50 protein-coding genes and 1 riboswitch are annotated in these 47,622 nt (G+C 67.5%); of the genes, 24 read left to right on the top strand and 26 right to left on the bottom strand.

Annotation, left to right across the window (positions count from 1 at the left end):
- A partial coding sequence (locus AC5RWT_RS16535) for a hypothetical protein (RefSeq protein ID WP_494081088.1) occupies positions 1–290 on the top strand: 290 nt, incomplete at its 5' end.
- Between the two features lie 129 nt (positions 291–419).
- Here the strand turns inward: AC5RWT_RS16535 and AC5RWT_RS16530 are convergent.
- Positions 420–557 carry a hypothetical protein gene (locus tag AC5RWT_RS16530; RefSeq protein ID WP_494081087.1) on the bottom strand — a complete coding sequence of 46 codons (138 nt, stop codon included), beginning with the start codon at positions 555–557 and terminating at the stop codon, positions 420–422.
- A gap of 27 nt (positions 558–584) precedes the next feature.
- On the opposite strand from AC5RWT_RS16530, the gene AC5RWT_RS16525 reads away from it, so the two are divergent.
- The gene (locus AC5RWT_RS16525) at positions 585–1,610 is read left to right on the top strand and encodes an LLM class flavin-dependent oxidoreductase (protein ID WP_494081086.1); all 1,026 of its coding nucleotides are present in this window, start codon (positions 585–587) and stop codon (positions 1,608–1,610) included.
- Between the two features lie 58 nt (positions 1,611–1,668).
- Here AC5RWT_RS16525 and AC5RWT_RS16520 read toward each other — a convergent pair whose 3' ends face one another.
- The 4 genes from AC5RWT_RS16520 to AC5RWT_RS16505 all read right to left on the bottom strand — a co-directional run bounded on the left by AC5RWT_RS16520 (position 1,669) and on the right by AC5RWT_RS16505 (position 6,179).
- The gene (locus AC5RWT_RS16520; RefSeq protein ID WP_494081091.1) at positions 1,669–2,733 is read right to left on the bottom strand and encodes an ATP-dependent DNA ligase; all 1,065 of its coding nucleotides are present in this window, start codon (positions 2,731–2,733) and stop codon (positions 1,669–1,671) included.
- 125 nt (positions 2,734–2,858) lie between these two features.
- Positions 2,859–3,989: a fatty acid desaturase family protein gene (locus tag AC5RWT_RS16515; protein ID WP_494081085.1), complete on the bottom strand. Its 1,131-nt coding sequence runs from the start codon at positions 3,987–3,989 to the stop codon at positions 2,859–2,861.
- 264 nt (positions 3,990–4,253) lie between these two features.
- Positions 4,254–5,660, bottom strand: coding sequence for an NAD-dependent succinate-semialdehyde dehydrogenase (locus AC5RWT_RS16510; RefSeq protein WP_494081084.1), 1,407 nt, complete (start codon positions 5,658–5,660; stop codon positions 4,254–4,256).
- Positions 5,661–5,795: 135 nt separating this feature from the next.
- Positions 5,796–6,179 (bottom strand): RNA-binding S4 domain-containing protein, encoded by a 384-nt coding sequence (locus AC5RWT_RS16505; RefSeq protein ID WP_494081083.1) that lies wholly within the window; start codon positions 6,177–6,179, stop codon positions 5,796–5,798.
- 199 nt (positions 6,180–6,378) lie between these two features.
- On the opposite strand from AC5RWT_RS16505, the gene AC5RWT_RS16500 reads away from it, so the two are divergent.
- The 6 genes from AC5RWT_RS16500 (at position 6,379) to AC5RWT_RS16475 (ending at position 12,582) form a co-directional block, all read left to right on the top strand.
- Positions 6,379–7,593 (top strand): glycerophosphodiester phosphodiesterase family protein, encoded by a 1,215-nt coding sequence (locus AC5RWT_RS16500; protein WP_494081082.1) that lies wholly within the window; start codon positions 6,379–6,381, stop codon positions 7,591–7,593.
- Between the two features lie 190 nt (positions 7,594–7,783).
- Entirely contained in the window at positions 7,784–9,127 is a 1,344-nt protein-coding gene (locus AC5RWT_RS16495) for an MFS transporter (protein ID WP_494081081.1), read from the top strand.
- Positions 9,124–9,843 carry a FadR/GntR family transcriptional regulator gene (locus AC5RWT_RS16490; protein WP_494081080.1) on the top strand — a complete coding sequence of 240 codons (720 nt, stop codon included), beginning with the start codon at positions 9,124–9,126 and terminating at the stop codon, positions 9,841–9,843. The genes AC5RWT_RS16495 and AC5RWT_RS16490 overlap by 4 nt, the downstream gene beginning before the upstream one ends.
- Before the next feature lie 177 nt (positions 9,844–10,020).
- Positions 10,021–10,953: a cytochrome b/b6 domain-containing protein gene (locus AC5RWT_RS16485; protein WP_494081079.1), complete on the top strand. Its 933-nt coding sequence runs from the start codon at positions 10,021–10,023 to the stop codon at positions 10,951–10,953.
- A 133-nt stretch (positions 10,954–11,086) separates the two neighbouring features.
- On the top strand, positions 11,087–11,464 hold the full coding sequence (locus tag AC5RWT_RS16480) for a hypothetical protein (RefSeq protein ID WP_494081078.1): 378 nt from the start codon (positions 11,087–11,089) through the stop codon (positions 11,462–11,464).
- Between the two features lie 101 nt (positions 11,465–11,565).
- Complete coding sequence (locus AC5RWT_RS16475; protein WP_494081077.1) at positions 11,566–12,582, top strand: alpha/beta hydrolase; 1,017 nt, start codon at positions 11,566–11,568, stop codon at positions 12,580–12,582.
- A gap of 98 nt (positions 12,583–12,680) precedes the next feature.
- Here the strand turns inward: AC5RWT_RS16475 and AC5RWT_RS16470 are convergent, their stop codons facing one another.
- On the bottom strand, positions 12,681–14,321 hold the full coding sequence (locus AC5RWT_RS16470; RefSeq protein WP_494081076.1) for an MDR family MFS transporter: 1,641 nt from the start codon (positions 14,319–14,321) through the stop codon (positions 12,681–12,683).
- A gap of 169 nt (positions 14,322–14,490) precedes the next feature.
- Between AC5RWT_RS16470 and AC5RWT_RS16465 the strand changes: the two genes are divergently transcribed.
- A complete protein-coding gene (locus tag AC5RWT_RS16465) occupies positions 14,491–15,480 on the top strand; it encodes an aldo/keto reductase (RefSeq protein WP_494081075.1) in 990 nt (329 codons plus the stop codon).
- Here the strand turns inward: AC5RWT_RS16465 and AC5RWT_RS16460 are convergent.
- From AC5RWT_RS16460 to AC5RWT_RS16445, 4 genes are all read right to left on the bottom strand, one after another.
- On the bottom strand, positions 15,477–15,983 hold the full coding sequence (locus AC5RWT_RS16460; protein WP_494081074.1) for a flavin reductase family protein: 507 nt from the start codon (positions 15,981–15,983) through the stop codon (positions 15,477–15,479). The genes AC5RWT_RS16465 and AC5RWT_RS16460 overlap by 4 nt on opposite strands.
- A gap of 42 nt (positions 15,984–16,025) precedes the next feature.
- Positions 16,026–16,140: riboswitch (SAM riboswitch) on the bottom strand.
- A 97-nt stretch (positions 16,141–16,237) separates the two neighbouring features.
- Positions 16,238–17,107, bottom strand: a complete 870-nt coding sequence (locus AC5RWT_RS16455) for a prephenate dehydratase (RefSeq protein ID WP_494081073.1) — start codon at positions 17,105–17,107, stop codon at positions 16,238–16,240.
- 58 nt (positions 17,108–17,165) lie between these two features.
- The gene (locus AC5RWT_RS16450; protein ID WP_494081072.1) at positions 17,166–17,996 is read right to left on the bottom strand and encodes an NADPH-dependent F420 reductase; all 831 of its coding nucleotides are present in this window, start codon (positions 17,994–17,996) and stop codon (positions 17,166–17,168) included.
- 121 nt (positions 17,997–18,117) lie between these two features.
- Positions 18,118–18,330, bottom strand: coding sequence for a hypothetical protein (locus tag AC5RWT_RS16445; protein ID WP_494042878.1), 213 nt, complete (start codon positions 18,328–18,330; stop codon positions 18,118–18,120).
- Positions 18,331–18,605: 275 nt separating this feature from the next.
- Here AC5RWT_RS16445 and AC5RWT_RS16440 point away from each other — a divergent pair, with 275 nt between their 5' ends.
- Positions 18,606–19,055 (top strand): hypothetical protein, encoded by a 450-nt coding sequence (locus AC5RWT_RS16440; protein ID WP_494081071.1) that lies wholly within the window; start codon positions 18,606–18,608, stop codon positions 19,053–19,055.
- A 25-nt stretch (positions 19,056–19,080) separates the two neighbouring features.
- On the opposite strand, the gene AC5RWT_RS16435 is transcribed toward AC5RWT_RS16440, so the two are convergent.
- From AC5RWT_RS16435 to AC5RWT_RS16420, 4 genes are all read right to left on the bottom strand, one after another.
- Complete coding sequence (locus AC5RWT_RS16435) at positions 19,081–19,881, bottom strand: amino acid ABC transporter ATP-binding protein (RefSeq protein ID WP_494081070.1); 801 nt, start codon at positions 19,879–19,881, stop codon at positions 19,081–19,083.
- Complete coding sequence (locus AC5RWT_RS16430; protein WP_494042875.1) at positions 19,868–20,533, bottom strand: amino acid ABC transporter permease; 666 nt, start codon at positions 20,531–20,533, stop codon at positions 19,868–19,870. The genes AC5RWT_RS16435 and AC5RWT_RS16430 overlap by 14 nt, the downstream gene beginning before the upstream one ends.
- A 27-nt stretch (positions 20,534–20,560) precedes the next feature.
- Positions 20,561–21,379, bottom strand: coding sequence for an amino acid ABC transporter substrate-binding protein (locus AC5RWT_RS16425; RefSeq protein WP_494081069.1), 819 nt, complete (start codon positions 21,377–21,379; stop codon positions 20,561–20,563).
- Between the two features lie 199 nt (positions 21,380–21,578).
- Entirely contained in the window at positions 21,579–22,505 is a 927-nt protein-coding gene (locus AC5RWT_RS16420; protein WP_494042873.1) for a diacylglycerol/lipid kinase family protein, read from the bottom strand.
- 150 nt (positions 22,506–22,655) lie between these two features.
- Between AC5RWT_RS16420 and AC5RWT_RS16415 the strand changes: the two genes are divergently transcribed.
- Complete coding sequence (locus AC5RWT_RS16415; protein WP_494081068.1) at positions 22,656–24,563, top strand: penicillin-binding transpeptidase domain-containing protein; 1,908 nt, start codon at positions 22,656–22,658, stop codon at positions 24,561–24,563.
- A 112-nt stretch (positions 24,564–24,675) separates the two neighbouring features.
- On the opposite strand, the gene AC5RWT_RS16410 is transcribed toward AC5RWT_RS16415, so the two are convergent.
- The 5 genes from AC5RWT_RS16410 to AC5RWT_RS16390 form a co-directional block, all read right to left on the bottom strand.
- Positions 24,676–25,218 carry an AMIN-like domain-containing (lipo)protein gene (locus tag AC5RWT_RS16410; RefSeq protein WP_494081067.1) on the bottom strand — a complete coding sequence of 181 codons (543 nt, stop codon included), beginning with the start codon at positions 25,216–25,218 and terminating at the stop codon, positions 24,676–24,678.
- Between the two features lie 383 nt (positions 25,219–25,601).
- On the bottom strand, positions 25,602–26,072 hold the full coding sequence (locus AC5RWT_RS16405; protein WP_494081066.1) for a YbaK/EbsC family protein: 471 nt from the start codon (positions 26,070–26,072) through the stop codon (positions 25,602–25,604).
- A gap of 29 nt (positions 26,073–26,101) precedes the next feature.
- The gene (locus tag AC5RWT_RS16400; protein ID WP_494081065.1) at positions 26,102–26,398 is read right to left on the bottom strand and encodes an acylphosphatase; all 297 of its coding nucleotides are present in this window, start codon (positions 26,396–26,398) and stop codon (positions 26,102–26,104) included.
- Positions 26,399–26,448: 50 nt separating this feature from the next.
- Entirely contained in the window at positions 26,449–26,838 is a 390-nt protein-coding gene (locus AC5RWT_RS16395) for a VOC family protein (RefSeq protein ID WP_494042868.1), read from the bottom strand.
- Positions 26,839–27,026: 188 nt separating this feature from the next.
- The gene (locus AC5RWT_RS16390) at positions 27,027–27,275 is read right to left on the bottom strand and encodes a hypothetical protein (protein WP_494081064.1); all 249 of its coding nucleotides are present in this window, start codon (positions 27,273–27,275) and stop codon (positions 27,027–27,029) included.
- Between the two features lie 678 nt (positions 27,276–27,953).
- Here AC5RWT_RS16390 and AC5RWT_RS16385 point away from each other — a divergent pair.
- Positions 27,954–30,116, top strand: a complete 2,163-nt coding sequence (locus AC5RWT_RS16385) for a copper-translocating P-type ATPase (protein WP_494081063.1) — start codon at positions 27,954–27,956, stop codon at positions 30,114–30,116.
- Between the two features lie 54 nt (positions 30,117–30,170).
- Here the strand turns inward: AC5RWT_RS16385 and AC5RWT_RS16380 are convergent, their stop codons facing one another.
- From AC5RWT_RS16380 to AC5RWT_RS16365, 4 genes are all read right to left on the bottom strand, one after another.
- A complete protein-coding gene (locus AC5RWT_RS16380) occupies positions 30,171–30,542 on the bottom strand; it encodes a glyoxalase superfamily protein (RefSeq protein WP_494081062.1) in 372 nt (123 codons plus the stop codon).
- A gap of 57 nt (positions 30,543–30,599) precedes the next feature.
- Positions 30,600–30,809 (bottom strand): hypothetical protein, encoded by a 210-nt coding sequence (locus AC5RWT_RS16375; RefSeq protein ID WP_494081061.1) that lies wholly within the window; start codon positions 30,807–30,809, stop codon positions 30,600–30,602.
- A 100-nt stretch (positions 30,810–30,909) separates the two neighbouring features.
- Entirely contained in the window at positions 30,910–31,404 is a 495-nt protein-coding gene (locus AC5RWT_RS16370; RefSeq protein WP_494081060.1) for a septum formation family protein, read from the bottom strand.
- Positions 31,405–31,724: 320 nt separating this feature from the next.
- The gene (locus AC5RWT_RS16365) at positions 31,725–32,972 is read right to left on the bottom strand and encodes a pyridoxal phosphate-dependent aminotransferase (RefSeq protein WP_494081059.1); all 1,248 of its coding nucleotides are present in this window, start codon (positions 32,970–32,972) and stop codon (positions 31,725–31,727) included.
- Positions 32,973–33,136: 164 nt separating this feature from the next.
- Between AC5RWT_RS16365 and AC5RWT_RS16360 the strand changes: the two genes are divergently transcribed.
- Both AC5RWT_RS16360 and AC5RWT_RS16355 read left to right on the top strand, forming a co-directional pair.
- A complete protein-coding gene (locus AC5RWT_RS16360) occupies positions 33,137–33,532 on the top strand; it encodes a RidA family protein (RefSeq protein WP_494081058.1) in 396 nt (131 codons plus the stop codon).
- A gap of 98 nt (positions 33,533–33,630) precedes the next feature.
- Entirely contained in the window at positions 33,631–34,734 is a 1,104-nt protein-coding gene (locus AC5RWT_RS16355) for an NADH:flavin oxidoreductase/NADH oxidase (protein WP_494081057.1), read from the top strand.
- Positions 34,735–34,795: 61 nt separating this feature from the next.
- Here the strand turns inward: AC5RWT_RS16355 and AC5RWT_RS16350 are convergent, their stop codons facing one another.
- Positions 34,796–35,269, bottom strand: a complete 474-nt coding sequence (locus AC5RWT_RS16350; RefSeq protein WP_494081056.1) for a carboxymuconolactone decarboxylase family protein — start codon at positions 35,267–35,269, stop codon at positions 34,796–34,798.
- A 78-nt stretch (positions 35,270–35,347) separates the two neighbouring features.
- Between AC5RWT_RS16350 and AC5RWT_RS16345 the strand changes: the two genes are divergently transcribed.
- Together AC5RWT_RS16345 and AC5RWT_RS16340 are read left to right on the top strand one after the other, a co-directional pair.
- Positions 35,348–36,088, top strand: a complete 741-nt coding sequence (locus AC5RWT_RS16345; RefSeq protein ID WP_494042859.1) for a DUF427 domain-containing protein — start codon at positions 35,348–35,350, stop codon at positions 36,086–36,088.
- A 248-nt stretch (positions 36,089–36,336) separates the two neighbouring features.
- Complete coding sequence (locus AC5RWT_RS16340; RefSeq protein WP_494081055.1) at positions 36,337–37,092, top strand: sigma-70 family RNA polymerase sigma factor; 756 nt, start codon at positions 36,337–36,339, stop codon at positions 37,090–37,092.
- On the opposite strand, the gene AC5RWT_RS16335 is transcribed toward AC5RWT_RS16340, so the two are convergent.
- The gene (locus AC5RWT_RS16335; protein ID WP_494081090.1) at positions 37,025–38,074 is read right to left on the bottom strand and encodes a glycosyltransferase family 9 protein; all 1,050 of its coding nucleotides are present in this window, start codon (positions 38,072–38,074) and stop codon (positions 37,025–37,027) included. The two genes, AC5RWT_RS16340 and AC5RWT_RS16335, sit on opposite strands and share 68 nt — an antisense overlap.
- 119 nt (positions 38,075–38,193) lie before the next feature.
- On the opposite strand from AC5RWT_RS16335, the gene AC5RWT_RS16330 reads away from it, so the two are divergent.
- The 7 genes from AC5RWT_RS16330 (at position 38,194) to AC5RWT_RS16300 (ending at position 45,028) form a co-directional block, all read left to right on the top strand.
- A complete protein-coding gene (locus AC5RWT_RS16330) occupies positions 38,194–38,733 on the top strand; it encodes a D-glycero-alpha-D-manno-heptose-1,7-bisphosphate 7-phosphatase (RefSeq protein ID WP_494081054.1) in 540 nt (179 codons plus the stop codon).
- A complete protein-coding gene (locus AC5RWT_RS16325) occupies positions 38,730–39,797 on the top strand; it encodes a glycosyltransferase family 9 protein (protein WP_494081053.1) in 1,068 nt (355 codons plus the stop codon). The genes AC5RWT_RS16330 and AC5RWT_RS16325 overlap by 4 nt, the downstream gene beginning before the upstream one ends.
- Positions 39,794–40,798: a glycosyltransferase family 4 protein gene (locus tag AC5RWT_RS16320; RefSeq protein WP_494081052.1), complete on the top strand. Its 1,005-nt coding sequence runs from the start codon at positions 39,794–39,796 to the stop codon at positions 40,796–40,798. The genes AC5RWT_RS16325 and AC5RWT_RS16320 overlap by 4 nt, the downstream gene beginning before the upstream one ends.
- Positions 40,795–42,057, top strand: a complete 1,263-nt coding sequence (locus AC5RWT_RS16315; RefSeq protein WP_494081051.1) for a glycosyltransferase — start codon at positions 40,795–40,797, stop codon at positions 42,055–42,057. The genes AC5RWT_RS16320 and AC5RWT_RS16315 overlap by 4 nt, the downstream gene beginning before the upstream one ends.
- 134 nt (positions 42,058–42,191) lie before the next feature.
- The gene (locus AC5RWT_RS16310; protein WP_494081089.1) at positions 42,192–42,848 is read left to right on the top strand and encodes a D-sedoheptulose-7-phosphate isomerase; all 657 of its coding nucleotides are present in this window, start codon (positions 42,192–42,194) and stop codon (positions 42,846–42,848) included.
- The gene (locus AC5RWT_RS16305) at positions 42,845–44,206 is read left to right on the top strand and encodes a PfkB family carbohydrate kinase (RefSeq protein WP_494081050.1); all 1,362 of its coding nucleotides are present in this window, start codon (positions 42,845–42,847) and stop codon (positions 44,204–44,206) included. The genes AC5RWT_RS16310 and AC5RWT_RS16305 overlap by 4 nt, the downstream gene beginning before the upstream one ends.
- Positions 44,207–44,326: 120 nt before the next feature.
- On the top strand, positions 44,327–45,028 hold the full coding sequence (locus tag AC5RWT_RS16300; protein ID WP_494081049.1) for an SDR family oxidoreductase: 702 nt from the start codon (positions 44,327–44,329) through the stop codon (positions 45,026–45,028).
- Here AC5RWT_RS16300 and AC5RWT_RS16295 read toward each other — a convergent pair.
- Positions 44,994–46,184, bottom strand: a complete 1,191-nt coding sequence (locus AC5RWT_RS16295; protein WP_494081048.1) for a glycosyltransferase family 9 protein — start codon at positions 46,182–46,184, stop codon at positions 44,994–44,996. The genes AC5RWT_RS16300 and AC5RWT_RS16295 overlap by 35 nt on opposite strands.
- A 429-nt stretch (positions 46,185–46,613) precedes the next feature.
- On the opposite strand from AC5RWT_RS16295, the gene AC5RWT_RS16290 reads away from it, so the two are divergent.
- The coding region (locus tag AC5RWT_RS16290; protein ID WP_494081047.1) for an aldehyde dehydrogenase family protein at positions 46,614–47,622 on the top strand (1,009 nt) is incomplete at its 3' end.

Raw genomic sequence — 47,622 nt, 5'->3', positions numbered from 1 at the left:
AGGATCTGCCTACCCCGACGGCGGAGGGAACCGTTTCGGCGCACTTCTGCGACGTAATGGCCAGCATGAATGCGTCGGAGCAGACGCCCGAGGACATGCTGAGCTCATACAAGCGCCTTGGAGAGGTCGTTAGCCCGAACCAGCAGGTCTACGCCGAGTTCTACACCTTTGTTACCGATTCGCAGGAGACCACGCCCGATCCGGCCGAGCTACAGACGATCATGGATAAGGTTCAGGTCGCTTCTGTCTCAGATTCCCATGCATGTGCGGCGCTTAGCGGCGGCAAGTAGGCACAGCACGTCACCCTGGCGACCAGCATGTGATTGCCAGGACGGAAGAAACACCCCGTGGGCTCAAGGAGCGCACGGGGTGTTTTGATTGGTGAAGTGGAATGGCTGAGGCCGGCTTAGGCATCAACCTCACAGCGGCAGGGGGCTGGAATCGTCGTCCACACCAGAGACGCCGAGGGCACCGTGCGCGCCCGGCTCCTGGATCTGGTCGAGGTCCGCGCGGGCAAGGCCTAGCCCGCGCGCGGGACGGCCCCGTGGCGGAATCACCGGGGCTCCGGCGGTGTTGAGCCGGATGTGAAGCGTCTAGGTTTTCTCTCGTTCGGCCACTGGAGCCCGGCTGTCGGCTCGCCCGTCCCCACCGCGGCGGAGGGCCTGCTGCAGAGCATCGACTTGGCCGTGGCCGCGGAGGAGGCCGGCGTGGACGGCGCCTACTTCCGCGTGCACCACTTCGCCCGCCAGCAGTCCTCTCCCTTTCCGCTGCTGGCCGCCATCGCCGCGCGGACCAGCCGGATCGAGATCGGCACCGGCGTCATCGACATGCGGTATGAAAATCCCCTCTATATGGCAGAAGAAGCCGCGGCGACGGACCTGATCAGCGGCGGTCGCCTGCAGTTGGGCATCAGCCGGGGGTCGCCCGAGCCGGCACTGAACGGGGCTGCCGCCTTCGGGTACCGGCCGGCCGAGGGCGAGACCGACGCCGACATGGCCCGCCGCCACACTACCGTGTTCCGCCGCGCCATCACCGGCGCCGGTATGGTTCCGGCGGACCCGAACCACATGCAGGGCGGGCATACCGGCATGCTCCCGGTGGAGCCGGTCTCGCCGGGGCTTCCCGAGCGGATCTGGTGGGGCGCCGGCTCCCGCGCCACTGCGGTCTGGACCGCCGAGCAAGGGATGAACCTGATGAGCTCCACGCTGCTGATCGAAGACACCGGCGTGCCGTTCGACAAGCTTCAGGCCGAACAGATCCACCTGTTCCACGAGGCCTGGCGGAAGGCCGGCCATGCCCATGTTCCGCGGGTGTCGGTCAGCCGCAGCGTGATGCCCGTTGTGGACGCCGAGGACCGCCGTTACTTCGGGCTGCGGGCCCAGGCTGACCAGCATGACCAGGTCGGCATGCTGGACGGCACCCGCTCGCGGTTCGGCAAGAGCTACATCGGCGAGCCGGACAAGATCGCCGCGGACCTGGCCGCGGACCAGGCCGTGCAGGCGGCGGATACGGTGCTGCTGACCGTACCGAACTACCTGGGCGTTGCGTACAACGCCAAGCTGCTGGGCAACATCGTGAAGCACGTGGCGCCGGCCGCCGGCTGGCGCTAGCCACTCGATGCCCATCCATACAGCAGATGGCGAGATGCCAGAGCGGACCAGAGCCGGGCTACAACAGCACGTCGTTCAGGTCGTAGGAGACCGGCTCGTCCAGCTGCTCATAGGTGCACGATTCCGGATCGCGGTCCGGCCGCCAGCGGACAAACTGCGCGGTGTGCCGGAAACGCTCGCCCTCCATATGGTCGTACTTGACCTCCAACACGCGCTCCGGCCGCAGCGGCACGAACGACAGGTCCTTGCCTCCGCTCCACCTGCTGCCCTCGGACGTGAGCGGCGTGCGCTCGCCGGCCTCGTGCTGCTCCCGGTTCCAAGGATGATTGTTTGAATCGGTGATCAGCGGCTGCAGCTCCTCGAACAGCTCCTCGCGGCGCTTCATGCTGAACGCCCCGGCCACGCCCACATGGACCAGCGTTCCGTCGTCGTTGTAGATGCCCAGCAGCAGCGACCCCACCCGGCCCGGGCCGCTCTTGTGCACCCGGTAGCCGGCGAGCACGCAATCGGCGGTGCGCTCGTGCTTGATCTTGAACATGGTCCGCTTGTCCGGCTGGTAGGTCCCGTCCAGCGGCTTGGCCACCACTCCGTCCAACCCGGCACCCTCGAATTCGTGGAACCACTTCTCGGCCAGCGCCGGATCATCCGTGGTCCGGGTCAAATGGATGGGATTGACGACGGCGGAGAGCGCCTTCTCCAGCGCGGCCCGCCTTTCCTCGAACGGGCGGGAGGTCAGGTCCTCGTCGCCGAGGGCCAGCAGGTCGAACGCCACGAACCGGGCCGGCGTCTGCACCGAGAGCAGCTTGACCCGGCTGTCCGCCGGGTGGATGCGCTGCTGCAGCACCTCGAAATCCAGCCGGTCACCGCCCTCGCCCACCAGGATGATCTCCCCGTCCACCACGCAGCGCTCCGGCAGTTGCTTGCGGAAAGCCTCCACCAGTTCGGGGAAGTAGCGGGTCATCGGCTTCTCGTTCCGGCTGCCGATCTCCACGGTGTCTCCGTCGCGGAAGATGATCGAGCGGAAGCCGTCCCACTTCGGCTCGTACTTCATTCCGCTGTCGGGAATTTTGGCCACACCCTTGGCCAGCATGGGCGATACGGGCGGCATCAGCGGCAGGTCCATGCGCCCATTCTCGGCGTTGGCCATGCCAGTGTCCATGCCCTCGCGGACAGAAGTGAGGTTAAAGGATCGGGAGGAATCCCGGCGGGCATTGCGGGAACTGTACCTGCACCGCCCGTCCGGAGACGTTAGACCCGGCGGTAGATGTCCGCCACTGGACAATGAAACGGGTCAGAAGCGGCTATTCCGACAGCGCCCAGATAGCGGACTATGGCCGCATATGATGCCAGCAGGCTGGTCTCCGTGTACGGAATCGAATGTTCGTGGCAGTATTGGCGAACCATCGGCGCCGCCTTGCTCAAGCAAGGACGGGGCATGTCAGGGAACAGATGGTGCTCGGTCTGGCGGTTCAGGCCGCCCATCAGCAGATCCATGATCCAGCCGCCGCGGATATTGCGGGAGGCTGTCACCTGGCGGGTGACGAAGTCAGGCCGGCTGGATTTGGAATAGATCGGCATGCCCTTGTGATTCGGCGCAAACGACGCCCCCATGTAGAAGCCGAAAACCGCCATCTGAACGCCGATGAACGCGAACGCCTGCCCTAACGGGAGCAACCAGAAGACAACTGCGAGCAGCACCGCGGCGCGGGCAGCGAGGATGCTCAGCTCCAGCCAGCGGTGCTCCACCTTGTCCTGCCGGATCAGGTACTTGAAGGAATCCACATAGAGGCTAAAGCCGAGGAACGGCAACAGCGGGAACAACAGGTATCCCTGGAGCCGCGTGACGCGGGCCATGGCCCCGCGGCGCCCGGCCGCAGCATCCGGATGGAACGCGATGGACCCGGTCCTAATGTCCGGGTCCTTATCCACGGTGTTAGGGAAGCCGTGGTGCCGGGTGTGCTTGCGCATCCACATGGCGTAGCTGATGCCCACGAGGCCGGTGCCGACCAGCCGTGCCGCCCATTCATTGACCCGCTTGGACTTGAACACCTGATGATGCGCCGCCTCGTGGGACAGGAAAGCGAACTGGGTGAACAGCGCCCCTACCGCAGACGCAATCAGCAGCTGGTACCAGCTGTCGCCAAGCAGGGAGAATCCAGTCCAGGCCGCGGCAAGCAGGGCCAGCAGGACCGCGAAAAGGGTGATGTAGTAACAGCGGCGGCGTTTCTGCAGTCCCGATTGTCTGATCTTTTCCGCTAAAGCCAGATAGCCGGCGGCAATGTCGTTCGGAGCCTTAGGAGCCTTGGGAGCCTTAGGAGCCGGAGCTTCGGTGGCCGGAGCAGGGAAGATGGGCGCGGCCGACTGGGGCTGGGAGTCCATGCGGGATACCTCGAAACCAACCGGTGGCAGTACGGCAGAAATACTGCAGGAGCACCGGTCTCTGGAATCTACTCTTGTTGGAACCGCCTGTCACCAGATACGGACATAGTGACGACGGCGGTGCCGGCAGACAGTTGCTCCCCCCAGAGGAAGCAACTGCCTGCGCGGGTGGCCCGAGAAGCGTTGTTCGGAACGAAAGATGAGCAGGCGCCCTTCCCACGCGTGGAAAGGGCGCCTGCTCAATAGTGGAATTCAGGAACGGGTTTAGTCGCCGATGTAGAAGAGGCGCTTGTTGACGAATTCGTCCATGCCTAGCGGGCCGAGTTCGCGGCCGAAGCCGGAGCGCTTCACACCACCGAAGGGCAGGTCCGCGGCTTCACCCACGCCGTTGACGTTGGCCATGCCGACCTCCAGACGCTGGGCGATCTTGCGGGCGCGTTCCTCGTCGGTGGAGAACACCGCGCCGCCGAGGCCGTAGTCGGTGTCGTTGGCCAGCTTCAGGGCTTCTTCGTCGCTGGAGACCTTGTAGACCACGGCCACCGGGCCGAAGAGCTCTTCGCGGTAGGCACGCATCTCCGGCGTCACGTCGGTGAGTACGGCCGGGGCCAGATAGGCGGCGGGCCCGTCGTGCAGGGTGCCGCCGGCGTGCAGGGTGGCGCCCTTGTTCACCGCGTCCATGAGCTGCTCGTGCAGTCCTTCGGCGGCCGCCCGGGAGGACAGCGGGGCGAAGGTGCCCTCGAGTTCCTCGGCCGGGTTGCCGGGCTTGAGGTCCTTGGCCAGGTTGGTCAGCTCGGCCACGAAATCGTCGTAGATGTCCTCCATGACGATCATGCGCTTGTTGGAGTTGCAGGCCTGGCCGGTGTTCTCGATCCGGGTTGCCCAGGCTTCGGCGGCGGTGGCCTTCACGTCGTCGGTATCCAGCACCACGTACGGGTCGGAGCCGCCCAGTTCCAAGACGGCCTTCTTCAGGTTCTTGCCGGCCAGCTCGCCGATGATCGCACCGGCCCGCTCCGAGCCGGTCAGCGAGACGCCCTGGACCCGCGGGTCGGCGATGATGTCGGCGATCTGTTCATGGCTGGCGAAGACGTTGATGTACACGCCCTCGGGGACACCGGCGTCGTCCATGATCTGCTGGATGGCCAGCGCCGAGCGCGGGCAGGTTTCGGCGTGCTTGAGGATGATGGTGTTGCCCAGCACCAGGTTCGGCGCGGCGAAGCGGGCCACCTGGTAGTACGGGTAGTTCCACGGCATGATGCCCAGCAGCGGTCCGACCGGCAGCCGCTGGATCATGGCGCGGCCGCCGCCGATGGCCTTGATCTCCTGCTCCGCGGCCAGCGCGGGCCCCTCGGTGGCGAAGTAGCTGAAGATGTCCGTGCAGAACTCTGCCTCACCCTTGGATTCGGAGAGCGGCTTGCCCATCTCCTCGGTGATAATCGCCGCGAGCTCGTCGGCGCGTTCGGTGAACAGTTCAGCCAGGCGGGCCACCACCTTGGCGCGGTCCGCGATCGGCACCTCGCGCCAGGAAGTGTAGGCGGCCTGGGACTTGGCGATGGCGTCCTGGACCTCGGCATCCGTGGCGGTGGGGAACTCCGCTACCACCTCACCGGTGGACGGGTTTTGGACACGGTAGCCCGGCTGGGTGGACGAAGCGGCGGGGGAAGTGGTGGTCACAGCCCTGGTCTCCTTCAGATAATGACGAATCAGAGGGACGGCTGCGTGGCCGTCTCCGACTTCCATCTTGTACCGTCCGGCCGGTTCTGTGAAGTGGGTTACGCTCACGGCATGAGCGCGCCCGGTTGGAGCTTCCTAGCGTTCGCCGAGCAGCCTCTCCATGTCCCGCCGGTCCTTCTTGGTGGGCCGGCCGGCGCCGCGGTCGCGCTGCGGGATGCCCAGGGCCGGAGCCACCGGACGCGGCGGTGTGTGGTCGGTAAAGCAATGCGAGGCTGCCTCGGCTCCCACCCGCTTGGCGATCAGCCGGCGCACTTCCAGGATCCGCTCGTAACCGGGCTGCCTCACCCGCAAGGTGTCGCCCGGCACCACCGACTGAGAGGCCTTGACCGGATTGCCGTTCAAGCGCACGTGTCCGGCGCGGCAAGCGGCGGTGGCCGCGGAGCGGGTCTTGTAGGCGCGGATGGCCCACAGCCACGCATCAACGCGCACCGAACTCGGGGTAGTGGCTGAAGTGTTCATGCCCTTCCGAGTCTAGCGCCGACACGATGCTAGCCCTTGGGCAGACCGCGACCTTCCGTTCGCCGTCGGATGTGATTTTTCCTTTCACCGGCTGTTCACACCCAGTTGGCCGGCAGGTTCGCAACCGCTGTGAAGCTCGACGGAAGGGGGAACCGCACGAACATCACCTACGAAGGGCGTCATTCCCATGGCATCTCGCTTGATCAGAACATTGACTTGCTCCGTCGCGGCTGTGGCCGTCGGCGCCACCCTCACCGCCATCCCGGCCAGCGCACAGAACAGCGCTCAGAACAAGGCCGGTCAGGAAGAAGCCCCGCTGCTGATCGGCCACCGGGGTGCCGCCGGTACGGCTCCGGAAAATACGGTAGCTGCGTTCAAGGACGGCCGCGCCTCCGGTGCCGACTTCTTCGAAATCGACGTCCAGCTCAGCGCCGATGGCGTGCCGTTCCTGTTCCATGACGACACTCCCGCCCGGACCACCAATGTGGAGGAGGTCTTCCCGGAGCGCGCTGGCGACCCGATCACGTCCTTTACCTGGGATGAACTGCAACAGCTCGACGCCGGGTCCTACTTCGGTGCCGAGTTCGCCGGCGAACGCATCCCGCATCTGGATGACGCCGCGAAGGTCGCCACGGTGAAGACCGGGGTGTACATCGAGATCAAGTCACCGAAGAACTCCCCGGGCATCGAGCAGCTGGTCGCCGACGAGCTGCACACCGACGCCAAGTGGAAGAAGCTCGTGGCAGCGGACAAGATCCAGGTCCTCAGCTTCGACGAGGCCTCCAACCGCACGTTCGCCCAGATCGCTCCGGAGATTGTGCTGCAGCAGCTCTCCAGCACCGTGCCGGGCCCGGCCGTGCTGGAATCCTGGGCCGGCTTCGCCGATTCGGTCGGTACCAACTACCGCACCCTGACGGCGCAGAACGTGGCCGACACCAAGGCTGCCGGGCTGGTCATCGGCGTGTACACCGCCAACTCGCCCGAGGCCGTCCAGCACTCCATCGACCTGGGCGTCGACGCCGTCACCGGCGATTTCCCGATCCAGACCGCCCGCTACCTGGACGGACGGAAGCCCTTCCCAGCCGGCGCCGTGGAGATCGTTGGTGCGGTGAACGATCCGGCCGGCAATGATGTGCAGCCGGAGACCGGCGAGCACGTGGTGCTGCGCAACGCCACCGGGCAGAACCTGGACGTCAGCGGCTACATCATCCGCGACGCCGCCAACAACGTGCTGGAAATCGGCGAGGACTACGTCCTTGCCCCGGGTGCCGAGCTGCGCGTCTACACCGGTCCCGGCACCAACAGTGCGGATGCCTACTACAACGGTGGCACCGCATCCGTCCTGAACAACGGCGGTGACTCGGTGGCCCTGTGGAGCCCGCAGGGGCAGCTGCAGGACGTCTTCGCCAACTAACGGAGAACATCCTTTTCCACAACGACGTCGGTGCTTGGTGGGGGCTTCCAGCTCGCCCCAAGTGCCGACCTCGTTTTGGTCGGTGGTGCCGGCTTCTGTTGCACCCGCGGTCCTCCGATCCACCGTGGTTGCAGAAGTCCCGGTGATCACCCGGCTTTCGCGACAAACGTCAAACGTCTAATGTTTAGGGATGACATTGGACCGGACCAAGGCAGAGATTCCCCCGCGTGTGAAGGACGACGACCATGACGTCCCGGCGGTGGATTTTGCTGATGCCCTGGTGCCGGAGTTGCACTTGCCGGAACCGGCCCAAAAGCCGGCCCAGGCCCAAAATCCTACCGCGGAGCCGGCTCCTGTTGCCCACCGCCGCTGGCTGATGACGGCGGCGGTGGCCGCCGTCGTCCTCATAGGACTGAACCTGCGGGCGGGCATTGCCAGCGCGGCGGCGCTGTTCCACGATCTGCAGCAGTTGTTGGGTTACGGGCCGCTGGTCGCCGCGCTGCTGCCCACCGTCCCGGTGCTGTGCTTCGCAGTGGCCGGAGCCGCGACCGCCTGGCTGAGCAGCCGGATGGGGCTGGAACGGGCCATCGCGCTGGCGCTGGCGCTGCTGGCCGCGGGGCTGGGGCTGCGCGGCATCGAGTCCGTCGGCTTCCTGCTGGCTGGCACTGTGGTGTCCATGTCGGGGCTGGCGGTCTGCAACGTGGCGATGCCGACGTTCATCCGCAAGTACTTCGCGCACCGGCCGTCGACGATGACCGGTGCCTACACCATTTCCATGTCCGTTGGAGCAACGGTAGCCGCAGCAGTCAGCGTGCCGCTGGCCATGCAGCTGGAGTCGCCGCTGCTCGGCCTGGCCGCCTGGGCGCTGCTGGCCGTCGTCGGGCTGGCGGTCTTCCTGCCCATGACGTTTGTGGGCCGGCGCCAGCTGGCTCCCGGGACCCGCGGCCACCTGTCGCCGTGGCCGCTGCTGCGCACCCGCAAAGGCCTGCTGCTGACCGGACTGTTCACCATCCAGGCGCTGCTGGTCTACACCGTGATGGGCTGGTTCCCGTACATCCTGATTTCCCGGGGGATGGCCCCGGCGGCGGCCGGGCAGACGCTGGCGCTGGTCCAGGTTGTCTCCATTCCCGCCGTCGTCCTGCTGCTGGCGATGGCAGCGCGGCCGGGCCTGCTGCGGCCGGCTTTCATGCTCACCTGCGCCGCCTCGCTGGCCGGCTATCTGGCCCTGCTGGTGCTGCCCGCGGAGCTGGCCGTGGTCCCCGCCGTGCTGATCGGCTTGGGATTCGGCGTCTTTCCGCTGTTGATGCTGGTGATCAGCCGCACCGGGTCCGACGCCGTGGAGACCACCGCGCTCTCCACGCTGGCCCAATCCGTGGGCTACCTGTTCGCAGCGCTGGGCCCTTTCGGCCTGGGCCTGCTGCATAACGCGCTGGAGGACTGGACCGTTCCGCTGGTGCTGCTGGTGGCCGGCGCGGTGCTGCAACTGCTGCTAGCGCACGGCGTCAGCTCCCTGGTGCGGGAGGGACGGAAATGACCGCGGATCCTGGGCAGGGCCCCTTGCACCGGCCGCCGCTGACGGAGGAAGTCACCGCGCGGCTGCGCGAGTCCATCGTGGCGGGCCGCTGGCCGCTGGGCGGACGGATCCCGCCGGAGCCGGAACTGGTAGCCAGCCTGGGGGTCTCCCGCGGCACGCTGCGCGAGGCAATCAAGGCCCTGGCCCACGCCGGCATGCTGGAGGTCCGCCGCGGCGACGGAACCTATGTCCGGGCCACCAACGAGATCAGCGGCACCGCCCGCCGTGCCTACCGCGAGTACGACGACGAGGACGTGCTGCAGGTGCGCTTTGCCCTGGACACCCAGGCCGCCCGGCTGGCCGCTCAGGCGACTCATGAGGCGACTTCGGCGGAAGACGGCGCGGTAGCGGCGCTGCGGGAGATGCTCGCCCGGCGCCGGCAGGCCTGGGTCGAGCAGGATCTGGAGGGCTGGGTCGCCGCCGATTGGGACTTCCACCAAGCGGTGGCCGCGGCCTCCGGGAACCCGTTGCTGCATGAGCTCTATTCCAGTTTTGGCGACGTGTTCCATGGGGCAAAGATGGCCCAGCGCTTGCGCGACGGCTTCGATGGGTGCCTGCGCGCCGGCCACGAGGACCTGGCGGACGCCATCGCGGAGGGCGATGCCGATGCTGCGGCGCAGACGGTGATAGCCAACCTGCAGTACTGCCTGGAATGGATGCCGCAGCGCAAGCCATAGGGCCTGCGGCGGCAGGCAGCCCGGCAGCCGCGGGCACCTTTGCGCACGGGCCGCGGAGTACATGGGGGAGGCCACAACCGGCCACCGGTGGGGCATGTGGCACGATCCCGCGCGGCCGGGGTACCTTGAATCACGAACCCCGGAACGAACGGGAAGCAGGAACGAGGAAAGCTGGCAATGTCCACTTCGACGAAACCGTCCGGAAGCACGCGCAAGACGTGGCTGAAGATCACCGCGGCAGTGGCCGGCGCCGTCGTCGTGCTGTTGCTGTTGGTGTTGCTGGCCAAGTGGCTGCGGACCATGCCCGGCGTGCAGGACTTCGTGGCCGCCTACCCGGGCACCTCCGAACTTCCCGAGTCGGCCCCGGTGGGGCTGCCGGCCTGGCTGGGCTGGCAGCATTTCCTCAACTTCTTCTTCCTGGTGCTGATCATCCGTACCGGGCTGCAGGTGCGCACCGGCGCGCGCTCGCCGGCCTATTGGACGCGCAACAACAAGGGCCTGGTCAAGACCAAGAACAAGCCGACCAAGATCACGCTGAATCTCTGGTTCCATCTGACGCTGGATTCCTTGTGGGTGCTCAACGGCATCGTGTTCATGGTGCTGATCTTCGCCACCGGGCACTGGATGCGGATTGTGCCCACGAGCTGGGACATTTTTCCGAACGCGCTTTCCGCCGTGCTGCAGTACGCCTCGCTGGACTGGCCGCTGGAGAACGGCTGGGTGAACTACAACGCGCTGCAGCTGCTGACCTACTTCGCCACCGTCTTCATTGCGGCGCCGCTGGCCATCATTTCCGGCCTGCGGACCTCGGCCGCCTGGCCCAAGAAGGCCGCGGTGAACAAGTACTTCCCGATCGAGGCCGCCCGGGCCATCCACTTCCCGGTGATGGTCTACTTCGTGGCGTTCATCGTGGTGCACGTGACGCTGGTGCTGGCCACCGGCGCCTTACGCAACCTCAACCACATGTATGCGGCAACGGACGACGGCGGTTGGGCCGGCTTCTGGATTTTCGCCGCCTCGCTCGCGGTGACGGTTGCGGCGTGGTTCCTGGCCCGGCCGATCTTCCTGCGGCCGATCGCCTCGCTGACCGGCAAGGTCACCTCCCGCTGACCAACAAGGCCACCTCCGGCTGGCCAGTAATGTCGCCTCCTGCGGGCGGGACATCAGCTCCCGCTGACCGCGACACGCTGCAGCCGTTGCCGCGACGCCGGGCGCCGCGCTCCCGCACGGCTACACTGCCCACGTGATCACTGTTGCGGCCGTTGCCGCCTGCTGCGTCCTTGCCCTGCTGGCCGTCTTCCAGATCCTGCTTGCCGCGGGCATGCCGTTGGGGCGGTTCGCGTGGGGAGGCAGCCACCGTGTGCTGCCGGCCAAGTTCCGAATTGGCAGCGCCGTCTCGGTGGTCCTCTATGCCTTCTTTGGGATCATCATCCTGGACCGGGCGCAGCTTCTGGACGCCCTGCCGCACACCGTGTCCGTGGTGTTGATCTGGGTCCTGACTGCCTACCTGTTCGTGGGCGTCCTGATGAACGCCATCTCGCGCAGCAAGCCCGAGCGGTGGACCATGACGCCGGTGGCCCTGGTGCTTGGCGTGCTCAGCCTGGCGGTTGCCCTCGGCTGACGGGCCGTCCCCCAGCCGTTTTGGGGAGACAAAAACCGGGGCTTGCCCCGAGCGCACGGCAGGCTCACGATTGGTTCACTACGGCCGATCAGGAGGCAGCCATGCAGGTCCGTTTCCGCCGCGCGCTGATTGCCCTTGCGGTGATTGCCGGCGTCCCGGCTGCCCTGGCCGGCGGCGTGGTCTTCTGGCTGCGCTTCAGCCCCCGGCCGCTGGCGGTGTTGCTTCGGGTGCTGGCCGAGCGGGACGGCCGGCGCACCGCCCGCGCCATGGCCCGGCATGTGCCGGACGGCGTCAGCGAGATCCTGGATCAGCAGTACCTGAGCAACCATGGCCACACCTACTTGGACGTGTTCTTTCCGGACGAGGCGGCGCGGGATGCGTTGCGCCTGCCAACGATCGTCTGGATTCACGGCGGGGCGTGGATCTCCGGCACCAAGAACGACGTCGCCAATTACCTGCGGATCCTGGCCTCCTATGGCTTCACCACCGTTGGCGTGGACTATTCGCTGGCGCACAAGCGACGCTATCCGGCGCCGGTGCGCCAGAGCGCAGCGGCCTTGCGCTACCTGGAGCACAATGCCGAGCGGCTGCACATCGATACCGAGCGGATGGTGCTTGCGGGGGACTCGGCCGGCGCACAGATCGCGGCGCAGTTGGCGCTGGTGGTCTCCGACCCGGAGTATGCCCAAAAGCTGGGCATCGCCTCGCCGACGGCGCCGGACCGGCTGCGCGCGGTGCTCTTGCACTGCGGCGCGTACGATCTGTCGCTGACCGGGGCGGACCAAGCCGGGAACCAGAACTATCTGCGCACTGTGCTGTGGTCCTACACCGGGGCTAAGGATTACCTGGAGCGGCCGTACATAGCCTTGGCGTCGGTTGCCCGGTATGTGAGCGACAAGTTCCCGCCGGCTTTCGTCTCCGCGGGCAATACCGACCCGCTGCTGCCGCACTCGCTGGCGTTGGTCAAGGAGCTGAAGAAGAACGGCACGAAGGTCGAGGAATTTTTCCCCCAAACGGCTGCCGGGCTGGGGCACCAGTTCCAGTTCAACCTGGACCTGGAGGCAGCGTGGCAGGCGCTGGAGCGCAGCGTACACTTCCTCCGCCAGCACACCGGCTGACTGCCCAGACCGGCTAGTTTTCTGCGGACCTGCTAAGCGGCGCACCGCACTACCGGCCTATCGCTATGGCCGCCCATCGCCCGGCCGCCCACGCCGGCTCATTCTTGCCGGTCCCGGCTCGCCGGGGTGCCCACTTCCTCCGAGAGCGGGATCTCCTTGACGAAGCACGCGAGCACCAACGCAGCAAGCACGATCGGCACCGCGTAAAGATAGATCGGCGGCAGCGCCTGGGCGAAGGCATGCGCGATGAACTCCTGGGCCGGGACCGGCAACGACTTGAGCACTGCGGGGCCGAGCGAACTGAAGCTCTGGCCGCCGCCGGAACCTATCGTCGTCACGAGACCGGTCGGCGCCGTCGAAAATTCCTCGGTCAGGCGGCTGATGAAAATGGCGCCGAACAGCGAGATGCCGAAGGTGGCGCCGATCTGGCGGAAGTAGTTGGTGGCCGAGGTGGCCGTACCCAGATCCCGGCGCCGGACGCTGTTCTGCACGATCAGCACCAGGTTTTGCATGATGGAACCCAGCCCCAGCCCGAGCACCAGCATGCCGGCGGCGGTGAACGCGTACGGGGTGGTGTCGGAGATCTGCGAGAGCATGACCAGACCGGCCGCGATCAGGATGGTGCCGATGATCGGGAAGATCTTGTAGCGGCCGGTGCGGCTCACCAGTTGGCCGGTGGTGGTGGTGGCTCCCACCATGCCCGCCGTCATCGGGACCATCATCAGGCCCGACTCGGTGGCGCTGGCGCCGTTGACCATCTGCAGGAAGGTCGGCAAATAGGCGATCGTCGAGAACATCGCGATGCCCACGCACACGCCCATCAGGGTGGGCAGCGTGAAGTCCCGGTCGCGGAACAGCCGCAGCGGCAGCACCGGTTCCACGGCCCGGCGCTCGGCCAGCACGAACAACACCGAGGCGACCACGGTGAGCACGCCCAGTCCGATGATCACCGGACTGTCCCAGGGATAGGTGGTCCCGCCCCAGCTGGTGAACAGGATGACCGCCGCACTGGCGACCGCCAGCAGGAAGGTGCCCAGATAGTCCAGCTTGGGCCGGGGCCCGCCCGGTTTGTGCAGGTGCAGGGTGGTGGTGATGACGGTCAGCGCCGCGGCACCAAGCGGCAGGTTGATGTAGAAGACCCAGCGCCAGCTCCAATGGTCGGTGATGAAGCCGCCCAGCAGCGGACCGCTGACCGAGGCGAGGCCGAAGGCGGCCCCGATCAGGCCCATGTACTTGCCCCGCTCCCGTGGCGAGACCAGGTCGCCGATGATGGCCTGCGCGCCGATCATCAGCCCGCCGCCGCCCACCCCCTGGATGGCGCGGAAGGCGATCAGCTGCGGCATGCTCTGGGCCATGCCGGAGAGCATCGAACCGCCGAGGAACACCGCGATCGCGAAGATGAAGATGCTCTTGCGTCCGAACAGGTCGCCGAGCTTGCCATAGATCGGCAGCCCGATGGTGGCGGCCAGAATGTAGGCGGTGATCACCCAGGAGATGTGCTCCAGCCCGTTCAAGTCCCCGACGATGGTGGGCAGCGCCGTCGCCACGATGGTCTGGTCCAGTGCGGCCAGCAGCACGGTGAGCATCAGTCCCAGGAACACCACCGTGATCCGGGGCTGCGCAGCGGCCGCGCCGTCCGGGGTTGGGGTCCGGTCCTGATCCGTGCGTGCGGAAACCGGTGCAGTTGAAGGACCGGACGGCTGGTGAGGGCCGCGGTCTGGGCTGGGAGGAACTGCCATGGTCAACTTCCTGGCGGTGCGGTGGCGCAGGCGGCCTGTTGGTGGTTGCCTGGGGACGCTATCCCGCCCCGCGACTGTTACCGTACTGCCGTCGGCGGGGCGGCACAACCCCTGGAATCGGCACGGCGCTGACGTACGCTGGAAGCCTGCCCAGCGAAGGGACACACCAATGGACGACGCCGGATCCCGCCTGATCTTTGGCAGCATGGGTCTGGGCGGTGGCTGGGGGAGCGGGCCGCTGGAGGCGGCCGACGTCGCCGCGGCCCACGCCGCCGTGGAGGCGGCGCTGGACATTGGCATCAGGATTTTCGACCACGCCGACATCTACGCCCACGGCAAGGCGGAGGCGGCCTTCGGCCGGGTGCTGGCCGAGCGTCCGGAACTCCGGGAAACCATCCAGCTGCAGAGCAAATGCGGCATCCGGCTGCCGGTTCCCGGACTGGTCGGCCAGTACGACTCATCCCGCGCGGCGATCGTGGCCGGCACCGAGGAAAGCCTGCGCCGCCTGCACACCGATCACCTGGACACGCTGCTGATCCACCGGCCGGATCCGCTGGCCCCGACTGAAGAGATTGCCGAGGCGTTCAGCGGCCTCCGGCTGGCCGGAAAGGTCCGCCGCCTGGGTGTCTCGAACATGTCCGGCGAGCAGATGAGGTGGCTGCAGGCGGCGCTTGACGAGCCGCTCGCAGTGAACCAGCTGGAAATGAGCCTGTACCGGCGGGACTGGCTTGAATCAGGCGTGCTGGTCAACCACCCGCAAGGCGCGGCCGTCAGTTTCCCGCACGGCACCCTGGAGTATTGCGCTGCCCACGCGGTGGAACTGCAGGCCTGGGGCTCGCTGGCACGGGGCCGCTACAGCGGCCGGCCGGCGGAGCCGGGTGCCGGCGACGAGGGCGCCGCTGGCGACGGCGGCGAGGGCGCCGCGGATGGGGCGGCGGCGGCTTTGGTCTCCGAGCTGGCCCGGGACAAGGGCTGCACGCAGGAAGCGGTGGTGCTGGGCTGGCTGCTGCGCCATCCGGCCAAAATCCGCCCGGTCGTGGGTACCAGCAATCCGGATCGGATCAAGGCCTGCGCCCAGGCCGAGGAGATCGGCGCCGCGATGACCCGGCAGGAATGGTACACGCTGTGGGTGGCGGCGCGAGGGCGCCCGCTGCCCTAGACGAACGCGGGCTGCACCAGCCTGCGGAACGCGGAGTCGTGGAAGACCAGCGGTTCGTGCGCGCCGTCGTGCGTGCTCAGTGCGTGTACCTCCAGCAGCACCACGTGGTGGTCGCCGGCCGGGAACTCCTGATATACCGAGCAATCCAGCCACAGCGCTGCCTCGTTGAGGAACAGTGCGTCCTGATCGGTGCGGTGCAGGCTCAGCCCGGCGAAGCGGTCGCCGTTCTTGGAAGCAATCTGGCGGCAGACGCCGTCGTGCTCTGTGCTCAGCACCGAAACGCCGATCCGACCGGACTGGCGGACCAGCGGCCAGGTCCGGGAGGTGTTCTGGACGGCGAACATCACCAGCGGCGGCTCCAGCGAAACGCCCACGGTGAAGGAGGAGGCGATGATGCCTTGCGGCTTGCCGTCGATGACGGCGCAGAGCGCTGCGATCCCGGAGGGAAAGCGCCCGAAGGCGGAGCGAAGGGTGTTCGGGGTCAAGTCGTTGTGCAGGGACATGGCCATCCTTGAAGCTCAGGCGCATCCGCTGCTGCCGAAGGATACGCGTACTTGCCTGCCGACAAACCCGGCTGGCCGAATCATCACCTGGAGCACCCCGCTACGGTAGAGGGTTGCCGGCCAACTAGCCAGGGCTGTGAAGTTGGCGCTCGTGATTCATTTCCAAGGTAAGAGCGGGACGTGACCCAGGTCAAACGCGGGTAACAGTTCGTTAAAAACTCCGTGGGCCAGGCATTGGCCCGGACTCCGCTGCCTCAGGCGTCGGCCGGCTGTTCCGCGCCGCGGTTCAGCCGGAAGGGATGGGCAGGATAGACGCCCAGAATCCGGATTTCTGTGGTGAAGAATTCCAGTTCCTCGAAGGCATGGACCATTGACTGGTCCTCCGGATGGCCTTCGACGTCCACCATGAACATGGTGGCCGCGAATTCGCCGCCGACCATGTAGCTCTCCAGTCGGGTCATGTTGATGCCGTTGGTCGCGAACCCGCCGAGCGCCTTGTACAGTGCCGAGGGAACGTTCCGCACCCGGAACACAAAGCTGGTCACGGCGGGACCGGGCAACTCCTCGCGGCTGGGGACGGGCCGTCGGTCGGCCAGCACCACAAACCGGGTGGTGTTCGTTGGGTCGTCTTCCACTTTCTCGGCGAAGACTTGCAAGCCGTAAAGCTCGGCGGCCATCGGCGGCGCCAGCGAGACCTTGGTGGGATCGTTCCACTCAGCAACTTCACGGGCCGAGCCGGCGGTATCACCAGCGATGACCGGCGTCAGTCCCAACCTGCGGATCAGCTTGCGGCACTGTCCCAAGGCATGGATGTGGCTGTGCACTTCACGGGCCTGTTCCACCGTGGCCCCCGGAATGCCGAGCAGGCTGAAGCGGATGGGCAGGAAGAATTCCTCCACGATCTGCAGCGTGGTCCTGGGCAGCAGGGCATGGATGTCCGCCACCCGGCCAGCGATCGAGTTGTCAATGGGGATCATGGCCAGGTCGGCCTCGCCGCTCGTGACGGCGGCAAAGGCGTCTTCAAAGCTGGCGCACGGCACCGCGTCCCAGCCGGGCCGGACCTCAAGGCATGCCATATGCGAGTTCGAGCCGGGTTCACCTTGGTACGCGATTGCTGGAGCCATGGGCGAAATTATCCCACCGGGACAGCCCGGGGCTTTATTCGGCGGGCTCCGGCCGGCGTCATAAAGCGGAGCGACGCGCCGATAGAGTGGAGGGCGTGGAAGGATCCAACCCCCGTGCCGTTGCCCTCTGGCTCGCTGCTGCCGTCGTCGCGCTCTTCGCCGTCAGCCTGACGGTGATGCCGTCCATCATGGGGCTGGACATCATGCCTGCGCTGATCGTGGTGTCCGTGCTGCTGATTATCGGCGCCGGAGTGCTGGCGGGGATGGCGATTGCAGCCAGGCGGTCCGGGCGGCGGTAGGGCCGAACCCGCGTATGGTCAGGCGACGACGCCGAAGCCTCCGGTCCACGGGAGCTCTCGGCGGCAGCCAAGGAGATCTGCAGGAATCCGAGGGCCTCGAGTTCCCGGGCCCGGGACAGCGCGCCGGCATCGATGGCTTTCAGCCCGGCGGCGGTGACCACCTCGGCCAGCTGGGACTTGGCCGCGGCGTCGTCCCCGGCCATGAGCACGGTGGTGGGCAGGCCGCCGACGGTCCCGGAGGACAACGTGGCGGCGAGGGTGGTGTTGAAGGCCTTGACCACGCGCGAGTCCGGCAGCGAGGCGCTGAGTTCGGCTGCCGCCGAGCTATCAGAGGGCACGGTGAGCGAGTCGAAGGTTTCAAAGTTCACCGGGTTGGTGATGTCGACGACCACCTTTCCCGCCAACTGATCGCCGCGGTTGCGGACGATGTCGGACAGGGCGGGGTACGGCACTGCGAGGACAACAATGTCGCCGGTTACGGGTCTGGTGTCATCGTGGCCGAACGTCTCGACCACGTTTCCGCCTTTGCTGACCACGCTGGAGATGGCCTGGCCCATCTTGCCGGTACCGATGATGCTGACGTTTGCCACGGGAACGCTCCTCAGATCTGCCGGAATGCCTGAACGTACGAGCGAAACGGTAGCAGCATGGCACCGGGGGTCAAGGCTTGCAGCGGGATAGTGCTGGTGGCCTCAGCCGGTGTAGCGGGTCCTAGTCGAGGTGGGATTCCTGGGTGATGCCGTAGGGCACCTCGTCGCTCAGTTCCACGGTGAACTGCCCGGGGCCGGTGCGGGTGACCAGTATGCCGCAATCGCCGTCGAGGGCGGCGATTTTCTGCAATTCTTCCACCGCAGCATTGAGTAGATCGTGGGCCTCGGAGGCCGTCTGTGCCGTCAAAGACTTGGTAGCCAAAGTCGTGGCCATGGTTCTGCCTTTCGTGACCGGAGGCTGCCGCAGAGGAGAAAGAAAACGGTAGCTTGCGGCCGGAACGTGGTGCCCATGCGGAACGGTGCATGGAGGTTTACATTGTGCCATTCCAATGGACATCAGATGAATTTTCAAGCGGCGTGGCGGACAACACTCCTCTCGCGACTTAGTACCGCTGGCGCGGGTTTGGCGGGGATCGGCGCCAGAGGAGTGTGGCGAAGAATACGTAGCGGGGGCAGACGTTACGGGGCGGGCTGCCGATAGTGGGAAGCATGAGCTACCGCCACATCCCTTCAGCTGCCGGCCTGACCGTATGGGGCATCGTCCTCTTCGTTGCAGGAGGTGCATTGAGCGGATGGATGTCGGCCTCGGCGGTCCGCGAGTCCTTCCTGGACGCCACCAGCGTGTTCTACAGCTCTGACGCGGACGTCTACACCGGCTTTGCGGTGCTGTTCGCGATGGTTTCGATTGCCGGCTTTGTGCTGCTGACGGCAGGGGTTTCCCGCGCCGTGAAGCGTGCCGACCAGCGGTACGACGGCTGGTTCCGGACGCTGCACCCGGGGAGCCCGGCGGCACCGCACTCTGCGCCGTTGCCGGCGGCGCCGGTTCAGGGCCACGAACGGGTTCAGGGCCACGAATGCCCTCATTCACACGGCGCGGGAATCCCCACCACGGGCATCCCGCCGATGCCGAGGCGCGGGCCCTCGCAGACCGGCCGGTAGCGGCAGCCGTCGTCGACTATTTGGCCTAGAAAGGGTTCAGCAGCCGGTGGACGAACTGCCGGGTGCGCTCTTCCTGCGGCTCGCGCAGCACCTGATCGGGGTGGCCGCGTTCCACCACCACGCCGCCGTCCATGAACACCACTTCGCTGGCCACCTCCCGGGCGAACGCCAGCTCGTGGGTCACCAGGGCCATGGTCCAGCCTTCGTCGGCCAGTTCTTTGATCACGTGCAGCACGTCGCCCACCAGTTCGGGGTCCAGCGCCGAGGTCGGCTCGTCGAAGAGCAGCAGCGAGGGTTTGAGGGCCAGCGCCCGGACAATGCCGACCCGCTGCTGCTGGCCGCCGGAGAGCTGGTGCGGGTACTGGTCTTCCTTGCCGGTCAACCCCACGCGTTCCAACAGCGACATGGCCTCACGTACTGCCTCGGCCCGGGGCCGCTTCTGGACCTGGACAGGGCCCTCGATGATGTTCTGCAGCACGGTCATGTGCGGAAACAGGTTGTAGTGCTGGAACACCATGGCGCTGCGGTCCCGCAGCTCGGAGATCTGCTTGCGGCTCACCGGCGAGCCGAAATCGACGGCGGGTCCGCCCGCGAAGGCGACCCGTCCGCCGTCGGGAATTTCCAAGCCGTTCAAGCACCGCAGCACGGTGGTCTTGCCGGAACCGGAGGGGCCGATCAGCGCCAGCACACCTCCGGTCTTCACCGCCAGGTCGATGGACGTCAGCACCTGGTTGCTGCCGAAGGACTTGCGCAGTCCCTCAACGGAGAGCACCGGACCGCCGTCGGCGTCGGAAGGCCCGGCGGGCGGCACATCAGTGGGCGACATAGCGGTCCAGCCTCTTCTCCAGTCGGGTCTGTCCGGCGGACAGGACCAGGCAGAACACCCAGTAGACCGCCGCGGCCTCCATATACAGCAGCAGGAATTCCTGGCTAAAGGCGGCGATCTCCTGGGCTACCCGGAACGCTTCGGTGACCAGGATCAGCGAGGCGAGGGACGTGTCCTTGACCAGCGAAATGAAGGTGTTGGACAGCGGCGGCACGGAGACCCGGGCCGCCTGCGGCAGGACGATGCGCCGGAGCGTGGTGGTGCGGGCCATGCCGATGGTGTGTCCGGCTTCCCACTGGCCCTTCGGCACGGACAGGATCGCGGCCCTGATCACCTCTGCCGCATAGCCGCCCACGTTCATCGAGAATGCGATGATCGCGCTGGGCCACGGCTGGAGCACCACGCCGATGGTCGGCAGGCCGTAGAAGATCACGAACAGCTGCACCAGCAGCGGAGTGCCGCGGATGACCGAGATGTAGGCCCGGGCGGCCCCGGCCAAGATCCGGTTGCCGCCGATCCGCATCAACGCGAGGATGAGCGCCAGGACCAAGCCAATGGCGAAACTGGCCAGCGACAGCGGGATGGTGCCGGTCAGCCCGCCCTGGACAATAGGCCAGAACGAACTGCGCAGCAGCTCCCAGTCGATGTTCATACGGCTACGTTAGCGTCTTGCTCCTGTTTACTTGGTGACGTCTGCGCCGAAGTACTTCTCGGAGATTTTGGCCAGCGTGCCGTCCTCGCGCAGCTCACCGAGCGCCTTGTCGAACGCCTCCACCAGGTCCTCGCTGCCCTTCCGGAAGGTGAAGGCGCTCTGCGACTCTTCATCGGTTTCCGCGGCCACCTTGATGTCCTTGTTGTCATGGCTGGCCTGGTAATCCAGGTACGTGAGCTTGTCGTTGACGGTGGCGTCCACGCGGCCCTGCTCCAGCAGCGAAACGGCCTGCGCCCAGCCCTCGACCGACTGGACCTTGGCGCCGGCCTGCTCGGCGAGCTTATACCAGTTGCTGGTGAGCGACTGCGCGCTGGTCTTGCCCTTCAGATCGGCCAGCGAGGCAATATCGCTATTATCGCTCTTCACCACGACGACGCCGGTGCTCACCGTGTAGGGGACGGAGAAGTCGTACTTGGCCTGGCGATCTTCGTTGATGGAGACCTGGTTGGCGATCACGTCGAACCGGCCGGCATCAAGGCCGGCGAAGATGGCGTCCCACTGGGTCTCCTCGAACTTCACGTCCACGCCCAGTTTCTCCGCTACGGCCTCGACGATCTCGACGTCGTAACCGGTCAGTTCGCCGTTGCCGCCCTCGTGGAAGCTGAACGGGCGGTAGGTGCCCTCGGTGCCCACGGTGATCGCGCCGGCGTCTTGGATCTCCTGAAGCGAACTGGCTGCGGCGGAGGTCGACGGCTGAGACTCCGACGGCGCGGAGGTGCTGCAGCCGGCCAGCACTAGGGCGGCAGCTGCGGCGGCACCGAGTACGGACAAACGACGACGAATCATGGTGGAAATTCCTTGTGGTCTAGGACGGTAAGCCTGCCGGTGGGATGGCCGGCGGACGCTGAACGCTAGCACGTACAACAACGGCCACCTCAAGATATGTTCCGAACTGTGTCGGTACTGTGAGCAGGCGCACGCTGCCCGGGGCGGCGGCACGCTGCCGCGCCGTCACTTGGCGGCACGCACCGCCGTCGTCCTTCGGTCAGTCAGCCGCCACCCGGACCCGCAGGGCGCCCGGATCAACGCGCATGGAGAGCCGGGAACCCAGGCCAATGTGGTCCCCGTCCAACTGCATCTCCTGCGGCCGGCCGGCGGTGATCACCACTTCCTTGCCCTGGTAGTAGTCCACCGACGGGTCCACGCTCCGGCCGCGCTTGGCGAGCCCGGCCAGCACGCCGAGCCAGCCGAGCCGGCCGCGCGGAGAAATGGTCATGATGTCCAACAGCCCGTCATCGATCTCCGCGCCGGGGAACATCTCGAATCCGCCCTGGATCTTGCCGCAGTTACCGCCCATCACGCTGCGCATCCGAAGGGTGATGGGTTTGCCGCCGTCGATGGAGAGCGTGGCACGGACCGGTTTGCCAGGGAGATTGCGCAAACCTGCCTCCACGTAGGCGAGCCAGCCGATTCGGTCCTTGAGCCCGTCATCCGTGCCGCCAATGACGGCGGCGTCGAAGCCGAGTCCGGCCATGACCAGGAACACCGCACCGCTGCCCGAGCCGTCCACCGTGGCCAGCACGGCGTCGATTTGCCGCTCGCGACCGGCCAACGCGATGCGCACCGCGGTCTCCGGGTCGTCCACCGGCAGGTCCAGATTGCGCGCCAGCAGGTTGCCGGTGCCCAGCGGGATCACGCCCAGCGGCGTATCCGTTCCGGCCAGCCGCCCGGCCACGCGCCGCACGGTGCCGTCACCGCCGGCGGCGATGACAAGATCGACTCCGGCATCCATCGCCTCCTGCGTCTGTCCGGCACCGGGATCCTCCAGTGTGGTCTCCATCCACAGCGGCGGCTGCCAGCCGGTTTCGGCGCACGCATCCTCGACCAGCGCCACTAGATCAAAGCTGAACTTCTTCGATGGATTCCAGACCACCGCGGCACGGCGGGAGCCTGAGGGAGCGAATTCGGTCATGATGTCCTTATCTGGGTCCTGTCCGGCCGGCGCCGTGGCCTTGCAACCCGACGAAACCCATTCAAGCAGGATTCACCGGACGCCGTCGGCTCGACATCGCCTCGGGGCGATTATAAGTTCAAACTGGACAATCCCGGATCCAGGAGAAGAATGCTTCGGCGCGCACTTGCACTCATCATGGCCCTGCTGCTGACGGTGGCGGTGGCTGCTTGTGCTCCCGAGCGGGAATCGCCGGACCCAACCGCCCAGGCGCTGGCCGAGGGGCTGACCGCCAAAGACGTCTCGACGGTGGCGTTCGCCGATGCCACCGGGGCCCAGGTGCAGGAGCAGCTCGCCGCGCTAACCAAGGATATGGACGAGTGGCAGCCCGACGTCACGGTGACCGGCGTCGAAGAAGTCGAATCCAACCTCTTCCGCGCCACTCTTTCCTATGACTGGCCGGTGCCGGACTCGGAACAGGGCTGGAGCTACACCACCACGGCGGACCTGCACTATGCGGACGACCGCTGGCAGGTGCGGTGGACACCGGAGGTCCTCGAACCCTCGCTGGCTGAGGGCGAGCGGCTGGTGCTGGCCACCAAAGAGCCGCAGCGCGGCCAGATCCTCGACGCCGACGGCGACGCGATCGTCAAGAACCGCCCGGTCAAGATTGTCGGGATCGACAAGGCCGGGCTAGACAAATCAGCCGCCGAGGACTCCGCCCGGGAGCTGGCAGCGCTGGTGGACGTTGACGTCGCTGGTTACGCGAAGAAGGTTGCTGCCTACGGTCCCGAGGCCTTCGTTGACGCAATTACCCTTCGCGAGGGCGCCTTCAAGGAACTAAACCAGGGGAAACTGGAGGACATCGACGGCTTCCTGGCCGTGGACGACCAGATCCCGCTGGCGCCCAGCCGCACCTTCGCCGGGCCGGTGCTGGGCTCCGTCCGGGAAGCCACGGCGGAGGACATCGAGAAGTCCGAAGGCAAGGTGGTGGCGGGCGAGACGGTCGGCTCTTCCGGGCTGCAGGCGGCCTTCAACAAGGAGCTCTCCGGCACCCCGGGAGTTACGGTGTCCGCCGTCGCGCAGCCGGCCGAAGAAGGCACCGAGGCGCCGAGCCGCCAGCTGTTCCACCAGGACCCGGCCGACGGCAAGAACCTGAAGACCACGCTGGTGCCCGACCTGCAGTCCGCTGCCGAGGACATTCTGGCCGACGTCAAATCACCAAGTTCGATCGTGGCGCTGCGGCCGTCCACGGGCGCCGTCCTCGCGGCCGCCAACGGGCCGGACAGCGAAGGCTACAACACCGCGTTCCTGGGCCAGTACGCGCCCGGTTCCACCTTCAAGATCGCCACGGCACTGGGCCTGCTGCGCAACGGCATGACCCCGGATTCCACCGTCACCTGCGATCCGGACCTGGTGGTGGATGGCCGCACCTTCGAGAACGCGGACAGCTACCCGGCGGCCTTCACCGGCAAGATCACCTTGACCGAGGCCATCGCCCACTCCTGCAATACGGCGTTCATCTCCGAACACCAGAAGCTCTCGCAGGACCAGCTCGCGGACGCCGCCGGTGCCCTGGGCGTCGGCATGACGGCCAACCCCGGGATCGAGGCCTTCTTGGGCACCGTGCCGCGCGAAGACTCCGAGGGCACCGCGCATGCCGCCTCGATGATCGGCCAGTCCCGCGTGCAAACGTCGCCGCTGTCCCTCGCCACCATGATGGCGGCCGTGGTGAAAGGCGGATTTGTGGTGCCCACGTTGGTGGACGGACACGATCCTGAGGCCAAGCTCCCGGACGTGCCGAAGCTGACCGAGAAGGAGGCCGAGCAGCTGCGCACCATGATGCGCTCGGCCGTGGTGGACGGGTACTTGGCCAACTTGACGGACCTGCCCGGCAAGCCCGCGATCGGCAAGACTGGGACCGCCGAGTACGGCTCCGAAAATCCGCCGCAGACCCACTCCTGGGTGATCGCCGGCCATGGCGACCTTGCCATTGCGGTGTTCGTGGAGGACGGCAAGCTCGGCGCTGAGACGGCCGGCCCGCTGGCCGAGGCCTTCTTGGAAGCCGCTGCCCGCTAGGCATCACCTAACGACGGCGATGCCCCCTTCAGGTGCGTGTTCGGCACTTGAAGGGGAGCACCGCCGTCGTCAGCGGCAGGCCGGCGAGGCCGCCCGCTCTGTGCGGTTCCGCCTACCAACGGTGGGCAACATCGACCACCAGCCGGGACATGTTGCCCGGGCCGTCCAGGGTGAAGACCCGGAACGGCAGCCGGGCGCGCACGCCCAAGCCGATGGTGGTGTAACCTTCGAAGCTTCCGCCCCAAGCGAGCTGGCGGAAGGTGGTGTAACCACGGATGTTGGCCAGTTCCTTCGGGTTGGCGGGCTGGTAGGTGGCGCGGCCACGGGAGTTGTAGGCCGGTGCCTTGACCACCACGGCCAGATCCGCGCCGCCGCGCAGCGGGATCACGCGGCCGGAGCCCTGCGCCCGCACCGTTCCGTAACGAACGGAGTAGCCGGCAACATCACCGCGGAGGTCGATGACCATGCGGTCGTAGCAGGTGTGCCGCCCGGTGCGGACATTGGTGATCGGGGCGGTGGTGCTCCCGGGCACGGATTTTGCCCCCGATCCCCAGGAAATCCCGCAGTAAGGGGCTGCCGCCGCAGGGCCCGGCGCCACCAATCCCAGCCCAAGGACCAACAGGATCACGGAAAGCCATGTGGGGAATTTCCTCATGGCACACCGCCTTTCATCGGTAAGAGATGCACTCAGGATAAAAGCGTTTTCCACCGCCGGACCCGGCCATTCTGAGATGACGCTGAAACCGTTACGGCGCACTGTTTCCGCCGGCGTTTCCTTGATCTTCCGGTGACCGGCCCGTTTGGCCCGCCCCCACCGGGAACCGGACCCTTACGCCGTTTCGTAATATTAATTACAAGGCTGTAATTAGCGCACGACGAGTGGCATACTTTCAGCGTTAGCCGGTTCCGGACCCCCATAATATCGGGCCGGCGAATCCCCCAAAGTGCCAGCCCCGCGTGAACACGCCGCGGGGCTGGCCGATTTAAACGACACATCGCCCGGGCGGAGGGGCTACGGCCGCCGACAGGGAAGCCTGGTCAGTCCGACCTGACGTCCATCACCACGGCCGACGTGATCCGGCGCAGGTCGTCGAAGCCGATCGAGAACATGGCACGATGATCACCGGCGCCGGCCCACAGCACGGGATGGCCGGCCAGGGACCGATCCAGCACGGTGCGGATCGGCTCGGGGTGTCCCACCGGCGCCACGCCGCCGATGGCTTGGCCGGTATGCGTGAGGACGAAGTCCGCATCCGCCCGCCGGATGCGGTCCATTCCCAGCGCGGCCGCCACCAGCTTGGTGTCCACCCGTGCGGCTCCGCTGGCCAGGATCAGCAGCGGGCTGCCGCCGGAATCAAACACCAGGCTGTTGGCGATGGCCGCCACATCGCAGTCCAGCACCCTGGCCGCGTCCGCGGCGGTGGGAACTTCGTCGTCTAACACCGTGACGGTATCCGCGACGCCGCGTTCCACCAAGGCGGTCCTGACGGCGGCTACTGGGTTATTCATGACCCGATCGTACCCACGGAGCCGGAGCCTCAGGCCACATCGAAGCCGCTGAGCCCGCCCGTCGCGGCCGCGTAGCTTGTTTCAACGGCCCTGACCCGGCCCGGCGTGCTGCCGGATTCGAGTGCGGCCACCAGTTGCTCCACCGCATCCCGCGGACCCTCGGCCACCACGCCGACGGTTCCGTCGGGTTGGTTCACCGCGGATCCGACCAGCCCCAACTGCTCGGCCTGGTCACGGGTCCAGTAGCGGAAGCCCACGCCCTGGACCCGTCCGCTCACGGTAGCGCTGAGGCGGACGTTCCGGCTTGTCCCGTGTTGTTCGTCCATGCGTCGCTCCTCACGGATGTGTGTCCAGCGTACGACGGCGGCGCCTCGCCTCAGGCGGTGCCGGAACCGTAGGGGCGGGTGATTGCCTCCAGAAAATGGCCGGACGGATCGGTGAAGTAGACGCCGCGGCCGCCGTCGTTGTGGTTGATTTGCCCGGGCCGGCTCCTCGCTGGGTCGGCCCAGTAGTCAATTCCAGCCGACTGGATGCGGGCGAAGATTCCGTCGAAGTCGTCTTCGCTGACCAGGAAGGCGTAGTGCTGGGGCTGGACGCTCCCGTCTGCGGCGGCGTAGTCCAGCGCCACGCCGCCCTCCAGCGCGACCGTCATGAAGTATCCGAACATCGGCTGCGGCGGACCGAGTCCAAAGATTTCCGCAAAGAATTCAGCCGACGCCTTCTTGTCCGCGGCATACACAATGGTGTGGTTGAACGCGACTGCCATGAGGCTCTCCGATGTGCGGCGCCGGACCTCCCGTGTCCCGTCCGGCGGTTCCGGCTCTATTCAACTCCGCGCCCCACTGTTGGACAAGCTCCTCCTCAAGCAGCCATGGCGCGTTAAAGCAGTAACGGACGATCCGGCACTTCGATGGGTGCCGGCGTCGTCCGCCCGTGGGATGGTGGTGCTGCTCTTTACGGCTGCTGGTCAGGCAAACGCCAGACCGTGCAGTCCTGGGTGCTGATGGCGCGCCGTGAACCGTCGGCGTCGCGGATCCAGACCAGGCCGACCCCCGGGGCGGTGCGGTCGACGCGACCACGGTACTGGACGGCGTTGTCCATGCGGGCCTCGACCGAATCGCCACGGCGCAGATGCCCGAGGTTGCGGATCCGGGTGGGAGTGGAACTGACCAGTGGGGACTGACCTGTGGTGGATAGTGTCATACATGACCTCCTGTGTAGCGGGCGGGAAAAGGGGTGCCGTAGTAGGCCGGACCAGCTGTGAGGCCGGCCTGCCGCGGCAACGTTCGGGGACTGCGGGTTAGGCAAAAAACCGGTTCATATCGGCCGGAGAAAGCGCTAGCAATGGGGGCGGGGGAGCAAGGCGGCAGGGCGCGGGAGAGAACTTCTCCGCTGATCTCCTGCTCCAAACATGCTGATCCCTCGATAATCCGTTCGCAGTTTCACCCAATAGAACGGGCCGTCAATCGGGTTTATTCCGCTGCAGGCAAAGATATTTCGTTTTACTGCTGCGCGCTCCGCGCCGCTTGCCCCCGACGGGGGCGGACTTGACATATACCCCCAGGGGGTATAATTTGGCGATACCGGAAACCGGCGTCCGACCGCTCTTCGTCGCTACGCCCTGAAGGTCCACACAAGCGCACGGCGCAAGGCCCTCCTGCAGGAATCCTTGGCCGATGTCGCGTCTCGAGTCTGTTCACGAGGAGATCAGCATGTGTGGCACATCGGCCCAAACCTCTCTGCCGTTGCTCAACGAGTCCGCAGGCCCGGCAGTCTACAGCCCAACTGGGTTCAGCATCCGAGCCCTCTAGCAGGCAGTAGCGGAAGCAGGATACGAGTTTGCCGGCGCGGTCTAAGCTGCCGGGCAGAGGAGACCCCACCATGAACCACGATCAGCAAAGCCACAGCCAAAGCCAAAGCAATTCGGCGTCCGGCCACAGCAGCCGCCACACACCGGTTTCGGAAGCCTCGCACCCCGACCATGGCACGCACGGGCAGGCAATGCCCGCCGGGCATGTCCATTCGGCTCTCGACGACGAGCACACGGTCCACCAGCACGGCCAGCATGCCGGGCACAGCACGGCGATGTTCAAGAACAAATTCTGGCTCAGCCTGGCCCTGTCGATTCCCGTAGTCTTCTTCAGCCCGATGTTTTCGCATCTGCTCGGCTACGAAATCCCGGATTTCCCGGGGTCGACGTTGATTCCTCCCGTTCTGGGCACCGTCATTTTCTTCTACGGCGGAACACCCTTCCTTAAGGGCGGCTGGACGGAGCTGCGCAGCAGGCAGCCCGGCATGATGCTGCTCATCGCGATGGCTATCTCGGTGGCGTTCGTCGCTTCGTGGGTTACCACGCTGGGCATCGGGAACTTCAACCTCGATTTCTGGTGGGAACTGGCCCTGCTGGTTGTCATCATGCTGCTGGGGCACTGGATCGAAATGCGGGCGCTCGGTTCGGCCCGCGGCGCGCTGGATGCGCTGGCAGAACTCCTCCCGGACGAAGCCGAACGCATCACCGAGGCGGGAACGGAAAAGGTCCGCATCTCGGACCTGGCGGTCGGTGACCTGGTGCTGGTCCGCTCCGGGGGACGCCTGCCGGCGGACGGCGAAATTGCCGAAGGCCGGGCAGAGCTGGACGAATCGATGATCACCGGCGAGTCCAAGACCGTACCGCGCGGCAGCGGGGAGAAGGTGGTGGCCGGGACCATCGCCTCCGACAGTTCCTTGCGGATCAAGGTGACGGCAGTCGGTGCGGATACTGCCCTCGCCGGCATCCAGCGGCTCGTGGCTGAAGCCCAGGCGTCGTCCTCGAAGGCCCAGGCGCTGGCCGACAAGGCGGCGGCCTTCCTGTTCTACTTCGCTCTTGGCGCCGGAATCATCACCTTCATCGCTTGGGTGTTCCTCGGCAGCCCCAGCGAAGCGGTGATCCGTACCGTGACCGTCTTGGTCATCGCGTGCCCGCACGCGCTGGGCCTGGCGATCCCGCTCGTCATCGCGATTTCCACCGAGCAGGCAGCCAAGGCCGGAGTGCTGATCAAGGACCGGATGGCGTTGGAACGCATGCGCACCATCGACGTGGTGCTGTTCGACAAGACCGGCACGCTGACGAAGGGCCAGCCCGCGCTCACTGGCGTCGCCACAACGGCCGATGGCGGAGAAGACCTGGTCCTCGCCCTCGCGGCCGCCGTGGAGGCGGACAGCGAACATCCGTCCGCACGTGCAATCGTCAAAGCAGCGCGGGACCGCGGCCTCAGCATCCCGGCGGCGACCGGATTCGCGTCCCTGACCGGCCGTGGTGTCACCGCCCGCGTCGACGGATCCCACACCGCCGTGGGTGGCCCCAACCTCCTCGCGTCCGAGGGCCTGGAAGTCCCGCGGGAGCTGGCCGAACGCACCCGTGCCTGGGTGGAACGAGGAGCCTCGGTGCTCCATGTTGTCAGTGACGGACGCGTCGTCGGTGCGGTCAGTTTGGAGGACGAAGTCCGCACCGAATCCCGCCAAGCCATCGCGGCCCTGCAGGACCGCGGTATCCGGGTCGCCATGATCACCGGCGATGCCCAGCAGGTGGCGGATGCGGTGGCGGCGGAGCTGGGGATCGACGAAGTCTTCGCCCAGGTACTTCCCCAGGACAAGGACAAGAAGGTCGGAGAGCTGAAGTCCCGCGGACTGAAGGTTGCCATGGTCGGAGACGGGGTCAATGATTCTCCGGCCCTGGCCAGAGCCGAGGTCGGTGTAGCGATTGGTGCCGGCACCGACGTTGCCGTGGAGTCGGCAGGAGTTGTCCTGGCCGGCAACGACCCGCGGGCCGTGATGTCCATGGTCGAGTTGTCCCGGGCCAGCTACCGCAAGATGATCCAGAACCTGGTCTGGGCCACCGGCTATAACGTCATCGCCGTCCCGCTCGCCGCCGGGGTGCTGGCCTTTGCCGGCGTTGCGATCTCTCCGGCGGTCGCGGCGATCCTGATGTCAGCGTCCACCATCGTCGTCGCACTCAATGCCCAGTTGCTGCGGCGCATCACGCTAAACCCAGCGGACATGCAATAGCCGCGAAACCAGCAGGCGGGCCGAACTCCGGCCCGCCTCTGGGCTCGCGGTGGCTCAGTCCCTGGGCGGCAGTTGCTGCAGCGACCAGGTGTTGCCGTCCGGATCGCTGAAATACACGAAGTGTCCCCAAGGCTGTTCGTCCACGTCACTGGCTTCGACACCGCGGCCGATGAGTTCCTGCCGGGCGGCCGCTGCGTCGGCCACCACCATCTGCAGGCCCCGCTGGGAGCCGGGCGTCATCTCCGTAATGCCGTCGCCGATCACAATGGAGCAAGCGGACCCAGGCGGTGTCAGCTGCACGAACCGCAACTCCGGATTCACCTGGTAATCGTGGTCCGCATTGAAGCCCACCTGCTCCACGTAGAATCTCTTGGCGCGGTCGACGTCGGTGACCGGCACGGCCACGAGTTCGAGTTTCATCTCCATGTCGGACACCTTAATGCCGGCGCCGCGCGGGGGATAGGGAAGGGGCCGCAGTGGCGGTCAGTGCCTGCCCGTTACCAGGCAGAGCTGGTACCCCTCGGACTTTTCGAACAGGCTGCGCGGGTGTGAGCCGTTGTTGGCGAGCCAGACGATGTCCGCATCGAGCGTTACCGCATCAATCCGTCCGGTCCGCAGCATCATTCCGTCCTTGTGGACTTCCACCATGGTGCCGGGAACCAAGTCCCAGTTTTCGAGCGGGGTATCAGGCATTGGTGCTCCTCAAGCTGGTCATCGGCCGTTGCATCTCTCTTCAACAATGCGGGCGGACCGTGGCGGCCACAAGAGGACCGGCCCGATGTTTACGACGAATTCACACAGGTCGTCGTGCTAGGCCGTGGCGCTCATTCGTGAAGTAGCTTCGTTCGGACAAGTGCTCCGGCGAGCTGTACAAACACACTGAACTGCGTTCGCCGGCTTTCCAATCAGCTTCCGTGGGGGAAAGTGCCCTGAAGCTGTAAGCGGAAGCCAGCTTCTCAGCGTGCCGTTCAAGGAAATCGGCGCACAACCCGACGGCACCGCGTGCAAGCGCCGGCTCTCCCGGAAAGGGCTGGTTCGCATGGGTGACGACGCCGAAGACCTCACTTTCGTGTGGCTCGCCGCAGGGCACGGGAAACAGGGCAGTCTGGGTGGGGCCGGAGGAATACTCCCAGTCGAAGAACACACAATCGCCGGGCAGGGCGGCGCTCAAAGTCGACGGCTTGGTTCCTGCCTTCCACTGTTCTGTCAGGAAGCTCTCAATGTAGGCGGCGTTGGCCGCGGAGTCCTCTTCGCTGAGGGCAACCTCCGGCTCAGCGGAGGAGTCCATCGAGGGACCGGACGGCAGAGGAGTGGCGAAGCGGCCGGACACCGGGGCAACGCCACTCGCAGAACCGGACGGTCCGCTGCCGGCGGTCGGCTTCGCCGTCGTGCTCTCCGTTCCAACAGGTGCAGCACTAGCGTCTGGTGCAGCAGGCCCCGAACATCCGGCGAGCAGCAACCCGCCCATCACCACGAAAGCGGCTGAAAGCTGGATCCGCATGGTCCCCCGATGTCAGCGCTGAGGCCGCATTCGAAGGCAGCCGGAACGTCAGCAGCCTAGCAGGGCAGTGCCGTTTGATCCGGGATGCCGACGCACTGCCGGCGCGATCACCCGGCGGTTGCAGCAGCGGCGTCGGCCGTCTTCTTCCGGTAGATGGCCAGGAAGGAGGAAATGCGGCGCACCGCTTCTTCGATGTCCTCCACCGACGGCAGGATCACGAAGCGGAAATGGTCCGGCGTGGGCCAATGGAAGGCGGAGCCGTGCGAGACCAGGATCTTCTGCTCCTCCAGCAGGTCCAGCACGAACTTTTCGTCGTCCTCGAAGGGATAGACAGCGGGATCGAGCCTGGGGAACAGGTACATGGCCCCGGCGGCGGGGACGCAGCTGACACCGGGAATCTGGTTGAGCAGCCGGCAGGCCAGATCGCGCTGTTCGCGCAGCCGTCCACCGGGCTTCACCAGGTCGGCGATGGACTGGTAGCCGCCCAAGGAGGTCTGGATAGCGTGCTGCGCCGGCACGTTCGAGCACAGCCGCAGCGAGGCCAGCAGCTCCAGCGATTCCCGGTACGCGGCGGTCTCGGCGCGGGGGCCGCTGATGGCCACCCAGCCGGCCCGGTAACCGGGCATCCGGTAGGCCTTGGACAGCCCGCTGAAGGTGAGCACCGGCAGGTCCGGGGCTACGGACGCGGTATGGATGTGGACGGCGTCCTCGTAGGTGATCTTTTCGTAGATTTCGTCGGAGAACAGCACCAGGTCGTGCTTGCGGGCCAGTGCCGCGAACTGCTCCAGCACGTGCCGTGGGTAGACGGCGCCGGTCGGGTTGTTGGGGTTGATCAGCACGATCGCGCGGGTCCGCTCGGTGATTTTGGCTTCGACGTCCGCCATGTCCGGCCACCAGTGGTTGTCTTCGTTGCACAGGTAGTGGACGGCCTTGCCGCCGGAGAGGGTCACGGATGCGGTCCACAGCGGGTAGTCGGGTGCGGGGATCAGCACTTCGTCGCCGTTCTCCAAGAACGCCTGCAGCGTCATGGAGATGAGTTCGGAGACCCCGTTGCCAATGAAGATGTCCTCCACACCGATCTGCATCAGGCCCTTGGTCTGGTAATACTGCGAGATCGCCGTGCGGGCGGAAAAGATGCCCTTGGAATCGCTGTAGCCCTGGGCCCCGCGCAGGTGGTGGATCATGTCCACCACAATCGACTCCGGCGCCTCCAGTCCGAACGGCGCCGGGTCCCCGAGGTTCATCCGCAGGATGCGGTGGCCCTCGGCTTCCATCTTCTTGGCCGCGTGCAAAATCGGGCCGCGGAGCTCGTATCGGACGTTCTGGAGTTTGCTGGAATGCTGCATCGGACGCATGCCCTATGTTTTCATATCCGGCACAGAGCGCTCATGTGGTGTTCAACACGGCTGGTGTTCAGCACAGCGCCGCGTGGGCGCCCCGACGGCGGCAGGTCTGGTGCCCGATGCCGTAAGGGCCTAGCGTGATGAACCTCAACGCGGAGCATCTACGGAGGAACGCCATGAGCCTGAAGCACATCAACCCGGCCGGCATGTTCCGCAGTCCGGCTTTTTCCCAGGGCGTGCTCGTCGACGGACCAGGACGACTGCTGGTTGTCGGCGGCCAGAATGGAGTCAATGCCGACGGCGAAATGGTCAGCGACGACCTCGCCGGCCAGACCAGGCAGGCAATGCGCAACGTGCTCGCAGTCCTCAAGGAGGCGGGCGCCACGCAGCAGGACGTCGCCAAGCTGAATATCTACCTGGCCGCCGGACAGGACCCGAACGAAGGGTTCGCCGCCGCGGCCGAGGTCTGGGGGCAGGTGCCGACGGCGATCACCGTCCTGCAGGTGGGCTCCGCCCGGCCCGGCGTGCTGGTGGAGATCGACGCCCTCGCGCAGGTCCCGGAGCAGTCCTGACGGGCGGGCTGCAGTCCTGATGCTCCGCTGCCCTGGCGTAGCTCTGTCCTGAGAGGCCGGCGGGAATAGCTGCTGCGGCGGCACGGTTGGGGCTCATCGTGAGTAAGCTCTTTGAACCCGCTACCCTGACCACCCCCGACGGTACCGGACTGCAGCTGCGCAACCGCACGGTACTGGCACCGATGTGCCAGTACTCGGTGAGCGCACGCGATGGAGTGCCCAACGACTGGCATCTGGTGCACCTCGGTGCCCGGGCCGCCGGCGGCTTCGGGCTCGTCGTCGCCGAGGCAACCGCCGTGGTGCCCGAGGGTCGGATCTCCGACCGGGACGCCGGACTGTGGAACGATGCGCAGCGCGACGCCTGGAAGCCCGTAGTGGACTTCGCCCACTCGCAGGGGGCGGCGATCGGTATCCAGCTGGCACACGCCGGCGCCAAGGCCTCAACCTACCCTTGGTTGCCCGCGCAGGCCGAGGGCTCCATCCCGATGGACGACGGCGGCTGGGAGACGGTGGGCCCCTCAACGACCGACATCTTCGGGTTGCAGCGGCCGCACGCCATGGACATCCCCGAGATCCAGGCGTCCGTCCAGGCCTGGGCGGACGCTGCCCGCCGAGCGGACGAGGCAGGGTTCGACGTTGTCCAGATCCATGGTGCCCACGGCTACCTCATCCACCAGTTCCTCTCGCCGCTGACAAACCACCGTGAAGACTCCTACGGGGGCAGCTATGAAAACCGCACACGGTATGCGCGCGAGGTGATCGAAGCGGTGCGGGCTGTCTGGCCGGACCACAAGCCGCTGGCGATCCGGCTCTCCGGAGACGACTGGGTGGAGGGCGGGTGGCGGCTGGCCGACACGGTTCGCTTTGTCCGCGAGGCGCGGGAGCTCGGCGTCACCGCGTTCGATCTCTCCAGCGCCGGCATCGGGGCCTACCACGGACCCTCCGGCCCAGGCTTCCAAGTGCCGCTCGCCGCCGCGGTGCGCGAGGCGCTGGAGGGCACGGATTCGTTCGTCACCGCCGTCGGGCTGCTGACGGACCCGGCGCAGGCGGAACATGTGGTGGTCACCGGGCAGGCCGACGGCGTGAGCGTTGGCCGCGCCGCGCTGAAGGACGCACACTGGCCGGCGAACGCGGCGAAGGTCCTGGGAGTCGCCCGCGACGGGAACCCACGCGCGGACCAGTACTGGCGCGCCGCCTGGTAGCCGGAGGCGCCACGACGGCGGGGTGCGCCGCCGTCGGTAGGCGCGCCCCCGTCGTCGTACTTTATTTGTTGGGGCGGACGCGGTGCTTGCTGACGATGGAGACCCGGTTGAACGCGTTCATCGCGACCGTGATCCAGCTGACTGCGGAGAACTCCTCGTCCGTGAGCTGTTCACGGGCGGCGGCGTACTCCCGTTCCTGGCTGTGGTGGGCCGGAAGTTCGGTCAGCGCCTCGGCCAGGGCCAGTGCCGCGCGTTCCTTGTCCGTGAACACTTCGGTGTCCCGCCATGACGGAAGGACGGACAGCCGCTGCGCCGTTTCGCCCTCGCCCAGCGCAAGCCGGGTGTGCATGTTCAGGCAGTAGGCGCAGCCGTTGATTTGCGAGATGCGCAGGTTGAGCAGCTCCACCAGCTTCCGGTCCAAGCCGGCCGCGTCGGCGGCCTCTCCGACCTTGAGTGCCAGACCGTTGAGGGCGCGGTACGCCGCCGGGGTCTGCTTGTCGATGTAGATGTTGGCGAGACGTTCGTCGGTGCTCACTCAAGCCTCCTGATACTGGGGTGAACTCCCATTCTGGCACCCTGCCCGCCGGGGCCCGAGAAGAGTAGCGTGTGCCCCATGGAATTCGAGAAGCCGTTTACGGAGCCCACCGGCCGCCGGATCCGGGTCCGGCTGGGCGGAGGCTTGGTGGCGGACAGCACCCGGGCCAGGCTGCTGGTCCAGTACGGGCGGGGCGAACTGCCCACCTACTACCTGCCGCGGGAGGACGTGGCGGCGGGAGCGCTCTCCAATCCGCGCGCCGGGTCGGGCGGACAGCAGGTCTGGGACGTGGCCCTCGGCAGCAAGCGGGCGGAAGCCGGCGCCTGGGAGCACCCTCATCCCACCGGAGGGCTGGCCGAACTGGCCGGGCACGTGACGTTCTCCTGGCGGCAACTGGAATGGTACGAAGAAGACGAACGGGCGCTGGTGCATGCGCGCGATCCCTACAAACGGGTGGATACGCTGCGCAGTTCGCGCCGGGTCCAGGTCTACCTTGAGGGTCAGAAGGTGGCCGACAGCATCCGGCCGCTGCTGCTCTTCGAAACCCACCTGCCCGTCCGCTACTACTTGCCGGCCGAAGACGTGCGGACTGACTTGCTGGAGGCCAGTGACACCGTCACCAGCTGCCCCTACAAGGGCCAGGCCCGGTACTGGTCCGTCCGGCTCGGCCAGAACATGGTCCGCGACGTGATGTGGAGCTATCCGGATCCGATCCCGGAAATCCCCAAGATCCGGGACCTTTTCTGCTTCTTTAACGAGCGCGTGGACCTGGTGGTCGACGGCATCCCGCAGGACCGGCCGGACACTCCCTGGTCCTGACTCGGCACTTGTTCTTCGGCGGCACCGGACCCGAGGTCCGGGGCGGCCCAGAAATGCCGGCCTCACCTGGGGCCTGCTTCTGCGGCTTATACCTTCTTCTCCGCGGAGAAGAAAAGACTTTTGAGCATTTTTCCCACCCTAAACCGTTGCACAATCAGCATGCTTATGTTTTCTTTGGGGAGAAGCAGTTCTGGTCCCGCACTTCCCTGAGTGAGAGTGGTCTGACGATGCATCGCGACGAGGATGACTTGCAGGTTTTGTTCCGCAGAGCGAGGCGCGCCAAGGGTTCCTTGCGGGCGGCATTGGAAGAGGAGCTGTTGCTGGGGCACCTAGGCATCGCCGAAGGAATTGCCCGCAACTATTCGGGTCCGGGCCGCGAGATCGACGACCTGCAGCAAGTGGCCCGGCTGGGACTGCTCAAGGCGGTCCGTGGCTTCGACCCAGACCATGGCGCCGACTTTGCTGCCTATGCCGTCCCCACCGTGCACGGCGAGCTGAAGCGGTATCTGCGGGACAGCTCGTGGATGGTCCGGCCGCCGCGCCGTCTTCAGGACCTGCGGACGGCCGCCATCAAGATGACGCCGGAACTTGCGCAGCGGCTGGGCCGTGAACCGCGACTCCAGGAATTGGCCGGTGCGCTCGCGGAAAGCCCGGACACGGTGGCCGAAGCGCTGAATTGCCACGGCAGCCTGCGGCCGGAATCGCTGGACGGAACCCCTGAAGGGCAGAGCCTTGCCGAGTCGCTGGCAGTGACGGACGGCGGGACCGAACGAACCGAGGAACTGCTGATGCTGCGGGGCGCTATCCGTGAGCTCCAACCCCGGGAACGGCAACTGCTCTTTTACCGCTACTTCCAGGAAGAATCGCAGCGTTGCATCGGCGAGCGCATCGGGATGACGCAGATGCAGGTGTCCCGGGCGCTGGCCCGGATCCTGGTCAAGCTTCAGCGCCGGGTGCTGGGAGAGCAGTCAGTGCCGGCCCGGCAGCCGATGCGGACGGCGTAGCCACCGGAAGCTGCGCAACCGCCGTCAGCACGTCGTCGGCGCTGACGGCCAGCAGTGCCGGGTCGGGGTCCACAGCAAACGTGTCGCCCAGCCGCACGCTCTCGTCAGTCAGGACGGTGTGGGGTCCCGGGGGCGGCCCCCACACGCCGACCGGCGCGGGACCGAAGATGACGACCGAGGGCCTGGCGTAAGCGGAGGCCAGATGGGCCGCGCCGGTATCGGCGGAAATGACGACGGCGGCCTCGGCGATCGCGGCCGCAAATTCCGCCAGGGACAAAGTGCCAGCGACGACGGATTCCGGCCCCAGCCCGGCCAGCTCCGCGACAGCCTGTGCCCGCGGCCGTTCGGCCGCGCTCCCCGTGAACAGGATCCGGTGCCCCCGGGCTGCCAGTTCGCGGGCGACGGCGGCGAACCGCTCGGCCGGCCAGAGCCGGCTGCCGTAGGCGGCACCGACGTGAAGGACTGCAGCTCCCGGGCAGGGGCTCGGCACCACCGGCTTGTTGAGCCGGTAGTCCAGCGGATCAGCCTCAATCCCGTGCCACTGCAGCAGACGGGCCCAGCGCTCGCGTTCGTGCATGCCCTCCGGCCAGGCAGGGCCGTTCCAGCCCGGCGCCCGGTGGCCGATGCGGAACGCGGGCCGGAGGGCTTCCAGCCTGCTGCGGCTCTCCGGGCCGTTGCCGTGCAGGTTCACGGCGATCTCCACGCGGCCGGGCGCCAGGGCCACCGGGACATCCAACCCGTGCGTGGGCAGCAGGTCGTCCACGGATCCGGTGAGTTCAAGGAGGGGCCGCAGCCATGCCTGGGCGGCGTAGAGAATCCGGTGCTCCGGGTACGCCGCGCGCAGTGCCCGCAGCGCAGGAACCGCCACCAGCAGATCGCCCAACTTCAGCGCCCGGAGCACCAGCAGCTCCGGCCGTCCGTCGCGTTCCAGTTCTTGGGGTTCCGCCACTACGCCCTTCCTTCCAAGCCGGCTGTGGCCCATCCTGCCAGATGCCCGCAGCATCCGCTTCCCGCCCCACCCTGCCGCCGGAGGGTAGGCGCATGGCAAAACCAGTAGCAGCAAAGTGTTTAGGTCGCGGCTTTGCTGGGAACAGTGCTGGTATGAGCGCAACCGCAGTCTCCCCGCCGCGCGCCATCCTGTTCGACCGGGACGGCACGCTGGTCACGGACGTGCCCTACAACCCGGACCCGGCGAAGGTCCGGCCGGTAGCCGGCGCCCGGGCCGCGCTGGAGGCGGTCCGGGCCGCCGGGCTGCCATGCGGAGTGCTGACCAATCAATCAGGCATCGGACGCGGGCTGCTGAACCGGGAGCAGGTCGACGCGGTCAATGCGCGGGTCGAAGAGCTGCTGGGTCCCTTCGACGTCTGGGAGATCTGCCCGCACCATCCCGACGACGGCTGCCGCTGCCGCAAACCGCAGCCCGGGATGATCCTGGCGGCTTGCCGCCGGCTGGGGCTGGATCCGTCCGAGGTGGCCTACATCGGGGACATCGGGGCCGACGTCGAGGCTGCCGCCGCGGCCGGCGCGAGCGGAATCCTGGTTCCGACGCCGGTGACCCGGCGCGAAGAGGTCGAGGCCGCCGAGCTGGTGGCAAGGAGTCTGGCCGAAGCCATCACCCTTGTGCTGGATGGCCGCCCGTGAGCCGCGTGCTGGTGGCGCGGCTGGACAGCGCCGGAGACGTGCTGCTGGCCGGCCCTGCCGTGCGGGCAGTGGCGGCCGGCCGCGGCGGCGGCCCGAACGACGTCATGATGCTGTGCGGGCCGCAGGGCAAAGCTGCCGCGGAACTGCTGCCCGGCGTCGCCGAGGTTTTCAGCTGGGCCAGCCCGTGGATCGTGGACCCTGCGCCGCCGGCAACCCAGGACCACGTTGCGGCGCTGGCGGACTGGGTACGGAAAACCCGAATCTCTGAGGCCATCATCCTGACCTCCTTCCACCAGTCGCCATTGCCGCTGGCTCTGCTGCTGCGGCTGGCCGGCGTCGGGCACATCACCGGGGCCTCAGTGGATTACGCCGGCTCGCTGTTGGACCGGCGGCTCCGACCGGGCGAAGACTTTCCGGAGGACCAGCCGGAGGCCGAGCGTGCGCTGAACATCGCTGCAGCCGCCGGCTACCGGCTGCCCGCCGGCGACGACGGCCGGCTGCAGGTACGTGACATTCCGGATACCTCGTTCCTGACCGGCGACGAGCCCTATATCGCGGTGCACCCCGGCGCGGCGGTTCCGGCCCGGGCCTGGCCGCCATTGCACCACACCGCCGCGGTCGAACTGCTGATCGGCGCCGGATACCGGGTGGTTGTCACCGGCGGGCCGCAGGAACAGGAACTGACGGCCACCGTGGCCGTGCCCGGTGCGCTGGATCTGGGCGGGCAGACCGACCTGCGGAGCCTGGCGGGGGTGCTCGCCGGAGCCTCCGCCGTCGTCACTGGGAACACCGGACCCGCGCATCTCGCTGCCGCCGTGGGCACCCCGGTGGTGTCCCTGTTCGCTCCGGTGGTGCCGGCGATCCGCTGGGCGCCCTACAAGGTTCCGCTGGAGCTGCTGGGTGACCAGCATGCGCCGTGCCGGTTCAGCCGTGCCCGCATCTGTCCGGTCCCCGGGCATCCCTGCCTGTCCAATGTGGCCCCGGAAGAAGTGCTGGAGGCCGTGCAGCGGCTGACCCGCGGCGTGACGTACCTGTCGGCCCGGAGAAAGACGAGGAACGCGTGAAGATTTTGCTCTGGCATGTCCACGGTGGCTGGACCGATGCTTTTGTGCGCGGACGCCACGAGTACCTTCTCCCTGCCACGGCCGAGGGCGGCGCGTGGGGTTTGGGACGCGCCGGCCGCGACTGGCCGCCGGCGGTGCGGGATGTGGAGCCGGGCCGGCTCCGCGACGAGGAACCCGACGTGGTGGTGCTGCAGCGGCCCGAGGAGATTGAGGAATGCGAGCGGTTGCTCGGCCGCCGGCCGGGACGGGACATTCCCGCGGTGTTCCTGGAGCACAACACGCCCAAGGGCGATGTGCCCAACTCGCTGCACCCGCTGGCCGACCAGCAGGACATGACGATCGTGCATGTCACCCACTTCAATCGGTTGTTCTGGGACTGCGGAACGGCGCGGACCACCGTGATCGAGCACGGCATCGTGGACCCCGGCAAGCTTTACACCGGAGAGCTGGAACGCCAGGGCGTGGTGGTCAACGAACCGGTACGCCGCTGGCGCGTCACCGGGACGGACCTGCTGCCGGCTTTCGCGCAGGCGGGGCCGCTGGAAGTGTTCGGCATGGGAACTGACCAGCTGGCCGCTGCCACCGAGCTGGGCGCCGACCAGCTGCGCATCCGCGGGGATCTGCCGAGCCACCGGCTGCACGCCGAGCTGGCCCGCTGCCGCCTCTACCTGCACCCGCTGCGCTGGACGTCGCTGGGCCTGGCGCTGCTGGAAGCCATGCATCTGGGCATGCCGGTAGTCGCGCTGGCCAGCACGGAGGCGGCCCGCGCGGTTCCGCCGGAAGCAGGGGCCATCTCCACGGACGTGGACCAGCTGCGCCGCCAAGCAGCCCGCCTGCTCAAGGACCCGGACGAGGCCGCCGCCCGCGGCGCCGTCGCGCGCGAGGCGGCGCTGCAGAACTACGGACTGCAGGCTTTCCTGGACAACTGGGACAGCCTGCTGGCCGAGACCACAACCAGCACCGGACGGGCCATGGCCGCCAACGAGAGGAGAGAGCCGTGAGGATATCGATGGTTTCCGAACACGCCAGCCCGCTGGCCGCGCTGGGTGGGGTGGACGCCGGCGGCCAAAACGTGCACGTGGCGGCCCTCTCCGCAGCGTTGGCCCGGCGCGGGCACAGCGTGAGCGTCTACACCCGCCGCCACGATCCGCTGCTGCCGGCCCGGGTGACCATGCGGCCCGGGGTGGAAGTGGTCCACCTCAACGCCGGCCCGCCGGAACCGGTCCCCAAGGACGAACTGCTGCCGTTCATGGGGCAGCTGGCCGACGGCATCAGCGCTGACTGGGCGGAGACCCCGCCGGACGTGGTGCACGCGCACTTCTGGATGTCCGGCGTGGCTGCGCTCGATGCCGCCCGCCGCCCGGGCGGCTGCCCGGTGCCGGTGCTGCAAACCTTCCATGCGCTCGGCACCGTGAAGCGGCGTCACCAGGGCGCACAGGACACCAGCCCGGCGCAACGGGCCTGGCTGGAACCTTCCGTGGGCCGCGATGTGGACCGGATCATCGCCACCTGCTCGGACGAGGTGTTCGAGTTGGCGGCCATGGGCATCCCGCGCGGCAATGTGTCCATCGCCCCCTGCGGCGTGGATCTAGGACTTTTCACCGCCGACGGCGAGGCCGAACCGCGCGGCCGCACCCACCGGATTGTCACGCTCGGCCGGCTGGTGCCGCGCAAGGGCATCGATCTGGCGGTCCGGGCCCTGCGGCTGCTCAAGGACCAGGGCATCGACGACGTCGAACTGCTGGTGGTCGGCGGGGCTGCCGGGGCGGCGGGGCTGGCGGCCGATCCGGAAGCCCAGCGGCTGCGCGGCCTGGCCCGGGAACTCGGCGTGGAAGACCAACTAGTGCTGCGCGGCCAACTGGCGCAGGCGCACATCCCGCCGGTCCTGCGCAGCGCCGACGTGGTCATCTGCGCGCCGTGGTACGAACCGTTCGGAATTGTCCCGTTGGAGGCAATGGCCTGCGGCGTTCCGGTGGTCGCGGCCTCGGTCGGCGGCCTGATCGACACCGTGGTGGACCGGAAGACCGGTCTGCACGTGCCGCCGCGCGATCCACAGGCGGTGGCGGACGCCGTGGCCGAACTGCTGGCCAATCCGCAACTGCGCCGCGAGCTTGGCAAAGCCGGGCAACAACGCGTCGCCACCCGCTACTCCTGGGACCGGGTGGCGGCCGACACCGAGAAGGCCTACCACTTGGCGATCAGCCGGGGGGCGGGTGCAGTCGCCGCCGGAGCCCGGCAACTGGAAGGAGAGGCACTGTGAAACGCGCAGTTTCGGGCGGCAGCCCCACAGCCGCCAGCACCGGCGCGCTGACCGCTGCCGCGCCCATCGCCGCGGCCACGCCCTCGGCCCGGACCGACGCCTACCTGCGGCCGCCGGGCCCCGCACTCGTCCCGGTGCCGTCGGCTCCCGGTCGGCACGCCGGAACCGAGGCGGTGGACGCCGTGCTGGCACACCTGAAGGCAGTTGAGCCCGCGGTGGAATCGCTGCGAGCCCAGGCCGGCCAGCTGGCGGGCTGGGGGACCGAGCTGGCCCGGCGCTTGTTGGACGGCGGGCGGCTGCTGGCGGCCGGCAACGGCGGTTCCGCCGCGGAAGCCCAACACCTCACCGCGGAACTGGTGGGCCGTTTCGACGGCGAACGGCAGGCCTTTTCCGCCATCTCACTGCACGCGGACACCTCGGCCGTCACGGCGATTTCCAACGACTATGGCTACGACCATCTCTTCGCCCGGCAGGTGCTGGGCCACGGGCGGGCCGGCGATGTGCTGCTCCTGCTGACCACCAGCGGCAAGAGCGAGAACCTGCTGCGCGCGGCCGAGGCGGCCCGCGGCATCGGCGTCACCAGTTGGGCGCTGACCGGCAGCGCCCCGAATCCGCTGACCAGGCTCTGCGACGACTACGTGGCCGTGGACGCGCTACCCGCCAATGTGCAGGAGGGCCACCTGATGGCGCTGCACGCCCTGTGCCGGGCATTCGACGCCGAGGTGGCGCGGCACGGCAACGCCGGCGCGGGAGCGCAACGCGGGCCGCACAGCGGGGCGGCCCGGTCATGAGGATTGTGGTGGTGGGGGACGTCCTGCTTGATGCGGATGTGGAAGGGGCAGCGACCAGGCTGAGTCCGGACGGACCGGTGCCGGTGGTGGACGCTGCCGAAACGACCTACCGTGCCGGGGGAGCGGGGCTGGTTGCCCGGATGCTGGTCCGTGACGGCCGGGACGTCGTCCTGGTTACGGCATTGTCCGACGACGATGCCTCCTCGCGGCTGCGCGAGGCCCTAAACGGCATCCGCCTGGTCGCCGGCCCGTCCGGGGCGCCGACGCCGGTGAAGACCCGCATCCGCGCCGGCGGCCAGTCGGTGGTCCGGGTGGACGAAGGCTGCGCACCCGCCCCGTTGCCTGTCCCTACACCGGACATGCTGGAGGCGCTCGGGACCGCCGACGCCATCATCGTGGCGGACTACGGCCGCGGTCTGGCGGCTGCACCCGCACTGCGCGATGCGCTCGCGCCGCTGGTGCACCGGATCCCGGTGGTCTGGGATCCGCACCCGGCCGGCCCGGATCCGGTCGAGGGCGTGGTTGCGGCGACGCCGAACCTGCCGGAGGCGCTGCGGATGGCCGGACTGGCGAAGGGCGGAACCGGCGAAGCGGCGCTCGCCGCCGCCGAACTCCGCTTACGCTGGAACAGCCGCGCCGTCGTCGTCACACTGGGCGCGGAAGGAGCGATGGTGCAGAAGGAGGGGGAACTGCCGCAGGCAATTCCCGCCCCCGCGATGGGCGCGGCCGATACCTGCGGGGCGGGCGACCGGTTCGCCGCCTCGCTGGCGGTGGGGCTGGCCTCCGGGCGCCCGCTGACCGCCTCGGTGGAGGACGCGGTAGGGCAGGCTGCGGCCTTCCTCGCGGCCGGCGGCGTGGCCTCACTCCGCCGCGACGCGGCGCCGGTCCAGCTGCGCGGGGCCGGGGTGGACGCCATGCGCGTTGCCGCCCAGACGCGCGACGCCGGCGGCACGGTGGTTGCCACCGGCGGCTGCTTCGATCTGCTGCACGCGGGCCACGCCAGGACCTTGGCTGCCGCCCGGAAGCTGGGCGACTGCCTGATCGTCTGCCTCAACTCGGACGATTCCGTCCGCGGCCTGAAGGGCGAGGAGCGTCCCATCATGAACCAGGAGGACCGCGCCGAGCTGCTGCTGGCCCTGGAGTGCGTGGATGCCGTGCTGGTGTTCGAGGAATCCACGCCGGAAACGGCACTGGAACGGTTGCGTCCGGACATCTGGGTCAAGGGCGGCGACTACACCGCCGACCAGCTGCCCGAAGCCCGGCTGCTGCAGTCGTGGGGCGGGCAGACCGTCACCGTGCCCTACTACCCGGCCCGTTCCACCACCGGCCTGGCCGCCGCTTTGGCCAAGGTCGGCTGAGGCCGGACCATCACCCGTCCCGTGGAGAGAAGAACGGACGCAAGAGCCCTGGTGATCCCGTTTTCTCTCCACCCGATAGCCCGGCGGGAATCCGCCATCCCTGAACCCGAGGAGAAAAACATGAGCAGTGCAGCAACCAACCCCGGCCGTGTCCTGGTCACCGGTGGAGGATCCGGACTCGGAGCCGCCGTCGTGGAAGCGGTCCGGGCGGCCGGCGGCACCCCGGTGGTGCTGGACCGCGACGTGAGCCGGGTCGGCCAGGCCAAGAGCGTGGAGGTCGACGTCGCCGACCGCACCGCCGTCGAGGCAGCCGTGCAGGAGGCCGCCGACACGCTCGGCGGGCTGGACGCCGTGGTGACCGCTGCCGGCATTGACCGCTGCGGACGGCTGGAGGATGTTCCGGCCGAGGAATGGGAGAAGGTCATTGGGGTCAACCTGATGGGCACGGTCTCGGTGGTGCGGGCGGCCCTGCCGTACCTGATGTCCTCGCACGGGCGGGTGATCACGGTGGCCTCGTCGCTGGGGATCAAGGCCGTCTCCGACGCCACCGCCTACTGCGCCTCCAAGTTCGGCGTGGTTGGTTTCAGCCGCGCGCTGGCGGCCGAGACCCGCGGCCAGGTCGGAGTCACCACCATGATCCCGGCCGGCATGAAGACCAGGTTCTTCGACGACCGCACCGAGCAGTACAAGCCGCAGGACGACTCCCGGCTCAACGACCCGGAACGCGTGGCCGATGCCATCATCTTTGCGCTCTCACAGCCGAAGGGCTGCGAAGTGCGCGAGATGGTTATTTGCCACGAAGAAGAAGACTCGTGGCCCTAAGCTGACGGAGATCCGCGTAGACATTCTCTGCGCGGATCTCCCGCGTCAGGGAGAATTCGTGCGGGCAACGGTCGGCCGTCCAGCCCACCTGGGTCAGGTCCGCCGCGCAGACCGGGCAACGCGTCATCCAAGACATGTGGACCCGGTGCATGGTCCGGCCCAGCGCCCCGGCCATGATCAGGTTGCCCACCCAGTAAATGCCCACCGTCGGGGTGCCGACGGCCTGGGCCAGATGCCGCGGCCCGCTGTCGTTGCCCAGCATCACGTCGCTGGCCCGCAGCACCGCGGACAGCTCATCCAAACCCAGGCGGCCGGCCACGGAGCTGATGCTGCCCCCATTGCCGGATTCCGCTCTCTCGCGGCCGTGTTCCACCACCTCGTCGGCGAGCGCAGCGTCGGACGGGTCGCCCACCACCAGGACCTGGCACCCGTCGTCGGCCGCCCACGCCGCCACCCGGCCAAAGTACGACGCCGGCCACCGCCGCCGCTGGTCGGTGGCACCCGGGTGGATGGTCACCAGCGAGGGCCGTCCGTCGTCGAGCAGCCCGGCCAGCAAAGCTTCCTCATCGGCCAGCGGCTCCAGCTCCGGCTGGAGCGAGGCCGGGGCCGCGCCGGCCAGGCCCACCACCTCCAGCGCACGCAACACCTCGTGCTGGTAATAGAGGTACGGGATGGACCGCTCAAGCGCCGCGGCGTCTTCGGTCCGGGTACCCACCGTGTGCCGTGCGCCCAGTTCCAGCAGAAACGGATTCGAAAACCGCCCGCCGCCGTGCAACTGCACCGCCAGATCGAACTGCTCGCCGCGCATCCGCTGCTGGAACTCCGCCACAGCCTGCGGGTCCTCCGGCCCCGGTCGGACGCCGTGCGCGAACGGCAACGCCTCCACCCGGTGCACCGGGCCGGCCCTGCCACGGAACAAAGCTGCATGGGCCTCCGTGCCCAGCAGGGTCAGGGTCGCCTCCGGATAGGCGGCAGCTAACGATTCCATCGCAGGAACCGAAAACAGCACGTCGCCCAGGCCGCCGCCGCGGAGCACCGCAATCTTCCGTACGTTCTCGAAGGGTTGCAGCACCGGGCCGATTCCGAGGCCGTGTCTGGCCTCAGTACTCAACCGCTGGTCGCCGAAAGCGGCGCCGCCTGTGGGGGAATCTGTCATCTCCACCTCCTGGATCTATGCCCGCGGCAGCCGGTGAAGTCCGGCTGCGGGGATTCATCTCTGCGGTAGTCCCGGGACTTCCTGTCTTCCCACAGCCCCTTCAGCCCTGCCCGCCCCCTCGTGCACTTCACCCTAAAGCGCTTATGGGCCACTGGCCAGAGCCCGCAACCGTCTTGAAGGCGTCCATCGGCCCGGCCGGAACCCTGATTTGCCCCGAGAAAACCGAAGACGCGCCGCAGGAATCCGGCTTTGGCTAAACCGTCTGAAAGCGCCCGGCGAGGGGTAGGAAACCAGTACCACGCGATGCGGCAGGCGTTGCCGTCGGCGGGGAATGCCCGCGGCGGGCAGCGCACCGGCGTTGCGTGAACGTGGACCTAGACCAGAGACCAACGGGCCGGACTTGGCCCAGCGTTGGACGGGAGGAGCGATATGACCACCGATTCAGATACTGCCCGGGACCTCGCCTCGCTGGAGGTGTACGACCCCAGGGACGGCAGCCTGGTGGGAGCGCTGGAGGAAACTACTCCCGACGAGGTGCGTGCCGCCGTCGCAGCCGCCCGGTCAGCTCAACCCGGCTGGGCCGGCACTGACGCTGCGGCTCGCGGCGAAATGCTGGAAGCCGCCGCCGCAGCACTGCAGGAGCGCGCCGGTGAGCTGGCCGAGCTGAACGCCCGCGAAACCGGGCGGCCCGAACATGAAGCACTGGAAGGCGTGCTAGCCGGCGCCGGCACCTTGCGGCAGTACGCGCAGCTAGGCCCGGTGCACCGCGGCCGCAGCCTGCGCGGAGGTCAGCTGGCCATCGACTACACCGTCAACGAAGCGCGCGGCGTGGCGGCGGTGCTGACACCATGGAACGATCCGGTGGCGGTGGCGGCCGGACTGCTGGGGGCGGCGCTGGCGGCGGGAAACACCGTGCTGCACAAACCGAGCGAACGCTGCCCGCATCTGGGCGCGCTGCTGGGCCGGATCTTCTCCGACGTGCTGCCGCACCAGGTCATGACCACCCTGAACGGCGGACCGGCAGTGGGTGCCGGTCTGGCCAGCCACCCGGGCGTTGACGTCATCGCGCACGTTGGTTCCAGCCTCACCGGTGCCAGGATTGCCCGGGCGGCGGCGCGTACCGGCGCCCATGTCATCCGGGAGAACGGCGGAAACGACCCGCTGATCGTGGACATCGGCGTCGACCCGGCATGGGCGGCCGAGCAGGCGGCCATCGGCGCGTTCACCAACAGCGGCCAGATCTGCACTTCCGTGGAACGCATCTATGTGCACCGGGCCGTCGCCGGCCCCTTCAATGATGCGCTCGTAGCCGAGGCCCGCAAGCGCAATGCTGGAGGCACAATGGCCCCGCTGGTGGACCGCAGGCTCCGGGACAGCGTCCACGCGCAGGTGGCCGAGGCGCTTTCGCTTGGTGCGGCTGCGGCGGAAGGCGGTGCGG

It is taken from the genome of Arthrobacter sp. Dra40 (assembly GCF_059091905.1).
Note: the sequence above shows the minus strand (reverse complement) of the source record. Positions and strands in the feature narration are given on the sequence as shown.

Excerpts from the sequence above, each read along its gene's own strand:
- AC5RWT_RS16405 (WP_494081066.1), bottom strand. The coding sequence starts at position 26,072 with ATGAATAACCCAGTAGCCGCCGTCAGGACCGCCTTGGTGGAACGCGGC.
- AC5RWT_RS16375 (WP_494081061.1), bottom strand. The coding sequence starts at position 30,809 with ATGCCTGATACCCCGCTCGAAAACTGGGACTTGGTTCCCGGCACCATG.
- AC5RWT_RS16345 (WP_494042859.1), top strand. The coding sequence starts at position 35,348 with ATGGAATTCGAGAAGCCGTTTACGGAGCCCACCGGCCGCCGGATCCGG.
- AC5RWT_RS16495 (WP_494081081.1), top strand. The coding sequence starts at position 7,784 with ATGACATTGGACCGGACCAAGGCAGAGATTCCCCCGCGTGTGAAGGAC.
- AC5RWT_RS16300 (WP_494081049.1), top strand. The coding sequence starts at position 44,327 with ATGAGCAGTGCAGCAACCAACCCCGGCCGTGTCCTGGTCACCGGTGGA.
- AC5RWT_RS16435 (WP_494081070.1), bottom strand. The coding sequence starts at position 19,881 with ATGTCGCCCACTGATGTGCCGCCCGCCGGGCCTTCCGACGCCGACGGC.
- AC5RWT_RS16335 (WP_494081090.1), bottom strand. The coding sequence starts at position 38,074 with ATGGGCCACAGCCGGCTTGGAAGGAAGGGCGTAGTGGCGGAACCCCAA.
- AC5RWT_RS16360 (WP_494081058.1), top strand. The coding sequence starts at position 33,137 with ATGAGCCTGAAGCACATCAACCCGGCCGGCATGTTCCGCAGTCCGGCT.
- AC5RWT_RS16370 (WP_494081060.1), bottom strand. The coding sequence starts at position 31,404 with ATGGACTCCTCCGCTGAGCCGGAGGTTGCCCTCAGCGAAGAGGACTCC.
- AC5RWT_RS16445 (WP_494042878.1), bottom strand. The coding sequence starts at position 18,330 with ATGGCCACGACTTTGGCTACCAAGTCTTTGACGGCACAGACGGCCTCC.
- AC5RWT_RS16400 (WP_494081065.1), bottom strand. The coding sequence starts at position 26,398 with ATGGACGAACAACACGGGACAAGCCGGAACGTCCGCCTCAGCGCTACC.
- AC5RWT_RS16485 (WP_494081079.1), top strand. The coding sequence starts at position 10,021 with ATGTCCACTTCGACGAAACCGTCCGGAAGCACGCGCAAGACGTGGCTG.
- AC5RWT_RS16440 (WP_494081071.1), top strand. The coding sequence starts at position 18,606 with ATGAGCTACCGCCACATCCCTTCAGCTGCCGGCCTGACCGTATGGGGC.
- AC5RWT_RS16515 (WP_494081085.1), bottom strand. The coding sequence starts at position 3,989 with ATGGACTCCCAGCCCCAGTCGGCCGCGCCCATCTTCCCTGCTCCGGCC.
- AC5RWT_RS16365 (WP_494081059.1), bottom strand. The coding sequence starts at position 32,972 with ATGCGTCCGATGCAGCATTCCAGCAAACTCCAGAACGTCCGATACGAG.
- AC5RWT_RS16520 (WP_494081091.1), bottom strand. The coding sequence starts at position 2,733 with ATGGACCTGCCGCTGATGCCGCCCGTATCGCCCATGCTGGCCAAGGGT.
- AC5RWT_RS16460 (WP_494081074.1), bottom strand. The coding sequence starts at position 15,983 with ATGTCCCTGCACAACGACTTGACCCCGAACACCCTTCGCTCCGCCTTC.
- AC5RWT_RS16385 (WP_494081063.1), top strand. The coding sequence starts at position 27,954 with ATGAACCACGATCAGCAAAGCCACAGCCAAAGCCAAAGCAATTCGGCG.
- AC5RWT_RS16420 (WP_494042873.1), bottom strand. The coding sequence starts at position 22,505 with ATGACCGAATTCGCTCCCTCAGGCTCCCGCCGTGCCGCGGTGGTCTGG.
- AC5RWT_RS16410 (WP_494081067.1), bottom strand. The coding sequence starts at position 25,218 with ATGAGGAAATTCCCCACATGGCTTTCCGTGATCCTGTTGGTCCTTGGG.
- AC5RWT_RS16505 (WP_494081083.1), bottom strand. The coding sequence starts at position 6,179 with ATGAACACTTCAGCCACTACCCCGAGTTCGGTGCGCGTTGATGCGTGG.
- AC5RWT_RS16430 (WP_494042875.1), bottom strand. The coding sequence starts at position 20,533 with ATGAACATCGACTGGGAGCTGCTGCGCAGTTCGTTCTGGCCTATTGTC.
- AC5RWT_RS16415 (WP_494081068.1), top strand. The coding sequence starts at position 22,656 with ATGCTTCGGCGCGCACTTGCACTCATCATGGCCCTGCTGCTGACGGTG.
- AC5RWT_RS16425 (WP_494081069.1), bottom strand. The coding sequence starts at position 21,379 with ATGATTCGTCGTCGTTTGTCCGTACTCGGTGCCGCCGCAGCTGCCGCC.
- AC5RWT_RS16380 (WP_494081062.1), bottom strand. The coding sequence starts at position 30,542 with ATGGAGATGAAACTCGAACTCGTGGCCGTGCCGGTCACCGACGTCGAC.
- AC5RWT_RS16330 (WP_494081054.1), top strand. The coding sequence starts at position 38,194 with ATGAGCGCAACCGCAGTCTCCCCGCCGCGCGCCATCCTGTTCGACCGG.
- AC5RWT_RS16490 (WP_494081080.1), top strand. The coding sequence starts at position 9,124 with ATGACCGCGGATCCTGGGCAGGGCCCCTTGCACCGGCCGCCGCTGACG.
- AC5RWT_RS16465 (WP_494081075.1), top strand. The coding sequence starts at position 14,491 with ATGGACGACGCCGGATCCCGCCTGATCTTTGGCAGCATGGGTCTGGGC.
- AC5RWT_RS16305 (WP_494081050.1), top strand. The coding sequence starts at position 42,845 with ATGAGGATTGTGGTGGTGGGGGACGTCCTGCTTGATGCGGATGTGGAA.
- AC5RWT_RS16455 (WP_494081073.1), bottom strand. The coding sequence starts at position 17,107 with ATGGCTCCAGCAATCGCGTACCAAGGTGAACCCGGCTCGAACTCGCAT.
- AC5RWT_RS16295 (WP_494081048.1), bottom strand. The coding sequence starts at position 46,184 with ATGACAGATTCCCCCACAGGCGGCGCCGCTTTCGGCGACCAGCGGTTG.
- AC5RWT_RS16475 (WP_494081077.1), top strand. The coding sequence starts at position 11,566 with ATGCAGGTCCGTTTCCGCCGCGCGCTGATTGCCCTTGCGGTGATTGCC.
- AC5RWT_RS16470 (WP_494081076.1), bottom strand. The coding sequence starts at position 14,321 with ATGGCAGTTCCTCCCAGCCCAGACCGCGGCCCTCACCAGCCGTCCGGT.
- AC5RWT_RS16390 (WP_494081064.1), bottom strand. The coding sequence starts at position 27,275 with ATGACACTATCCACCACAGGTCAGTCCCCACTGGTCAGTTCCACTCCC.
- AC5RWT_RS16395 (WP_494042868.1), bottom strand. The coding sequence starts at position 26,838 with ATGGCAGTCGCGTTCAACCACACCATTGTGTATGCCGCGGACAAGAAG.